General features: G+C 66.3%; 51 protein-coding genes, 1 tRNA gene and 1 riboswitch (1 of these 53 only partly in view). Of the genes, 33 read left to right on the top strand and 19 right to left on the bottom strand.

Annotated features, from left to right (window positions below; genetic code table 11):
* Both aspS and V6M48_RS04735 read left to right on the top strand, forming a co-directional pair.
* Positions 1-1,596 carry the 3' portion of an aspartate--tRNA ligase gene (gene aspS, locus V6M48_RS04740; RefSeq protein WP_332811375.1) on the top strand. The gene continues 177 nt to the left of window position 1, outside the view, so only the last 1,596 of its 1,773 coding nucleotides appear in the window; the start codon falls outside the window, past its left edge; it ends in the stop codon at positions 1,594-1,596.
* Positions 1,597-1,696: 100 nt separating this feature from the next.
* Entirely contained in the window at positions 1,697-2,470 is a 774-nt protein-coding gene (locus V6M48_RS04735) for a polyphosphate kinase 2 family protein (protein ID WP_332811374.1), read from the top strand.
* A 122-nt stretch (positions 2,471-2,592) separates the two neighbouring features.
* On the opposite strand, the gene greB is transcribed toward V6M48_RS04735, so the two are convergent.
* Together greB and V6M48_RS04725 are read right to left on the bottom strand one after the other, a co-directional pair.
* Complete coding sequence (greB, locus tag V6M48_RS04730) at positions 2,593-3,084, bottom strand: transcription elongation factor GreB (RefSeq protein WP_332811373.1); 492 nt, start codon at positions 3,082-3,084, stop codon at positions 2,593-2,595.
* A gap of 35 nt (positions 3,085-3,119) precedes the next feature.
* Positions 3,120-5,144: a lytic transglycosylase domain-containing protein gene (locus V6M48_RS04725; RefSeq protein WP_332811372.1), complete on the bottom strand. Its 2,025-nt coding sequence runs from the start codon at positions 5,142-5,144 to the stop codon at positions 3,120-3,122.
* A gap of 102 nt (positions 5,145-5,246) precedes the next feature.
* Between V6M48_RS04725 and dapA the strand changes: the two genes are divergently transcribed.
* From dapA to recA, 8 genes are all read left to right on the top strand, one after another.
* Positions 5,247-6,122 carry a 4-hydroxy-tetrahydrodipicolinate synthase gene (gene dapA, locus V6M48_RS04720; protein WP_332811371.1) on the top strand — a complete coding sequence of 292 codons (876 nt, stop codon included), beginning with the start codon at positions 5,247-5,249 and terminating at the stop codon, positions 6,120-6,122.
* Positions 6,122-6,604, top strand: a complete 483-nt coding sequence (gene smpB, locus V6M48_RS04715; RefSeq protein ID WP_332811370.1) for an SsrA-binding protein SmpB — start codon at positions 6,122-6,124, stop codon at positions 6,602-6,604. Before dapA ends, smpB begins: the two co-directional genes overlap by 1 nt.
* Before the next feature lie 8 nt (positions 6,605-6,612).
* Positions 6,613-7,182, top strand: coding sequence for a DUF2062 domain-containing protein (locus tag V6M48_RS04710; RefSeq protein WP_332811369.1), 570 nt, complete (start codon positions 6,613-6,615; stop codon positions 7,180-7,182).
* A 95-nt stretch (positions 7,183-7,277) separates the two neighbouring features.
* A complete protein-coding gene (locus tag V6M48_RS04705; protein WP_443019045.1) occupies positions 7,278-9,323 on the top strand; it encodes a M13 family metallopeptidase in 2,046 nt (681 codons plus the stop codon).
* Between the two features lie 54 nt (positions 9,324-9,377).
* A complete protein-coding gene (locus V6M48_RS04700; protein WP_332811367.1) occupies positions 9,378-11,795 on the top strand; it encodes a hybrid sensor histidine kinase/response regulator in 2,418 nt (805 codons plus the stop codon).
* A gap of 37 nt (positions 11,796-11,832) precedes the next feature.
* Positions 11,833-12,195 carry a response regulator gene (locus V6M48_RS04695; protein ID WP_332811366.1) on the top strand — a complete coding sequence of 121 codons (363 nt, stop codon included), beginning with the start codon at positions 11,833-11,835 and terminating at the stop codon, positions 12,193-12,195.
* Between the two features lie 120 nt (positions 12,196-12,315).
* A complete protein-coding gene (locus V6M48_RS04690) occupies positions 12,316-13,155 on the top strand; it encodes an alpha/beta hydrolase (RefSeq protein WP_332811365.1) in 840 nt (279 codons plus the stop codon).
* Between the two features lie 185 nt (positions 13,156-13,340).
* Positions 13,341-14,366, top strand: coding sequence for a recombinase RecA (gene recA / locus V6M48_RS04685; RefSeq protein ID WP_443019044.1), 1,026 nt, complete (start codon positions 13,341-13,343; stop codon positions 14,364-14,366).
* A 185-nt stretch (positions 14,367-14,551) separates the two neighbouring features.
* On the opposite strand, the gene V6M48_RS04680 is transcribed toward recA, so the two are convergent.
* Positions 14,552-15,766 (bottom strand): multidrug effflux MFS transporter, encoded by a 1,215-nt coding sequence (locus tag V6M48_RS04680; protein WP_332811363.1) that lies wholly within the window; start codon positions 15,764-15,766, stop codon positions 14,552-14,554.
* A gap of 107 nt (positions 15,767-15,873) precedes the next feature.
* On the opposite strand from V6M48_RS04680, the gene V6M48_RS04675 reads away from it, so the two are divergent.
* The gene (locus V6M48_RS04675; protein WP_332811362.1) at positions 15,874-16,497 is read left to right on the top strand and encodes a glutathione S-transferase family protein; all 624 of its coding nucleotides are present in this window, start codon (positions 15,874-15,876) and stop codon (positions 16,495-16,497) included.
* 36 nt (positions 16,498-16,533) lie between these two features.
* Here V6M48_RS04675 and V6M48_RS04670 read toward each other — a convergent pair whose 3' ends face one another.
* On the bottom strand, positions 16,534-18,561 hold the full coding sequence (locus tag V6M48_RS04670) for an elongation factor G (RefSeq protein WP_332811361.1): 2,028 nt from the start codon (positions 18,559-18,561) through the stop codon (positions 16,534-16,536).
* Positions 18,562-18,789: 228 nt separating this feature from the next.
* On the opposite strand from V6M48_RS04670, the gene V6M48_RS04665 reads away from it, so the two are divergent.
* Together V6M48_RS04665 and alaS are read left to right on the top strand one after the other, a co-directional pair.
* Complete coding sequence (locus V6M48_RS04665) at positions 18,790-19,308, top strand: hypothetical protein (protein WP_332811360.1); 519 nt, start codon at positions 18,790-18,792, stop codon at positions 19,306-19,308.
* 91 nt (positions 19,309-19,399) lie between these two features.
* Complete coding sequence (gene alaS / locus V6M48_RS04660; protein WP_332811400.1) at positions 19,400-22,060, top strand: alanine--tRNA ligase; 2,661 nt, start codon at positions 19,400-19,402, stop codon at positions 22,058-22,060.
* Between the two features lie 60 nt (positions 22,061-22,120).
* On the opposite strand, the gene V6M48_RS04655 is transcribed toward alaS, so the two are convergent.
* The gene (locus V6M48_RS04655; RefSeq protein WP_332811359.1) at positions 22,121-23,896 is read right to left on the bottom strand and encodes a cation:proton antiporter domain-containing protein; all 1,776 of its coding nucleotides are present in this window, start codon (positions 23,894-23,896) and stop codon (positions 22,121-22,123) included.
* A 51-nt stretch (positions 23,897-23,947) separates the two neighbouring features.
* Between V6M48_RS04655 and V6M48_RS04650 the strand changes: the two genes are divergently transcribed.
* On the top strand, positions 23,948-25,228 hold the full coding sequence (locus V6M48_RS04650) for an FAD-dependent oxidoreductase (protein ID WP_332811358.1): 1,281 nt from the start codon (positions 23,948-23,950) through the stop codon (positions 25,226-25,228).
* Between the two features lie 95 nt (positions 25,229-25,323).
* Here the strand turns inward: V6M48_RS04650 and V6M48_RS04645 are convergent, their stop codons facing one another.
* Positions 25,324-26,541 carry an NADP-dependent isocitrate dehydrogenase gene (locus V6M48_RS04645; protein ID WP_332811357.1) on the bottom strand — a complete coding sequence of 406 codons (1,218 nt, stop codon included), beginning with the start codon at positions 26,539-26,541 and terminating at the stop codon, positions 25,324-25,326.
* A gap of 310 nt (positions 26,542-26,851) precedes the next feature.
* Between V6M48_RS04645 and V6M48_RS04640 the strand changes: the two genes are divergently transcribed.
* The 13 genes from V6M48_RS04640 (at position 26,852) to fabZ (ending at position 39,957) form a co-directional block, all read left to right on the top strand.
* Positions 26,852-27,586, top strand: coding sequence for a phosphatidylserine decarboxylase (locus tag V6M48_RS04640; RefSeq protein ID WP_332811356.1), 735 nt, complete (start codon positions 26,852-26,854; stop codon positions 27,584-27,586).
* Positions 27,583-28,413 (top strand): CDP-alcohol phosphatidyltransferase family protein, encoded by an 831-nt coding sequence (locus tag V6M48_RS04635; protein ID WP_332811355.1) that lies wholly within the window; start codon positions 27,583-27,585, stop codon positions 28,411-28,413. Before V6M48_RS04640 ends, V6M48_RS04635 begins: the two co-directional genes overlap by 4 nt.
* A 491-nt stretch (positions 28,414-28,904) precedes the next feature.
* Entirely contained in the window at positions 28,905-29,663 is a 759-nt protein-coding gene (rpsB, locus tag V6M48_RS04630; protein ID WP_332811354.1) for a 30S ribosomal protein S2, read from the top strand.
* Between the two features lie 111 nt (positions 29,664-29,774).
* A complete protein-coding gene (tsf, locus tag V6M48_RS04625) occupies positions 29,775-30,710 on the top strand; it encodes a translation elongation factor Ts (RefSeq protein WP_332811353.1) in 936 nt (311 codons plus the stop codon).
* 178 nt (positions 30,711-30,888) lie between these two features.
* On the top strand, positions 30,889-31,611 hold the full coding sequence (gene pyrH / locus V6M48_RS04620) for a UMP kinase (protein WP_332811352.1): 723 nt from the start codon (positions 30,889-30,891) through the stop codon (positions 31,609-31,611).
* A 3-nt stretch (positions 31,612-31,614) separates the two neighbouring features.
* A complete protein-coding gene (frr, locus tag V6M48_RS04615) occupies positions 31,615-32,172 on the top strand; it encodes a ribosome recycling factor (RefSeq protein ID WP_332811351.1) in 558 nt (185 codons plus the stop codon).
* An 89-nt stretch (positions 32,173-32,261) separates the two neighbouring features.
* Positions 32,262-32,954 carry an isoprenyl transferase gene (locus V6M48_RS04610; protein WP_332811399.1) on the top strand — a complete coding sequence of 231 codons (693 nt, stop codon included), beginning with the start codon at positions 32,262-32,264 and terminating at the stop codon, positions 32,952-32,954.
* Positions 32,951-33,775 carry a phosphatidate cytidylyltransferase gene (locus V6M48_RS04605; protein WP_332811350.1) on the top strand — a complete coding sequence of 275 codons (825 nt, stop codon included), beginning with the start codon at positions 32,951-32,953 and terminating at the stop codon, positions 33,773-33,775. The genes V6M48_RS04610 and V6M48_RS04605 overlap by 4 nt, the downstream gene beginning before the upstream one ends.
* 47 nt (positions 33,776-33,822) lie before the next feature.
* Entirely contained in the window at positions 33,823-34,980 is a 1,158-nt protein-coding gene (locus V6M48_RS04600; RefSeq protein ID WP_332811349.1) for a 1-deoxy-D-xylulose-5-phosphate reductoisomerase, read from the top strand.
* Positions 34,980-36,113, top strand: coding sequence for a M50 family metallopeptidase (locus tag V6M48_RS04595; protein ID WP_332811348.1), 1,134 nt, complete (start codon positions 34,980-34,982; stop codon positions 36,111-36,113). The genes V6M48_RS04600 and V6M48_RS04595 overlap by 1 nt, the downstream gene beginning before the upstream one ends.
* A gap of 109 nt (positions 36,114-36,222) precedes the next feature.
* Positions 36,223-38,865, top strand: coding sequence for an outer membrane protein assembly factor BamA (bamA, locus tag V6M48_RS04590; RefSeq protein WP_332811347.1), 2,643 nt, complete (start codon positions 36,223-36,225; stop codon positions 38,863-38,865).
* A complete protein-coding gene (locus V6M48_RS04585; protein ID WP_332811346.1) occupies positions 38,865-39,458 on the top strand; it encodes an OmpH family outer membrane protein in 594 nt (197 codons plus the stop codon). The genes bamA and V6M48_RS04585 overlap by 1 nt, the downstream gene beginning before the upstream one ends.
* Positions 39,459-39,465: 7 nt before the next feature.
* Positions 39,466-39,957, top strand: a complete 492-nt coding sequence (gene fabZ / locus V6M48_RS04580; protein WP_332811345.1) for a 3-hydroxyacyl-ACP dehydratase FabZ — start codon at positions 39,466-39,468, stop codon at positions 39,955-39,957.
* A 19-nt stretch (positions 39,958-39,976) separates the two neighbouring features.
* Here fabZ and V6M48_RS04575 read toward each other — a convergent pair whose 3' ends face one another.
* From V6M48_RS04575 to V6M48_RS04560, 4 genes are read right to left on the bottom strand one after another with little or no spacing between them, the layout of a single operon-like run.
* Positions 39,977-40,702, bottom strand: coding sequence for an ABC transporter ATP-binding protein (locus V6M48_RS04575; RefSeq protein WP_332811344.1), 726 nt, complete (start codon positions 40,700-40,702; stop codon positions 39,977-39,979).
* Positions 40,699-41,667: a FecCD family ABC transporter permease gene (locus V6M48_RS04570; protein ID WP_332811343.1), complete on the bottom strand. Its 969-nt coding sequence runs from the start codon at positions 41,665-41,667 to the stop codon at positions 40,699-40,701. The genes V6M48_RS04575 and V6M48_RS04570 overlap by 4 nt, the downstream gene beginning before the upstream one ends.
* Positions 41,664-42,503, bottom strand: a complete 840-nt coding sequence (locus V6M48_RS04565) for an ABC transporter substrate-binding protein (RefSeq protein ID WP_332811342.1) — start codon at positions 42,501-42,503, stop codon at positions 41,664-41,666. The genes V6M48_RS04570 and V6M48_RS04565 overlap by 4 nt, the downstream gene beginning before the upstream one ends.
* Positions 42,472-44,379 (bottom strand): TonB-dependent receptor plug domain-containing protein, encoded by a 1,908-nt coding sequence (locus V6M48_RS04560; protein ID WP_332811341.1) that lies wholly within the window; start codon positions 44,377-44,379, stop codon positions 42,472-42,474. Before V6M48_RS04560 ends, V6M48_RS04565 begins: the two co-directional genes overlap by 32 nt.
* A gap of 98 nt (positions 44,380-44,477) precedes the next feature.
* A riboswitch (cobalamin riboswitch) is annotated at positions 44,478-44,640 on the bottom strand.
* Between the two features lie 97 nt (positions 44,641-44,737).
* Between V6M48_RS04560 and rpmE the strand changes: the two genes are divergently transcribed.
* Together rpmE and V6M48_RS04550 are read left to right on the top strand one after the other, a co-directional pair.
* Positions 44,738-44,968 (top strand): 50S ribosomal protein L31, encoded by a 231-nt coding sequence (gene rpmE / locus V6M48_RS04555; protein ID WP_332811340.1) that lies wholly within the window; start codon positions 44,738-44,740, stop codon positions 44,966-44,968.
* Positions 44,969-44,977: 9 nt separating this feature from the next.
* The gene (locus V6M48_RS04550; RefSeq protein WP_332811339.1) at positions 44,978-45,508 is read left to right on the top strand and encodes a GNAT family N-acetyltransferase; all 531 of its coding nucleotides are present in this window, start codon (positions 44,978-44,980) and stop codon (positions 45,506-45,508) included.
* Here the strand turns inward: V6M48_RS04550 and V6M48_RS04545 are convergent.
* Genes V6M48_RS04545 through V6M48_RS04530 form a run of 4 tightly spaced genes read right to left on the bottom strand, consistent with a single transcriptional unit; the run spans position 45,505 to position 50,073 of the window.
* Positions 45,505-46,647 carry a CaiB/BaiF CoA transferase family protein gene (locus V6M48_RS04545; protein WP_332811338.1) on the bottom strand — a complete coding sequence of 381 codons (1,143 nt, stop codon included), beginning with the start codon at positions 46,645-46,647 and terminating at the stop codon, positions 45,505-45,507. The genes V6M48_RS04550 and V6M48_RS04545 overlap by 4 nt on opposite strands.
* A gap of 27 nt (positions 46,648-46,674) precedes the next feature.
* Positions 46,675-47,865 (bottom strand): acyl-CoA dehydrogenase, encoded by a 1,191-nt coding sequence (locus V6M48_RS04540; RefSeq protein ID WP_332811337.1) that lies wholly within the window; start codon positions 47,863-47,865, stop codon positions 46,675-46,677.
* Positions 47,865-48,257, bottom strand: a complete 393-nt coding sequence (locus tag V6M48_RS04535) for a DUF423 domain-containing protein (RefSeq protein WP_332811336.1) — start codon at positions 48,255-48,257, stop codon at positions 47,865-47,867. The genes V6M48_RS04540 and V6M48_RS04535 overlap by 1 nt, the downstream gene beginning before the upstream one ends.
* A 34-nt stretch (positions 48,258-48,291) precedes the next feature.
* Complete coding sequence (locus V6M48_RS04530) at positions 48,292-50,073, bottom strand: sigma 54-interacting transcriptional regulator (RefSeq protein ID WP_332811335.1); 1,782 nt, start codon at positions 50,071-50,073, stop codon at positions 48,292-48,294.
* Between the two features lie 171 nt (positions 50,074-50,244).
* Between V6M48_RS04530 and V6M48_RS04525 the strand changes: the two genes are divergently transcribed.
* The 4 genes from V6M48_RS04525 (at position 50,245) to V6M48_RS04510 (ending at position 54,325) form a co-directional block, all read left to right on the top strand.
* Positions 50,245-51,303, top strand: coding sequence for an aromatic ring-hydroxylating dioxygenase subunit alpha (locus V6M48_RS04525; protein WP_332811334.1), 1,059 nt, complete (start codon positions 50,245-50,247; stop codon positions 51,301-51,303).
* Complete coding sequence (locus tag V6M48_RS04520) at positions 51,300-51,617, top strand: 2Fe-2S iron-sulfur cluster-binding protein (RefSeq protein WP_332811333.1); 318 nt, start codon at positions 51,300-51,302, stop codon at positions 51,615-51,617. Before V6M48_RS04525 ends, V6M48_RS04520 begins: the two co-directional genes overlap by 4 nt.
* A 41-nt stretch (positions 51,618-51,658) precedes the next feature.
* Complete coding sequence (locus tag V6M48_RS04515; protein WP_332811332.1) at positions 51,659-52,711, top strand: aromatic ring-hydroxylating dioxygenase subunit alpha; 1,053 nt, start codon at positions 51,659-51,661, stop codon at positions 52,709-52,711.
* Between the two features lie 294 nt (positions 52,712-53,005).
* Positions 53,006-54,325, top strand: a complete 1,320-nt coding sequence (locus V6M48_RS04510) for a hypothetical protein (RefSeq protein WP_332811331.1) — start codon at positions 53,006-53,008, stop codon at positions 54,323-54,325.
* A 61-nt stretch (positions 54,326-54,386) separates the two neighbouring features.
* Here the strand turns inward: V6M48_RS04510 and V6M48_RS04505 are convergent, their stop codons facing one another.
* The 5 genes from V6M48_RS04505 to V6M48_RS04485 all read right to left on the bottom strand — a co-directional run.
* A complete protein-coding gene (locus tag V6M48_RS04505) occupies positions 54,387-55,109 on the bottom strand; it encodes a DUF72 domain-containing protein (RefSeq protein WP_332811330.1) in 723 nt (240 codons plus the stop codon).
* Between the two features lie 103 nt (positions 55,110-55,212).
* The gene (locus V6M48_RS04500) at positions 55,213-55,758 is read right to left on the bottom strand and encodes a hypothetical protein (RefSeq protein ID WP_332811329.1); all 546 of its coding nucleotides are present in this window, start codon (positions 55,756-55,758) and stop codon (positions 55,213-55,215) included.
* A gap of 237 nt (positions 55,759-55,995) precedes the next feature.
* Complete coding sequence (gene mscL / locus V6M48_RS04495; RefSeq protein WP_332811328.1) at positions 55,996-56,421, bottom strand: large conductance mechanosensitive channel protein MscL; 426 nt, start codon at positions 56,419-56,421, stop codon at positions 55,996-55,998.
* A 246-nt stretch (positions 56,422-56,667) separates the two neighbouring features.
* Positions 56,668-56,757 (bottom strand) — tRNA-Ser (locus V6M48_RS04490).
* 207 nt (positions 56,758-56,964) lie between these two features.
* Positions 56,965-57,330 (bottom strand): hypothetical protein (locus V6M48_RS04485; protein ID WP_332811327.1); only part of this gene is annotated, 366 nt, incomplete at its 5' end.

The raw sequence follows: 57,330 nt of genomic DNA, 5'->3' as shown, positions 1-57,330 counted from the left end.
CGCCTGCTCGACGGGCTTCGCGCCGAATCGGTCGTGACGATCGTCGGGACGGTCGTGGCGCGCGGCCCCGAGGCGACCAACCCCAACCTTCCGACCGGCGAGATCGAAGTGCAGGCGGACGAGGTGATCGTCCAGTCGGCCGCCGAGGAGCTGCCGCTCCCGGTCGCGGGCGAGGCCGAATATCCCGAGGACATCCGCCTTCGCTACCGCTATCTCGACCTGCGGCGCGAGCGGCTGCATGCCAATATCGTGCTCCGCTCCAGGGTGATCAGCTCGATCCGGCGGCGGATGATCGATCAGGGCTTCACCGAGTTCCAGACGCCGATCCTGACCGCCTCGAGCCCCGAGGGCGCGCGCGACTATCTCGTCCCGAGCCGGGTCCACCCCGGCAAATTCTACGCGCTCCCGCAGGCGCCGCAGATGTTCAAGCAGCTGATCATGGTGGCCGGCTTCGACCGTTATTTCCAGATTGCACCCTGCTTTCGTGACGAGGATGCCCGCGCCGACCGCAGCCCGGGCGAATTCTACCAGCTCGACCTCGAGATGAGCTATGTGACGCAGGACGACGTGTTCGCCGCGCTCGAGCCGGTGCTCGGGGGCCTGTTCGAGGAATTCGCGAACGGCAAGGCGGTGACGCCGGCGCCGTTCCCGCGCATCCCGTTCGCCGAGGCGATGCTCCTCTACGGCAGCGACAAGCCCGATTTGCGCAACCCGATCCTGATCAGCGACGTCACCGAGCATTTCCGCGGCGGCGGCTTCGGCCTGTTCGCCAAGATCGTCGAAGGCGGCGGCGTCGTGCGCGCCATTCCTGCGCCCGGCGCCGGCGTCCGCCCGCGCAGCTTCTTCGACGGCATGAACGAATGGGCCCGCGGCGAAGGCCATGCCGGCCTTGGCTATATCAACATCAAGGCCGGCGAGGCTGGCGGCCCGATCGCCAAGAACCTCGGCGACGAAGCCACGGCGGAGCTGATCCGCACGCTCGGGCTCGGGCCGGACGACGGCGTCTTCTTCGCGGCAGGCAAGGAAAGCCAGGCCGCCAAGCTCGCCGGCCTGGCGCGGACCCGAGTCGGCGAGGAGCTCGGGCTGATCGAGCAGGATGCCTTCCGCTTCTGCTGGATCGTCGATTTCCCGATGTACGAATATGACGAGGACGCGAAGAAGATCGACTTCAGCCACAATCCGTTCTCGATGCCCCAGGGCGAGCTCGAGGCGCTGGAGACCAAGGACCCGCTCGACATCCTCGCTTACCAATATGACATCGTCTGCAACGGCGTCGAGCTGTCGTCGGGCGCGATCCGCAACCACCGCCCGGACATCATGTACAAGGCGTTCGAGATCGCCGGCTACAGCCGCGCCGAAGTCGACACCAATTTCTCAGGCATGATCAACGCGTTCAAATATGGCGCTCCGCCGCATGGCGGCTCGGCACCCGGCATCGATCGCATCGTCATGCTGCTCGCCGGCGAACCCAATATCCGCGAGGTCGTGTTGTTCCCGATGAACCAGAAGGCCGAGGATCTGATGATGAACGCGCCGTCGGAAGTGTCGGCGAAGCAGCTGCGCGAGCTGCACATTCGGATCGTCGACCCGAAGTAGGCGATTCTCGCGCGCTCGCGACGAGGGAGCGCGCAGCTCCTTCGCGACCGATCAGCTGTCCCTTCCCGGCGCGGGGAGGAGCCGTGGAGGATGAACGAGCATGGCGATCAATCTCGCGGACCATGAGGCCGGAAAGCCCTTCGCAGGGGATTATGCCAAAGAGCTCGAAGCGCTCCAGGAGCGGCTGTCGCGGCTGCTCGTCGCGCACGTCGTCCACCGCAAGCGAAGCGTGATCCTGTTCGAAGGCTGGGATGCGTCGGGCAAGGGCGGCGCGATCCAGCGCCTCACCGCCAAATGGGACCCGCGTCATTTCGAGGTCTGGCCGATCTCGGCGCCGACCGACGAGGAAAAGGCGCGCCATTTCCTGTGGCGTTTCTGGAAGCGGCTGCCGGCTACCCGCGAGATCGCCGTATTCGATCGCAGCTGGTACGGGCGCGTGCTGGTCGAGCGGGTCGAGGGCTATGCGAGCGAGGCCGAGTGGCGGCGCGCCTATGACGAGATCAACGAGTTCGAGGCCCAGCAGGCCGGCGACGGCACGACGATCGTCAAGATCTTCCTCCATGTCACGCAGGACGTGCAGGACCAGAGGCTGAAAGCGCGGCTCGCGCATCCGTGGAAGCGCTGGAAGGTCGGGCCCGAGGATTTCCGCAACCGCGAGAAGCGTTCCGCCTATCTTGCGGCGCTGCGCGAGATGTTCGCCCACAACGACACGCATTGGGCGCCGTGGCACGTCGTCAACGGCAACGACAAGAAAGCGGCGCGCATCGCCGTCTTGACGACCATCGCCGAGAGGCTCGAGTCGGCGGTGCCGCTGACGCCTCCCGCGGCCCCACCCGCGACCGAGGAGCTGGCGCGGCGGGCGTTCGGGGGTTGAGGGGACGTGCCCCCGGCCAGTTTTAAAGCAGGCTGCGATGAGATGAATCGCAGCCTGCTCTAAATCCTTTGATGCCGCATTGCTGCTTGCGAAAAGCCGGTACCCACGTTTCGCGCAATGCTCTATTCGGCAGGATCCGGGTAGACGATCGCGACGATCTCATATTCCTTCTCGCCCGCGGGCAGGGCGACCCGGCGCACGTCGCCCAGCGCAGCGCCGCGGACAGCGCGCGCGAGCGGGGCGTGCCAGCTGATGCGCCCCGCGCTGGCGTCGGCTTCGTCCTCGCCGACCAGGGTCACCACGCGCCGATTGTCGTCGTCGTCGGCCAATGTCAGCGTCGCGCCGAACCAGACGCGATTGCGGTCGGTCTGCTGCGCGGGATCGGTCACCTTCGCGGCGGCCATGCGGCGCGACAGCCAGTCGATCCGCCGATCGATCTCGCGCAGGCGCTTGCGGCCATAGATATAGTCGCCGTTCTCCGATCGGTCGCCATTGCCCGCCGCCCAGCTGATTGTCTCGACCAGCTGCGGCCGCTCGACCCCGAACAATTGCTCATATTCCTCGCGCAAGCGCCGGTAGCCTTCGGGCGTGATATGGTTGACCCGGTCCGCCATCACGCTCTGTCTAGCGTGTTTTCGGGCGATTGAAATCAGCCCGGGCGGCTGCTCTTGCCGAGGTAGAAGGAGAGGCGGAGCATGGCCGACGCGTTGGCGCGCGAGGGATTGATCGAATCATAGACCACGGCATTTTCGAGCACGCGCTGCACGTAGCCGCGGGTCTCGGTATAAGGGATGTCCTCGATCCACTTGATGATGTCGACGCCGGGCATCCGGGGATCGCCGTTGGCGCTGACCCATTTGCGGACGTTGCCCGGGCCGGCATTGTAGCTGGCGACGGCGAGCGGCGCATAGCCGCCCCAATCGTCCATCAGGCTCGCGAAATATTGGCTGCCGATCATGATATTGTACGAGGAATCACGGGTCAGCCGGCCAAGCTCGTAGGGGAGGCCGAGCTTGCCGGCCCATTGCCGCGCGGTCGGCGGCATCAGCTGCATGATGCCGCGCGCGCCCGCGTGGCTCACCGCCGCGCGGTCGAACGAGCTTTCCTGGCGGATGATGCCGTGTGCGAGCGACCAATAATGGCGCGAAAGCGGAACGCTGACTTCCGGATAGGCGGTGCGGACGTAGAAAGGCGAGCCGGCGTTGCGGGCATCGCGCGCAAGCCACACGGCGAGGTCGGGGCGCCCGATCTGGCGCGACAGCTCGGCGGTGAGGACTCGTTCGCGTTCGCTCTGCGCCTGCTCGGAGAGCGCGCGGACGAACAGCGACTGGTCTTCCCAGCGTCCCATCAGCCCAAGCATCTTCGCGGCCTCGACCAGATCCTTGCGATGGAAGGTCTGGCGCTCGGCGTCGGTGGGTGGAGGCGGGGAAAGCGGCGGCGGAACCGGCCGGCCGATCCGCTCCAGCGCGAGCTGGCCGTAGAACAGCTCGGGGAAGGCGGCGGCTTCGGTGAAATAGGCGGTCGCCTGCGCGGCCTGGCCGGCGGCCTGCGCGGCCCGGCCGGCCCAATAGAGCCCTTTGGTGGTGACCTGCGCCGAGCGCCCGCCGCGCGCGTAGCGGACGAACATCGCGGCCGCGTCGGCGGGCCGGCCGAGCTGGTGCAGCGCGGTGGTGCCCGCCAGCCAGACGAGGCTGGTGTAATCGTCGCGCTCGCCGGTTGGCCGCTGGCTGATGTCGGTGCCAGGCGCATAAGCGTCGTCGACCTGCGAGGCGATCTGATAGGCGGTCGTCCACTGGCGGTCGGCGGCGGCTGCCCGGCCCATCGTCAGCAGGACCTCATACCATTTCTCGGCATCGGCCGGACGCGCCGTCAAAGTGCGCGGCTGGGCGAGCAACGATCGCGCAGCGAGGCTCTGGCTGGTGTGGCGCAGCCATTTGGCACGATCCATCAGCAGGCCCGGATCGCCATTGGCGCCGGCACCGAGGAACGCGAGCCTGTTGGCGGCATCGGGCGCTTCGGTCTGCAGCGCGATCCGCGTCTCGTAGACCGGCCGCTTGGCCGCCGAGCCGAACGAAAGCAGGCGAAAAGCGGCGGACGTCTCGCCGTTGGCGAGCAATTTCTCGATCCTCTGATCGTGGTCGGCGATGGTGAGCGCCGCTCCGAATAGCCCCAGCAGACGATCCTCGTCGGTGCGCGGCATCGCACCGCTGGTCCAGGCAAGCCGCGCGGCCGCGCGCGCGGCCTCGACCTGGCCGCTCGCGAGCAAGGCCGAGGCATGACGGGCATGGCCCGTCGGCGTCAGCGGCGGCAGCATGCGGAAGTAGCTGATCACGGTGGTCGGCGAGGAGGTGAGCGGATCGATCGCGCGCTCGGCGGTGCGGCGCAGGCTGCTCTCTCCCGGCCATCCGCGATAGCGCATCAGGAACGAAGCGTAGGAGGTGAAGGGATAGCTGTCGCTCTGGCGCAGGCTGTTCCATTGCGCGAGGGCTTGCGAAATCGCCGGGGAGACGGGCGGCGCATAGCGGCTGGGCATCGGCGCCGCGGCGGGCGGGAGTGCTGAGGGGGGAGTAGGGATGGTGACCGACGCCGGCGTCAGCGCGGCCTCCGGGCCAATCGCGGCAACGGCGGCAACCGACGCGAGAAGCGGAACGAGGATCAGTGCTTTCTTCTGCATGCTGGACAGAATGGCGGGCCCCTCCTTATCAGACCGTGAACGATCTCGTCGTCCTCGCGCTTTTTTATGTGCGGAAAAGGAAACGAGGTGAAGGAGATAATGATGTTTCGCGGCTCCATCCCGGCCCTAGTGACTCCTTTTCGCGACGAGTCGTTCGAAGAGGCCGGATTCCGGGCCCTGGTCGACTGGCAAATTGCCGAAGGATCGACCGCCTTGGTGCCGTGCGGCACGACCGGCGAGAGCGCGACGATGTCGATCGAGGAGCATAATCACGTCGTCTCCGTCTGCGTCGAGCAGGCGGCGGGGCGCGTGCCGGTGATCGCCGGCTGCGGCTCGAACGATACCAAGGCCGCCCTCGAGCACATGCGCCACGCCGAAGCCGCGGGCGCCGCCGCGGCGCTGGTCGTGCTGCCTTATTACAACCGGCCCAATCAGGCGGGACTGCTCGCCCATTACCGCTATTTGGCCGAGCATAGCAGCCTGCCGATCATCATCTACAACGTGCCCTCGCGCACGGTGACGGACATCAATGTCGAGACCCTGGCGGAACTCGCCAAATTGCCGACCATCGTCGGCGTCAAGGATGCGACCGGCAAGCTCGAGCGGGTCTCGGCGCAGCGTCTCGCGTGCGGAGAGGACTTTTGCCAGCTTTCCGGCAACGACGATTCGGCGCTTGGCTTCATGGCGATGGGAGGAGTCGGCTGCATCTCGGTGACCGCCAATGTCGCGCCCGGCCTGTGCGCGCAGTTCCAGCAGGCCTGCCTCGACGGCCGCTGGGCCGACGCGCTCGCGCTCCAGGATCGGCTTTTCCCGCTCCACGCGGCTCTGTTCAGCGACGCCTCTCCCGGGCCGGTCAAATATGCGCTGTCGCGTCTCAAGCCCGAATATCGGCCCGACGTGCGGCTGCCGATGACGCAGCCTTCACCGCAGAGCCGCGCAGCGGTCGATGCTGCGCTCGCGCATGCGGGCCTGGCCTGATGGTACGGCCGCGCCCGGCGACATTCGACAAGAAGAAGATCGTCGCCGAGAACCGGCGTGCGCGCTACGATTATGCGATCGAGGACACCTATGAAGCGGGGATCGCGCTGACCGGCACCGAGGTCAAATCTCTGCGCTTCGGCGAGGGCTCGATCGCGGAAAGCTATGCCGAGGTGAAGGACGAGCAGGTCTGGCTGATCAACGCCAACATCCCCGAGTTCAGCCACGGCAACCGCTTCAATCACGAGCCCAAAAGGCCGCGCAAGCTCTTGCTCCACGAGCGTGAGATCAACAAATTGTTCGGCCTGGTCGCACGGCAGGGCATGACCCTCGTGCCGCTGTCGATCTACTTCAACAGCCGCGGCCGTGCCAAGGTCGAGCTCGCCGTCGCGCGCGGCCGCAAGAGCCACGACAAGCGCGAGCACGAGAAGGCCAAGGATTGGAAGAAGGAGCAGGGCCGCCTGCTGCGCCAGCATGGGTGAAGCGCAGCATGGCTAGGAGCAGAAGCTGGCTCTCAGACCGCATCCGCACGATTCTGCCGAGCCGCGAGGAGCTCGAGAGCAACCGGCTGATGCAGCCGGTCGCGCATCTGCTGCTGCGGCCCGCCTTGTGGCGCTTCACTCGCCGCTCGGTGCCGCGCGGGATCGCCGTCGGGCTGACAGTCGGTATCTTCGTGATCATTCCATTCGTCCAACCCGTCGCTGCGGCGATGGTGGCGGTGCCGGTTCGCGCCAACGTCCCGTTGACCGCCGGGACGACCCTGCTGACCAATCCCGTCACGACGCCATTGCTGCTGATGGCGGCCCTGTGGGTCGGCAGCGATTTGTTCGGCTTTCCGGCCAACCCAGGTGCGGTGCTGCAGATGATGGAGAACAATGTCTCGATCGAGCGATGGGTGAATTGGCTATTCTCCTCGGCGGCGCCGGCTTTGGTCAGCGGCCTTGCCGTGATTGCGGTGATCTCGGGCATTGTCGGCTATGCGGTCGCGGCGCTGGTCTGGCGGCTGTGGATCACCCACAAATGGCGGCGCAGGCGCCATCGGCACGATATACAAAGCTGACCCCTGCTCCTAAATGGGCCTGCATAAGCACCTGAAAGAAGGGTTTTATGCGTCACTTCCCGATCCTGATGCCCCCGATCCTGATTGCCTCGACGATGCTCGCGGGCTGCGCCACCAGCGGCAGCGCGCCAGGCGAGGCTGCCGCCCAGACCGAAATCCTGTCCGGCGCCGCCGCGGGCCCGGTCGCACCGCCAACCCAGGCCAAGCCGCAGATCGGAAGCTTTGGCTTCGATCAGGCCGGGATGGACCGCAATGTGGCGCCCGGGGATAATTTCTACGGGTTTGCGAACGGCACTTGGGCGCGGACGACGCCGATCCCGGCCGATCGTTCGAACTACGGGATGTTCACCGTGCTCGACGATCTCTCGCGGCAGCGTACGCAGCAGATCCTCGACGAGGCCAAGGCCGACCCAGGGAGCAAGATCGGCAATGCTTATGCGAGCTTCCTCGACGAGGCGGTGATCGAGGCGAAGGGAATGGCCCCGATCGCGCCGTGGCTGGCGCGCATCAAATCCCTCGGCGCCAGGCAGGGCTATGCGGCGCTCGCCGCCGAGGCCGACCGGATGGGGATCGCCACCCCGTTCGGCTCCTACATCGGCCAGGACGACAAGAAGCCCGACGTCTATGCGCTCCATCTCGCGCAGGCCGGCCTCGGTCTGCCCGACCGCGATTATTATCTCGCGAGCGATGCCAAGCTCGCCGAGACGCGGGCCGCCTATCGCGGACATCTCGAGCGCATGCTGACGCTGGCGGGCGAAGCGGACGCCGTCCCGCGCGCGAAGGCGATCCTCGATTTCGAGACCGCGATCGCCCGGGTCCATTGGACTCGCACCGACAGCCGCGATGCCACCAAGACCTACAACAAGATCGCGCTGGCGAAGCTCGAGAGCGACGCCCCGGGGTTCGAATTTGCAAGCTTCCTCAAGGGTATCGGCGCCAATGTCGACAATGTCGTCGTCGCCCAGCCGAGCGCGGTCAAAGGCATTGCCGCGCTGATCGCCGCGACGCCGCTGCAAGTGCTCAAGGACCAGCTGCTGGTACGTTCGCTCCATGCTTTTGCTGACGTGCTCCCCGCGGCGGTGACCAGCGAGGATTTCGCCTTCTACGGGACGATTCTCTCTGGAACGCCGCAGATCGAGCCGCGCTGGAAGCGCGGCGTCACCTTCGTCACCGAGACGATGGGCGAGGAGGTCGGCAAGGCCTATGTCGCCAAATATTTCCCGCCGCAGACCAAGGCTCAGGCCGACCAGCTGGTCCGCAACGTGATCGCCGCCATGGGGCGCCGTATCGACCGGCTCGACTGGATGGCGCGCGAGACGAAGGCCAAGGCGCACGCCAAGCTCGCCGCCTTCACGCCCAAGATCGGCTATCCCGAGCGTTGGCGCGACTATTCGGGCCTGCGGATCGACCGCGCCGATCTGTTCGGCAACGCGGTGCGCTCGCGTGCCTATGAGCATGAATATCAGGTCGGCAAGCTCGGCAAGCCGATCTACCGCTGGGAATGGGGAATGACCCCGATGGAGATCAACGCTTATGCCAATTTCGGCATGGTCGAGATCGTCTTCCCTGCGGCGATCCTGCAGCCGCCCTTCTTCGATCCCAACGCCGATCCGGCGATCAATTACGGCGGCATCGGCGCCGTCATCGGCCACGAGCTCAGCCATCATTTCGACGACCAGGGCGCCAAGTTCAACAATGAGGGTCGGCTGAGCGACTGGTGGACGCCACAGGACGTCAAGCATTTCGAGGCGCTTACGAAGCAGCTTTCAGACCAATATGACCGCTATGAGCCGCTTCCGGGGATGCGTCTCAAGGGCGGGCTGACATTAGGCGAGAATATCGCCGACCTCGCCGGCGTGACGATCGCCTATGATGCCTATAAAGCGTCGCTCGGGGGCCGCGAGGCGCCGGTGATCGACGGCCTCAGCGGCGATCAGCGCTTCTATCTGGGCTGGGCGCAGGTCTGGCGGCGCAATTACCGTGAGGCCAATCTGCGTCAGCGCCTGCTCACCGATCCGCATTCGCCGTCCGAGCAGCGCGTTGCCGTCGTTCGCAACCTCGATCCCTGGTATCGCGCGTTCGACGTCAGGACCGGCCAGACGCTCTACCTGCCGCCCGAGCAGCGCGTTCGCATCTGGTGATAGCCTCGGGCGCTTGACGTCGGGGAGAGGCAGGGGACATGAGTGGTTGCAGCCATGGCTTCAACACCGCTCCTTGTCTCCGGCAGCTCCGCTGCCCCGCTTCGATCGATCGGTAGCGCGCTCGGCGCTGCTTTATTGATCCTTGCCGCGGCGGGCTCGGCCGCATTGCTGTTGTTCACCGTCCGCGATCCGTTGTTCGCCGGCGCGTTCGCGGCGGGCCTGCTCGCGGTCGGCGCGCTGATGCTGCTGCGCTCGCGCAGCGGCGCGCGCGAGACGACCGAGGCGGTGTCCGCGGGGATCGACATCGCCCTGCTGCGCGCTGCGATCGACGTCACGACCAACGCCGTCGCGGTCACCGACGCCAATGGTCACCTGCTCTGCGCGAACGAGGCCTATGCGAGCTGGTTCGGCGGCTATGCTACGCCGCCCGATCTGGCGTTCGGCGAGCGCGAGCAGGAACGGCTGCAGCAAGCCGCGCTCGCCGCGCGGCGTGATGGCAATGCGGTGATCGAGCAGTTCGGCACCGACGGCGCCGGCTTGAGGGCGCAGCTCAGCCGCGAAGGCGCCGATCAGTCCGCTTTAGTCTGGAGGTTCACGCGCCGCAACGCGATCGATCTTGCGGCCGAGGCGCGCCGCCTGCTCACCGGCGAGGCGGGGGACCGCATCGGCGAGGCGGGATTGATGGCGGTGCTCGCCGACCTCGACGGCGCGCTGGTCGCCGCGAACCGCGTGTTCCTGCTGCGCGCGACCGGCAGCGCCGACACTGCTGCGGTCGGAACGCCGCTCGTCGGCCTGCTGAGCGCGACCGAGGACGGTCAGTTCAGCTTCGCGATCGAAGGAGGCGGCGCGACGCCCTTGCGCATCGTCCAGATCCCGATCGCCGACGGCGTCAATCCGCTGACCCTGTTCCTGCTGCTCGACGATGCCGACGGCGGGTTTCGCCGGCTCGGCAAGGACGACACCGCCCACATCAACGCCTTGCTCGACATCCTGCCGCTCGGGCTCGCGCTCGCCAATGTCGACGGCCGTTTCATCTATCTCAACAAGGCGTTCCGCAAAGGCGCGGCGCTCGTCGAGGGGGTCAAGGCGGTCTACCCGGGCGATCTCGTGGTCAGCGAGGATAAAGCGGCGGTGTCCGATCTCGTCCGCCGTTTCGCGCGCGGCCCGTCCGCGGCGAGCGACATCGCGGTGCGCCTCAAGTCCAATCCCGAAGAGCCGGTCGCGCTGACGATCGCCGGCGTGCGCGGTCTCGGCCAGGGCGCCGTCCTGCTCTCGCTCAAGGACAATAGCGAGGAGGACCGGCTGAAGCGCCAGGTGGCGCAGGCGACCAAGATGCAGGCGGTTGGCCAACTCGCCGGCGGCGTCGCGCACGACTTCAACAACATCCTCACCGCGATCATCGGCTATTGCGACCTGATGCTGATGCGCCACTCGCCCGGCGACAGCGATTATGACGATATCCAGCAGATCAGGAGCAATTCGAACCGTGCGGCAGGGCTGACGCGGCAGCTGCTCGCCTTCTCGCGGCAGCAGACCTTGCGGCCGCAGGTGCTGCAGCTCCCGGACGTGATCGCCGAAGTTTCGAACCTGCTCAAGCGCCTGCTCGGCGAAACGGTCGCGCTGCAGGTCAAGCACGGCCGCAGCCTCGGCGCGGTCCGCGCCGACCCCGGCCAGCTCGAGCAGGTGATCGTCAATCTCTGCGTCAACGCCCGCGACGCGATGCCCAAGGGCGGGACCTTGACCCTGCACACCTATTCGGTTTCGGCCGACGACGTCCGCAGGATGGGCAGCGACATCCTGCCGATCGCCGATTACACCGCGCTGCGGGTCTCGGACACCGGCACCGGCATCCCGCCGGCGATATTGAGCAAGATCTTCGAGCCGTTCTTCACCACCAAGGAAGTGGGGAAGGGGACCGGGCTCGGGCTCTCGACCGTCTACGGTATCGTCAAGCAATCGGGCGGCTTCATCTTCGCCGAATCGGAGCCGGGCAAGGGCAGCAGCTTCACCATCTACCTGCCCGTCCACGCCGCCGGCGCCGCCAAGGCCTCCGAAAAAGGCAAGGGCAAGGCTCCGACCGGGGAGCTGTGGGGAACGGGGACGATCCTGATCGTCGAGGACGAGGCGATGGTGCGCGCGGTCGCCGAGCGGGCGTTGACCCGCCATGGCTATACGGTGCTCACCGCCGAAAGCGGTGAGGCCGCGCTCGAGATCCTCGAGCGGGAGGACAAGGTGGACCTGATGATCTCCGACGTGGTGATGCCGTCGATGGACGGGCCGACCACGGTGCGCGAGGCGCGCAAGACCCACCCCGATCTGCCGATCCTGTTCATCTCCGGCTATGCCGAAGAGCAGTTGCGCAAGTCGATCGATCTCGAGCGCGTCGCCTTCCTCGCCAAGCCCTTCTCGGTGCAGAAGCTCGCCGAGGCGGCGCGCGATGCCCTGCTCTCGAACAAGTCGGCGGCGAAATAGTTTTTGATTTTTTCTGATCTGGCCCTAATCGAGCCTCGTGTCCGGTCGTTCCATCCTTATCGTCGAAGACGAACCGCTTATCGCGATGATGCTGGAGGATTTTCTCGACTCGCTCGGCCACCGGGTCGCCGGCACCGTCGACAGCGTCGCCGAGGCGATGGCCAAGATTGACGAAGGCGGGTTCGACATCGCCATCCTCGATGTCCATCTCAAGGGCGAGCACGCCTGGCCGATCGCCGACCGTCTGCTCCAGGAAGGCTTGCCGTTCATCTTCGCCACCGGCGGCCATATCGATCCGCCGCCGCCCGCGCACGCCGGCGCCCCGGTGCTCGCCAAGCCCTATACGATCGACGCGATCGAGCCGGCGCTCGCCGCCGCCTGCGCCAACGGGGCCGGGTAAAGCATTGCGCGAAAAGGTGGGTACCGGCTTTTCGCAAGCAGCAATGCGGCATCAAACAATTAGAGGGCAGGCTGCGATTCCATCTGATCGCAGCTTGCCCTAGCCGCAAGCCGCCGCGGGATGAAGAGCATCCTGTCGGTCGCCCTTTTCATCGTCGGCACCTATACGGCGATCGTCGTCCTCATCTATTTTCTCCAGACGGCGATGTTGTTTCCGGCGGGTGCGGCCCGCGAGGGTCCGCCGCTGCCGCCCGGTGCCGAGCGACTGCGCCTCGCGACGTCGGACGGCGAGACCTTGCAGGGTGTCCATCTCACGCCCGGCGCGCGGCCGAACGAAGGCGAGCGACCGGTCATCCTCGGTTTCGGCGGCAATACGTGGGACGCCGATGCCGCCGCTCTCTACCTCCAGCAAGTCTATCCCGAAGCCGACATCGTGACCTTCCACTTTCGCGGCTATCACCCGAGCAGCGGCACGCCGAGCGCCGCCGGCCTGCTGAGGGACGCGCCCGCGGTGCATGATCTGGTTGCACGTCGCTTTCCCGCCCGCCCGGTCGTGGCTGTCGGCTTCAGCGTCGGCAGCGGCGTTGCGGCGCATCTCGCAAGCGCGCGGCCGCTCGCTGGAGTGATTCTGGTCACGCCGTTCGATCGGCTCGCCCGTGTCGCAAGGGATCATTATCCGTGGCTGCCGGTCCGCGCATTGTTCCGCCACGACATGAACGCCGTCGAGGCGCTGCGCGGCGCAACGATCCCGGTGGCGATCATCGCCGCCGGCGCGGACGACATCATCCCGCCAGCCCGCACCGAAGCGCTGCGCGGAACGTTACGGACACTGGTCTACGACCGCACGATCCCCCACGCCGGGCACAATGATGTTTATGATCGCGCTGATTTCCGTGAGGCGATGAAGGAGGCGCTCGCGGCGATCGTCCGAGGGAGAGGCCCAAAACCCAGCGCGGCCTGATCTTTCGTGTGGAGTCGGTGGCGCGGCAGTCTTCGTTCGGGGGGCATTCGTTTCACTCTTGTTCCCGTGGAACATAACATGTACATCGCTTCCTACGTTGAACCCGCTGCGCGGACATCATAGGAGGGCAGTGCACCATGGCGACATCGCTCAAAGTCGTTGGATCCGACAGGAATTCTGAGAATATGGACAAGCAAAAGGCCCTCGAAGCAGCGCTTGCGCAGATCGACCGCGCATTCGGCAAGGGCTCGGCGATGAAATTGGGATCGCGCGAAGCGGTCCAGATGGAGTCGATCTCGACCGGCTCGATCGGCCTCGACATCGCGCTTGGCATCGGCGGCCTGCCGCGCGGCCGCATCATCGAGATCTACGGGCCGGAAAGCTCGGGCAAGACGACGCTCGCGCTCCATGCCGTTGCCGAGGCGCAGAAGGTCGGCGGCACCGCTGCCTTCGTCGATGCCGAGCATGCGCTCGACCCGATCTATGCGAGGAAGCTCGGTGTCGACATCCAGGAGCTGATCATCTCGCAGCCCGACACCGGCGAGCAGGCGCTCGAGATTTGCGACACGTTGGTGCGCTCGAACGCGGTCGATGTGCTGGTCATCGATTCGGTCGCTGCGCTCGTGCCGCGTGCCGAGATCGAGGGCGAGATGGGCGACAGCCATGTCGGACTGCAGGCGCGGCTGATGAGCCAGGCCTTGCGCAAGCTGACCGGCTCGATCTCCAAATCGCGCTGCCTGGTCATCTTCATCAACCAGGTGCGGATGAAGATCGGCGTGATGTACGGCAATCCCGAGACCACGACCGGCGGCAACGCGCTCAAATTCTACGCCTCGGTCCGGCTCGACATCCGCCGCACCGGCCAGATCAAGGAACGCGACGACATCGTCGGCAACACGACGCGGGTGAAGGTCGTCAAGAACAAGGTCGCACCGCCGTTCAAGCAGGTCGAGTTCGACATCATGTACGGCGAGGGCATCTCCAAGATGGGCGAGATCCTCGATCTCGGCGTCAAGGCAGGGATCGTCGAGAAATCCGGATCGTGGTTCAGCTATGATTCGATCCGCATCGGCCAAGGCCGCGAGAATGCGAAGACCTTCCTCAAGGAAAATTCCGAAATCGCCCTTCGCATCGAGAATGCGATCCGCGGCAGCACCGAGACGGTGGCCGAGGCGCTGATGGCGGGACCAACGGAAGACGACGATATCTAGAGCATCGTGCGCAAAAGTGGGAACCGGTTTGCGCAGAAAACGATGCGGTAACAAATGATTAGAGCGGGATGCGTGATCCAGATATCGCGCATTCCGCTCTAGACGTCAGGATCTAAACGTCAGGCAAGATGAGCAGAGGGCCGGGGAGGGTGGCTTCCCCGGCCTTTTTGCGCCGGGCGCAGCGTCTAGCGATGCTCGGGCGGATTGGCCCAGATCGCGGTGAGCAGGCCGCACACACCGCAAACCGCAAAGGCGAGGACGAGCGGCAGGGTCGTGCCGTCGAACCATTGGCCGACCGCGAGGCCGATCAGCGCGCCGCCGATCGTCGTGATCGTCCCCTGCACGGAGGAGGCGGTGCCGGCGATATGGCCGAGCGGCTGCATCGCCAGCGCATTGAGATTGGCCGAGGCAAGCCCGAACGAAGCCATCGCCAGCGCCTGTAGGACGATGAACAGGATGAGATGCTCGCCGATCGCCAGCACAAGGATCAGGTGGAGCAATGACAATGCTGCGAACGCTCGGAGCGCGGCGAGCATGATCCGGCGCGAGCCGATCCGCTCGACGATTCGCGAGTTGAGATAGGAAGTGATCGCCATCGGCCCGGCGATCGAGGCGAAGATCACCGCCATCAGATCGGGTCGCTCGAAGATGTCGAACACGATCTGCTGGATCGAGTTGATGAACGCAAACAGCGCGCCGACCACCAGGGTCAGCGCGAGCGTGTTGCCGATCGAGACGCGCTGATGCAGCGTGGTCGCGACCGCCTCGCGGATCTTGGCGAGCGAAAGCGCACGCCGCCGGTCTGGCGGATGGGTCTCGGGCAGGCGCAGCAGCAGCCACGCGACCAGGAACAGGCCGTAGAGCGCCAGCAGGAAGAAAATGGCGCGCCAGCTAGCGGCGGCGAGCACGGCCTCCCCGAGCGCAGGCGCGAGCACCGGCACGACCATGAAGAGGATGAACGAGAGCGACATGATCCGCGCCATCGTCGGCCCGTCGAACTGGTCGCGTACCATAGACACGACCAGCACCCGCGTTCCGGCCGCCGCTATGCCCTGCAGCAGACGCGCGCCGAGCAGCACCGCAAAGCTCCCCGAAAGGCCGGTCAGCAGCGAGAACAAGGCGTAGCTCGACAGGCAGAGCACGAGGATCGGCTTGCGTCCGAAGCGATCCGAGAGCGGGCCGTAGAGCATTTGCCCGCCGCCGAAGCCGAGCAGGTAGAAGGTGATGATCAGCTGCCGGCTATTGTCGTCCTCGATCCCGAAGGTCGCGCCGATCGCGGGCAGCGCCGGCAGCATCGAATCGATCGCGAGCGCGCCCGCAGCCATCAGCGCTGCGGTCAGGACGATGAATTCGCCGATGGCGCGCGCAGGGCGCGGCTTGTGGTGCGTTCGGTCGCTCATCAACATCCTGAAAAGGCGCCCGGACGGGCACATCATGCCATGCGGCAGCCGGCGTGGTTGCACAAGTTTCGTTTCAGCCGGGGCAAAGCTGGGCTAGACGCGCGCTTATGATCATCGTCCACCATCTCGAGAACAGCCGCTCGCAGCGCATCCTGTGGCTGCTCGAGGAATTGGAGATGCCCTATCGCGTGCGGCGCTACGCACGCGATCCCAAGACGATGCTCGCGCCGGCCGAGCTCAAGGCGGTTCATCCTCTCGGCAAATCGCCGGTGATCGAGGATGAGGGACGCGTGATCGCCGAAAGCGGCGCGATCGTCGAATATCTCGTCGAGAAATCGGGCGGCAAACTCGGCCCTCCCGCCAATCGCGATTCGGTGCTGCTCTACCGCCAATTCCTGCATTATGCCGAAGGCTCGATGATGCCGCCGTTGCTGGCGCTGCTGGTCGTCGACCGCCTCGGCCTGCTCGGCAAGCCGGCGCGGGGCAATGTCATGGCGCTGCTCGAGGGGCATCTCGACTGGCTCGAGGCTGAGCTCACCAAGCGCGACTGGTTCGCCGGAGACAGCTTGACCAGCGCCGACGTCATGATGAGCTTCCCGCTCGAGCTCTGCCGCGCCCGCGCCGGCCTCGATGCCAGCCGTCCGCACCTGATCGATTGGCTCGAGCGCATCCACGCGCGCCCGGCCTATGGCGCGGCGCTGCACAAGGGCGGGCGCTACGCTTACGCCTGATCCGCGCCGGCGGTGATCACGCAGCCGCCGGGCACGCTACGCCGGCTCGAGCTCGCGGTGCACGACGTCTTCGGCAAGCTTGCCGTTGAGCTCGGCGAGATGATCGTAGGCTGCGGTGTAGCTGGCGAGGCCGTGGCTGAGCGAGCGTAGCTCCGCGTCGAGCCCGCGCAGCTCGGCTTCGGGCAGCATCGCCTCGATCCGGTCCCAGCGTGACCAGCCTTCGCGCGGGGCGATGCCGAGCATCTGGCCGCGCCGGCTCGCGAGCGCCGAGGTCACGCGCGAAGTCGCGCTGCCGGGGCACATGATCACCAGCCGCTGGACCGGCTCGAGCAGATGCGGTGCTGCGGCGGCAAGCGCCTCGGACATCGCGATCCGGCCGGCGGTGCGGAACGCAAGCTCGGAGCTGTCGACGCTGTGATAGGAGCCGTCGATCAAGGTCACCGCGACGTCGACGACCGGGAAACCGAGCGGTCCCTTGGTCATTGCGTCGCGCACACCCTGCTCGACCGCCGGTATCCATTGCTTGGGGACGGCGCCCCCGGTGATCCGCTCCTGGAAGCGAAAGCCCTCGCCGGCAGGCAGCGGAGCAAGCTCGATCACCACGTCGCCGAACTGGCCGTGGCCGCCCGACTGCTTCTTGTGCCGGCCGCGCTGGGTGACGCTCTTGCGGATCGATTCCTTGTAGCCGACCGCCGGGCTGCGCGCGTCGACCGCGACCCCGTAGCGCCGCTTGAGGCGGGCGAGGGTGACGGCAAGATGCTCGTCGTTGACCCCGCTGAGCCGCGTCTCGTGCAATGCCTCATCCTGCTCCCAGCGCAGCGAGCGGTCTTCCTCGACGAGCTTGTGCAGCGCCGCGGAGAGGCGGACGTCGTCCTTGCGCTCGCGCGTCGTGATCGCGAGCACATGATTGCTGGCGGGAAGATCGACCTCAGGGGCGGGCGGTGTCGATGCGGCTGCGCCCAGCCACTCGCCGGCGCCGACCGCGTCCGCCTTCGCGATCGCCACCACATCGCCGATTTCGGCGCGGCGGAGCTTGTTCGCTTTTTCGCCCTGCATCGCGAACAGCGCGCCGACCCGGATCGAGTCGCCGGCGGCGGTGCTCAGCTCGGTGCCTTCCTCGAGCGGGGCGCCGAACACGCGCGCGAATGCCAGCCGGCCGAGCGCGCCGCCGTGCGACACCTTGAAGACGGACGCGCAACCCTGCTCGGCCCCGAGCCGCTCGGCGGCCTTGTCCGCCGGCGGCGCTTCATGGCGAAGCGCCTTCAGCAGCCGCCTGACGCCAAAGCCGTTGAGCGCCGAGCCGAACAGGACGGAAATGGCGAGCGTGTCGCGCGTCTCGCGCGCGAGGTCTGCGAGCACGGTGGGAAGATCGGGCGGTTCGTCCATCAGCAATTGCTCGAGCAGCACTTCGTCATGATCGGCAAGCTGCTCGAGCATGCGAAAGCGGTCCTTCGCCTCGCGTTCGACAAGCTCGGTAGGGATTTCGGCAAGCTCGGACGGCTTTCCCGGGCGATATTGATAGGCGCGCTCCAGCGCGAGATCGACGAAGCCGCTGATCCTTTCGCCGTCGCGGATCGGGATCTGGCGGGCGATCAGCGGCTCGCCGCTCAGCGGCTGCAAGGCTTCGAGCAGGTCGCGCATGCTGCCCCGCGCCTGATCGGCCTTGTTGACGAAGATGAGGTGCGGAATCGACTGTGCGTCGAGCTGGCGGAGCATGGGCTCGGCAAGCGCCGCCCGCTCCGGATCGGGATCGACCACGACGATCGCGATGTCGGCGACCGCGACACCAAGCGCGCCGTCGGCAGCAAAACCGGCAGAGCCGGGACAGTCGAGCAAGGTGAACCCGTCGCCGAGATAGTCGAAGCGCAGCAGGTTGAGCTCGGTCGAGCCGCCGCGGGCGCGGGCTTCGGCGCTGGAGTCGCCGATGCTGGTCCCCGAGTCGACCGAACCCTGGCGGTCGATCGTCCCCGCGGCGTGCAGCAGCGCTTCAGCCAAGGTGGTCTTGCCGCTGCCGCCTGGTCCCACCAGTGCAACGGTCCTGCTGCCCAACGATCTTTCCGGCATGAATCTCTCCTCCGTGCCCGGGCGCCGGTCCGCAAGAGAGCGCGTCAGCGCCATTCCGATCGCAGACTCCACCCATAAGCGGCCAAGCGCAAGAGCCGATGATAGATTGCGCGGTCTGGAGCGCCGCGGATCGGGCGAAGCGACGCTGGCGTCGGAACGGGGGGCCCAAAGCAACGTTGTTGCGGGGCGGTTCGAAGTTCGGTTGCGAATCGCGCGTTGGAGTAGGTGATGGCTTATCCAGTGGCGCTCCCTGCCATGGCGGCTCTCTCGATCGCCGGGGCCGCGATCGGCGTCCAGCTCGGCCGAAGCGCGATCGCCGAGATCAATCCGGTCTATTTCAGCACGCCACAGGCGGCCCGCTTTTTCGCCGATCTCACTCCCAAGGCCTACCGGCTGGGGACGAGCGCATGGAGCGATTCGACCGATTATTGGCGCAACGAGCTCAACGTCAGCGGGCGCAGCGCCTGCCTCGATTGCGGCGGGAATTTCGTCGAGCCCGAGATTGTCGCAGCAGCGCTTCCCGAGTGGGACGAACCTGCCGCGCCTAGCGATCGCGCAGAGGCCGAGGCCGAGGATCCGGATCGCGGCCTCGGAGCGAGCCAGATCGAGCGCTATTCATCCTTTCCAGTGACCGCCGAGGAGGCATTGGAGCGAGCGAGCCGGGAGGCAATCGCCGAGGATCAGGGTGCCGCGCTGCGGCAGCCGGCGCCCGGCAGCAATGAGGAGCAGGTTCCGGTCGGGATGTGATCGGGATGCGACGGCGGCGGCATGACGGCGCGGCCGAGCCGCGGCGTGCGGCTTGCTTGCCCCGCCGCCTGCGCTCGCCTACATCGCGGGCATGACATCCACCAACGACATCCGCCGCTCCTTTCTCGACTATTTCGCGCGAAACGGCCACCAGATCGTACCTTCGGCGCCGCTGGTGCCGTACAACGATCCGACCTTGATGTTCGTCAATGCCGGCATGGTGCCGTTCAAGAACGTCTTCACCGGTCTCGAGACGCGGCCCTATTCGACCGCGACCTCCAGCCAGAAATGCGTCCGCGCCGGCGGCAAGCACAACGATCTCGACAATGTCGGCTATACGGCGCGGCATCACACCTTCTTCGAGATGCTCGGCAATTTCTCGTTCGGCGATTATTTCAAGGAGCAGGCGATCCATCACGCCTGGACCTTGCTCACCAAGGATTGGGGGCTCGATCCGGAGCGGCTGACCGCGACCGTCTACCACACCGACGACGAGGCCTTTGACCTCTGGCGCAAGATTGCCGGGCTCCCGGAATCGCGCATCATCCGGATCCCGACCTCGGACAATTTCTGGGCGATGGGCGACACCGGCCCGTGCGGGCCCTGCTCCGAGATCTTCTTCGATCATGGCGCGCACATCCCCGGCGGCCCACCGGGCTCGCCCGACGAGGACGGCGACCGCTTCGTCGAGATCTGGAACCTCGTCTTCATGCAATATGAGCAGGTCGATCCGGCGACCCGCGTCCCCCTGCCGCGGCCGTCGATCGACACCGGCATGGGCCTCGAGCGGATCGCCGCGGTGCTGCAGGGCGTCCACGACAATTATGAGACCGACACTTTCAAGGCGCTGATCGCGGCGAGCGGCGAGCTCACCAAGACCCCGACCGACGGCGCGCAGCAGGCGAGCCACCGCGTGATCGCCGACCATCTGCGCGCCGCAGGTTTCCTCGTCGCCGATGGCGTGCTGCCGGCGAACGAGGGCAGGGGCTATGTGCTCCGGCGGATCATGCGCCGCGCGATGCGCCATGCCCATCTGCTCGGCGCGCCGGAGCCGCTGATGCACCGGCTCGTCCCTGCGCTCACCGCCGAGATGGGTGCCGCTTATCCCGAGCTGATCCGCGCGCAACCGCTGATCGCGGAGACGCTCAAGCTCGAGGAGATCCGCTTCCGCCAGACGCTCGAGAAGGGGCTGCGGCTGCTCGACGAGGCGACGGCGGGAATGAAGGCGGGAGACACTTTGCCGGGCGACGTCGCGTTCCGCCTCTACGACACGTTCGGCTTTCCCTACGACCTCACCGAGGATGCGCTTCGCGCGCAGGACATCGGCCTCGATCGCGCGGGATTCGATGCGGCGATGGCCGAGCAGAAGGCCGCGGCGCGCGCCGCCTGGAAGGGCTCGGGCGACAAGGCGTCGGACGATGTCTGGTTCGACATCGCCGAAGAGCATGGCGCGACCGAGTTCACCGGTTATGCCGGGCACGAAGGCGAGGGCCAGGTGCTCGCTTTGGTCAAGGACGGCGCCAGGGTCGACCAGGCTGGAGCGGGCGATGAAGTGGTGGTGATCACCAACCAGACGCCTTTCTACGGCGAGAGCGGCGGCCAGAGCGGCGATGCCGGCAGGATCAGCAGCGACGACGGGCTCGATGCCGAGGTGATCGACACGTCGAAACCGCTCGGCCGGCTGCACGCGCATCGCACGGCCATCCGGGCCGGCGCGATCAAGGTCGGCGAGCCGGTCAAGCTCAGCGTCGATGCGGCGCGCCGGGCGCACATCCGCGCCAATCATTCCGCCACCCATTTGCTGCACGCGGCGCTGCGCCATCGTCTTGGTTCGCACGTCAGCCAAAAGGGAAGCCTCGTCGCCGAGGATCGGCTGCGCTTCGATTTCTCGCATCCCAAGGCGCTGACGCCGGAGGATATCGACGCGATCGAAGCCGAGGTGAACGCCCACATCCGCGAGAATGACGTCGTCACGACGCGGCTGATGACTCCCGACGAAGCGATCGCCGCCGGCGCGATGGCGCTGTTCGGCGAGAAATATGGGGACGAGGTTCGCGTGCTCTCGATGGGGCGCGGCAGCGACGCCAGCTATTCGGTCGAATTGTGCGGCGGCACCCACGTCAACGCACTCGGCGACATCGCGCTGTTCAAGATCGTCTCGGAAAGCGCGGTCGCCTCCGGCGTGCGCCGGATCGAGGCGCTGACCGGGGAGGCCGCGCGCAAGTGGCTGACCGAGCGCGAGGAAAGGCTCAAGCAGGCCGCCGCGATGCTCAAGTCCGCGCCCGAGGAGGTTCCGGCACGGGTCGCCGCGCTGGTCGAGGAGCGCCGCCGACTCGAGCGCGAACTCGGCGAGGCGAAGAAGGCGCTCGCGCTCGGCGGCGGCGGCGCGGCCCAGCCCCAGGCGAGCGAGACCGTCGGCGGGCACGGGTTCATCGGCCAGGTGATCGACGGGCTTGATCCCAAGGGCCTCCGCGGCCTGGTCGACGACGCCAAGAAAAGGGTCGGCTCGGGCGTGGTCGCCCTGGTCGCGGTCAATGACGGCCGCGCCAGCGTCGCGGTCGGCGTGACCGACGATCTCGCGCAAAGCCGCGACGCGGTCGATCTCGTCAAACGGGCGGTGGCGGCGCTCGGTGGGCAGGGCGGCGGCGGACGGGCCGACATGGCGCAGGGGGGTGGCCCCGACGGGTCAAAGGCCAAGGCTGCCCTGGCCGCGGTCCGCGATGCGCTCGAGGAAGTTTCCGCCGCGGCCTGATGCGCGACGGGACGAAGCCAGGTTAATCAATGCGGAGCGGCGCGACTCTCCCAAGCCGTCTCAGGCGGCGTCGGTCAATCGCCGGCGCCGAAGCCTGGGCTCCTTCTCGATCTCGGCAAGCTCCATGATCGCCTTGCGCAGTTCGGCGCGCTTCTCGTGGATCGAGGCGATCACCGGCCCCATTGCGATCCCGAGATCGACCAGCACCGCTTCCGACAGCTGGAGCGACGATTCGAGCGTCTCGGGCACCGCGTCGGTCGCGCCAGCGCGGTAGAGCGCTGCGGCATGATCGGAGTCGCGGGCCCTCGCGACGATGGTGAGTTCGGGGCAGGAGGCGCGCACGCGCCGCGTCAGCCGCGCGGTCATGACCGGATCGTCCATCGTCAGCACCAGCGCGGCGGCGCGGCTCAGGTTGAGCCGTTCGATGAACTCGTTGCGCGAGACGTCGCCGAACCGGATCGCAAAGCCCTCGCGCCGCGCCTCCGCCACCGTGTCGATGTTCGAATCGATCGCGATATAGTCGCGGCCATGGGCCGCCAGCATGTCGGCGACCATCCGGCCGACCCGTCCGAAGCCGATGATCACGACCGCCGGTTCGCCATCGCGTTCGGCGAGATCGACCGGCTCGGCGTGGCTCCGCCGGTCGACCCGGCGGGCGGCGATCCGGCCGAGCTTCGCAAGCAATGGCGTGACCGTGAGGCCGATCGCGGTCACGATCTGCCAGAAAGCCGCGGTCTCGGCGCTGATCAGCTGCGCCGCCGCTGCCGCGCCAAGCACGATCAACGTGGTTTCCGACGGTGAGGACATCAGGACCCCGGTTTCGGCGGCGACTCCGGCTCGTGCGCCGCCGAGCCGAAGCAGCCCTGCGGTCACCACCGCCTTGAGCAACAGCACCGCGACCACGGCGAGCAAGATCTCGCCCCAATTGGCGGCGACAGAGCGCAGATCGACGCTCATTCCGACGGTGATCAGGAAGACGCCGAGCGCCAGCCCGCGGAACGGCGCGGTGATCACCTCGACCTCGTTCTGATAATCGGTTTCGGCGATCAGTATGCCGGCGATCAGCGCGCCCATGATCGGCGACAGGCCGACCGCTGTCGTCGCGAGGCTGGCGAGGATCACCACGACCAGGCTCGCGGCAAAAAACAATTCGGGGCTCTTGGTCCGCGCCGCCTGCGCGAACAGGCCGGGCAGGAAGATGCGGCCGAGCATCAGCATCGCCGCAATCACGACCGCACCGAGCAGCACGGTCTGGAGCAGCCCGTTCCAGCCGCCGGCCGAAGCGTAAGGGGCCATCGCGCCGAGCGCGAAGATGATCGGCACGATCGCAAGATCCTCGAACAACAGCATCGCCAGCGCCGAGCGGCCGACCGGGCTCTTCGTCCCGACGAGCGGGAGCACCAGAGCGGTCGAGGAGAGCGACAATGCCAGGCCGAGGCCGATCGCGCCGGCCCAGCCCTGGCCCATCAGGTGGAGCATGCCGCCGATCAACGCCGCCGAGACCAAGAGCTCGGCCGCGCCGGCGCCGAACACCAAACGGCGCATCGTCCACAAGCGTCGGAACGACAGCTCCAGACCGATTGAGAAGAGCAACAGGATGATTCCGAACTCGGCCCAGGGTTCGATCGAATGCGGGTTGGAGATGGTGATGAAGTTGAGCCACGGATATTGGCCGGTCATCGCGCCGAGGCCTGAGGGGCCGACCAGCACCCCCACCAGGATGAAGCCGATCACCGGCGTGATTCGCATTCGTGCGAACGCCGGGATGACGATCCCTGCCGCGCCGAGGATCACCAGCGCATCGCTGAGGCCGCTTGTCTGGAATTCGGGTGCCATATTGCCTTTATGCCGCTTTGGGCGCGAATGTCAGCGGCGATGGGGGAAGAAATGGCAGATCCCGCTCCGGAGCGCCCGCCGGAGCTCTGCATCGTCGGCGGCGGTCCTGCGGGGCTGTTCGCGGGGCTGCTGTTCGCACGCGCCGGCGTGCCGACGGTCGTGCTCGAGAAGCACGCCGATTTCCTCCGCGATTTTCGGGGCGACACGGTGCATCCCTCGACCTTGCGGCTGCTCCACGAACTGGGATTGCTCGACCGATTTTTGCAGCGTCCGCACAATCGCGCCCATGACATCAGGGCCTATGTCGGCGACCGCCTGATCGAGGTTGCCGATTTCTCGCATTTCGACGCGCGCTGGAACTTCACCGCGCTGATGCCGCAATGGGACTTCCTCGACTTCATCGCCGACGAAGCCCGCCTCTATCCGCATTTCCGCCTGCTGACGCAGGCCGAGGCGACCGGCCTGGTCCGCGGACAGGGCAGGGTGGTCGGGGTCGCCTATCGCAAGGACGGCGAGCGAAGGCAGATCGGTGCGAAGCTGGTCATCGCCGCCGACGGCAGGGGCTCGCGGCTGCGCGCGGAAGCGCAGCTTCCGTTGCGAACGCTGGGGGCGCCGATCGATGTCTTCTGGTTCCGCGTCCCCAAGCGGCCGACGGCGAAGAACGAGACCACAGGGATCTTCACCCGCGGACGGCTGATGGCGCTGCTCGACCGCGGCGATTATTGGCAATGCGCCTATGTCATTCCCAAGGGCCAGGCCGAGCAGGTCCGCGCCCGCGGGCTCGATGCGTTTCGCAGCGACGTCGCACGAAGGGCGCCGATGCTCGCCGCCGAAGTCGGCGCGGTGGCAAGCTGGGATGAAGTCAAACTGCTCAGCGTCGCGCTCGATCGGCTCGAGCGCTGGCACGAACCCGGTTTTCTGGTGATCGGCGATGCCGCCCACGCGATGTCGCCGATCGGCGGTGTCGGCATCAATGTCGCCATCCAGGATGCGGTCGCCGCGGCGAACCTGCTCGCCGCCCCGCTGGCGAAGCACAAGGACGTCGATCACCTGCTGCCCAAGGTCAGGGCGCGGCGCATGCTTCAGGTTCGTGCGGTCCAGGCATTCCAGAAGGCCGCGCAGGACCGGATCATCACGCCGCTGCTCGAGGGGTCGGCACCGGTGAAAGTGGCGTTGCCGCTGCGGCTGCTCGCACGCTTTCCGCTGCTGCGGCGGATTCCGGCGGCGTTCCTCGGCTTCGGCATCAGGCCCGAGCACATCCGCTCGCCTGCGGTGATTTCAAGTCAGGTGGAATCACCTGATGACTCGGAAATGACGGAAAACAAAAAATAATCTGACTCTCGTCAGGGGTCGGCCGAGCCTGTCGAAGTCCCTCCCAGGATTGGGGTTTTCGACAGGCTCGGCGCGAACCCTTAGCGGCGCGGCGCTCAGGCCGGGGCCATTGCCTTTTCGAGGTTGGAGCGGACCGCTTCGAAGAATTGCTCGGTCGTCATCCAGCTCTGCTCGGGGCCGATCAGGATGGCGAGGTCCTTGGTCATCTTGCCGCTCTCGACGGTTTCGATGCAGACCCGCTCGAGCGTCTCGGCGAACGCGGTCACCTCGGGCGTGTCGTCGAACTTGCCACGATATTTGAGGCCGCCGGTCCAGGCGAAGATCGACGCGATCGGGTTGGTCGAGGTCGCCTTGCCCTGCTGGTGCATGCGGTAATGGCGCGTGACGGTGCCGTGCGCCGCCTCGGCCTCGATCGTCTTGCCGTCGGGGGTCATCAGCACCGAGGTCATCAGCCCGAGCGAGCCGAAACCCTGCGCGACCTGGTCGGACTGGACGTCGCCGTCGTAGTTCTTGCAGGCCCAGACGAACTTGCCCGACCATTTGAGCGCCGAGGCGACCATGTCGTCGATCAGGCGATGCTCGTAGACGATGCCGGCGGCGTCGAACTGCGTCTTGAACTCGGCGTTGAACACCTCCTCGAACAGATCCTTGAAGCGACCGTCATAGGCCTTGAGGATCGTGTTCTTGGTCGAAAGATAGACCGGCCAGCCGCGGGCGAGACCGTAATTGAAGCTGGCGCGGGCGAAGTCGCGGATCGAATCGTCGAGATTGTACATGCCCATCGCGACGCCCGAACCCGGGAAATCGAACACTTCCTCTTCGATGCGCTCACCATTCTCGCCTTCCCAGACCATGCGCAGCTTGCCGGGACCGGGCACCCGGAAGTCGGTCGCGCGATATTGGTCGCCGAAGGCATGACGGCCGATGACGATCGGGTCGGTCCAGCCCGGGATCAGCCGCGGCACGTTCTGGATCACGATCGGCTCACGGAAGACGACGCCGCCGAGGATGTTGCGGATCGTGCCGTTGGGCGATTTCCACATCTTCTTGAGGCCGAACTCCTCGACGCGCGCCTCGTCGGGCGTGATCGTCGCGCATTTGACGCCGACGCCATATTTCTTGATCGCCTCGGCGGCTTCGACCGTGACTCGGTCCTCGGTCTCGTCGCGATGCTCGACCCCAAGGTCGAAATAGACCAGGTCGACGTCGAGATAGGGCAGGATCAGCCGCTCGCGGATCCATTGCCAGATGATCCTGGTCATCTCATCGCCGTCGAGCTCCACGAGCGGCGTCTTGACTTTGATTTTGGCCATTGGGCGTGCGCTTCCTTTTTTGGGTTGCTTCGTTCGCGTTCGGGGGGCGCTGTAAGCGGTGCACGCGCGCTGATCAACCGGAGGAGGCGCGCCCGCATATGGTTGCTGTCTTGGGCCCTGGCTTCGTCCATGTCTGGGGCGATTGGCGCTGGCCGGTTGTTTCGCCGCAGCGGTGCGACTAAGAGCCTGAGCACCCTCGGTCGAAGCCGTTCACGTTTCGCGGAAGGCCTGGATCGGCTCTCGACATTCGGGGGCGGAATTGGTGCCTGACGGATTTCGACCGGAGGAGATCACGGTCTAAGGACGCCGCATGACATCGCTCGAAAAGCCGGACCTCGTCACCACCAACGTCCGCTACCGGATGCCGAACGTCCATCCCGAAGGTCGCAAGTTCGTGGTCATCGCGGCGGCGCTCAGCCTGGTGTTTGCGCTGCTGGCGTGGGAAACGCTTGCCTGGCCGATGGCGGGCGTGACCTTGTGGGTCGCCGCCTTCTTTCGCGATCCGATCCGCACGACGCCAAAGGGGGAGGGGCTGGTGATCGCCCCGGCCGACGGCATGGTGACGATGATCACCGAGGTGCTGCCGCCGCGCGAGCTGAGCGGCGAGGATGCGCTCGGCGCCGCACCGGTGACCCGCGTGTCGATCTTCATGAGCGTGTTCGACGTCCACATCAATCGTGCGCCGATCGCCGGCAAGATCACGCGCATCGTCTACATCGCCGGCAAGTTCCTCAACGCCGACCTCGACAAGGCCAGCGAGGACAATGAGCGCCAGCACATATTGGTCGAAGGCAATGAGGGTGTCCGCGTCGGCTTCACCCAGATCGCGGGCCTGGTCGCACGGCGCATCGTGCCCTGGATCAAGGTCGGCGACTTCGTCGGCGCCGGCCAGCGCGTCGGCCTGATCCGCTTCGGCAGCCGGGTCGACGTCTATCTCCCGGTGGGCACGGCCCCGCAGGTGATGCTCGGCCAACGCACGATCGCGGGCGAGACGATCGTCGCCCGCATCGGCGTCGCCGAGGCACCGTCCGGAATCAGCCAGTGAGGCAAAGCGGCGCGCCACGGCCAAGACGAGGCATTCCGCTGCGGACGATCGTGCCCAACGCGGTCACCGCGCTCGCGCTCTGCTCGGGGCTGTTCGGGATCCGCTACGGGATCGACGGCGAGTGGCGGAATGCCGCCGCCGCGATCGCGATAGCGGCATTGCTCGACGGGCTGGACGGGCGGATCGCACGGCTGCTCAACGGCGCCAGCCGGTTCGGTGCGGAGCTCGATTCGCTGTCCGACGTCACCGCCTTCGGCGTCGCGCCGGCGCTGATCATCTATCAATGGGTGCTCGAACCGCTCGAGCCCGGAGAGCTGCTCGGCTTCTGGACGGGATGGGGCTGGTTGTTCGCGCTCGCCTACGCGGCCTGCGCGGCGTTGCGTCTCGCGCGCTTCAACGCCAATATCGATGCCGACGACCAGCCGCACAAATCGGCCGGCTATCTGACCGGCGTCCCCGCGCCGGCCGGAGCGGGATTGCTGTTCCTGCCGCTGTTCCTGTGGCTCGCGACCGGGAATGACGTCTTCCGTCAACCTTGGCTGGTGGCACCGTGGTCGGCGCTGGTCGCATTCCTGATGATCTCGAACCTCGCGACCTTCTCGTGGGGCTCTGTCCGCCTTCGCAGCCACGTCCGGCTCGGGGCGCTCGCCTTGATCGTCGTGGTCGGCGCCGCGCTGCTGCAAAAGCCGTGGCCGACGCTCAGCGTCGCTGCTTTGCTCTACGCGCTGCTGATCCCGCTCAGCATCTACAGCTATGCGAAGGTCAAGCGGCAGCGCGCTGCTGCATCGCGCGCGCCGGCGCAGGATCCCGCCGCACCGTCACTCTGACGCGGCGCCCCCAGGGGCGCTGGCGACGCGCCTGGGCCTCGCCGAACAAGGCGGCGAGGATCTCGTTCAAATGCTCGCGAACGGTGATGTGGAGGACGGCCGCCGCACCGATGAGGATCAGTGCGAAAAATAGACCTGCAGCAATGTGAGTCACAGCTTTTCCCCTATTTTATCCACAGCAAAACGGCCTTGAGGTGGATTAAGTTCCTACGATGTTGTTTCTACTGTATGTTCATGATTTGTTCCGTTGTCAACTGCCGTTCCGATTAATGCGAGAACAACGGCATGCTCGTGACCGGGATGCAGCGCGGAGACAAAGCGTGCTTTGCGTCGCGGCTCAGGGCGTCCGCCCGTCAAATACCGTCAACATCTTGATTTCGGACGCCGGCGCAGCTAGATGCGCGCCATTCCACATGCGGAGCCATCATCACCGGTGGTTGGGAAACCAGCTTCTCGGCCCCGCAGAGGTATAACCGGAAGGAGAATAGACCATGGCGTCGCCAGACGTTTCCATGCAGGCATTGCTTGAGGCCGGAGCGCATTTCGGCCACCAGACCCATCGCTGGAACCCCAAGATGAAGCCGTACATCTTCGGCGAACGCAACGGGGTCCATATCATCGATCTTTCGCAGACCGTGCCGTTGTTCGCGCGTGCGCTCGACTTCGTACGCCAGTCGGTCGCCGCCGGCGGCAAGGTGCTGTTCGTCGGCACCAAGCGCCAGGCGCAGGATCCGATCGCCGAGGCGGCGCGCCGCTCGGGGCAGCATTTCGTCAACCACCGCTGGCTGGGCGGCATGCTCACCAACTGGAAGACGATCTCCAACTCGATCAAGCGCTTCAAGAGCCTCGAGGAGCAGCTGTCCGGTGATACCACCGGACTCACCAAGAAAGAGGTCCTCCAGCTGACCCGCGAGCGCGACAAGTTCGAGCTGTCGCTCGGCGGCATCCGGGACATGGGCGGCCTGCCCGACGTGATCTTCGTCGTCGACGCCAACAAGGAAGAGCTGGCGATCAAGGAAGCCAATGTGCTCGGCATCCCGGTCGTCGCGATCCTCGATTCGAACGTCAGCCCGCAGGGCATCGCCTTCCCGGTCCCGGGCAACGACGACGCGAGCCGGGCGATCCGCCTCTATTGCGACGCGATCGCCGATGCGGCGCTTGGTGGCCGTACGGGCGGCGCTGCCGCGCGCGGCGAGGACATTGGCGCGATGGATGCGCCGCCGGCGGAAGAGGCTCTGGCCGAGGCCTGAGCCCTGGTCGAGATCCAGGCCCGGCACGGCCGGGGCTCCACTGGCAACACAGGGTAAATAGCGGAGGGGCGCGCAGCCGCCCCACAAGCTTATCTGAGAAGGATCAGGAACATGGCGGAAGTCACTGCCGCAACGGTCAAGGAACTGCGCGAGCGCACCGGGGCCGGAATGATGGATTGCAAGAAAGCGCTCGGCGAGACCGCCGGCGACATGGAAGCCGCGATCGACTGGTTGCGCACCAAGGGCCTGGCGGCCGCCGCGAAGAAGGCCGGTCGCACCGCGGCTGAGGGCCTTGTCGGCGTCAGCGTGCGCGGCACCAGGGGCGCCGTCGTCGAGGTCAACAGCGAGACCGACTTCGTCGCCAAGAACGAGCAGTTCCAGGACTTCGTCCGCACCGTCGCCGAGCTTGCGCTCGACGGCAATGGCGACGTCGCTGCGCTGGCCGCCGCGCGCTGGCCGGAGGGCGGCACCGTCGAGGAGAAGCTCACCGCGAACATCGCGACGATCGGCGAGAATCAGTCGCTGCGACGCGTTGGCGTGGTCGAAGTCTCCGAAGGCGCAGTCGTCTCCTACGTCCACAATGCCGTCACCGCGGGCCTCGGCAAGATCGGCGTGCTGGTCGCGCTCGAGGGCAATGGCGACAAGGCCGCGCTCGAGGCGCTCGGCAAGCAGCTGGCGATGCACATCGCCGCCGCCAACCCGCTCGCGCTGCGCGGCGAGGACCTCGATCCGGCTTTGGTCGAGCGCGAGCGCGCGATCGCCTCCGAGAAAGCCTCGGAATCGGGCAAGCCGGCGAATATCGTCGAGAAGATGGTCGACGGCGCGATCGCCAAGTTCCGCAAGGAAAATGCGCTGCTCAGCCAGCTGTTCGTGATGGACAACAAGACCAAGGTCGAGGACGTCATCGCTGCCGAGGCCAAGAAGACCGGCTCGCAGATCACCCTCGCTGCCTATGTCCGCTTCCAGCTCGGCGAAGGCATCGAGAAGAAGGAAAGCGATTTCGCCGCCGAGGTCGCCGCGGCGGCCGGCGTGCGCGAGCCCGCTTAACGCAGCTCAAACCGGACCGGCTTTTCCGTGCGGGCCCCGATGCGGGAACGGCCGGTCCGTCTGCCTCAAGACCATCGCTTCGACGCCTGCCTGCGCAAACCAATTCCTTGGCAGGCTGGCGCGTCCTGATTAAGGTGCGCCACCTTCCACTTTGATCAGCCGATCGGACGAAATCCCTATGACGCGCCCGCGCTTCAACCGCATCCTGCTGAAGCTGTCGGGCGAGGCGTTGATGGGGGAGGGGCAGTTCGGAATCGACCCCGACACGACCTCGCGGCTCGCCGGCGAGATCAAGCAGGCGCAGGAGGCGGGACACGAATTGTGCGTGGTCGTCGGCGGCGGCAACATCTTTCGCGGCCTCGCCGCGGCGGCCAAGGGCTTCGACCGCACCAGCGCCGATTATATGGGTATGCTCGCGACGGTGATGAATGCGCTTGCGATGCAGAATGCGCTCGAGAAGATCGGCGTCGACACAAGAGTCCAGTCGGCGATCCCGATGGCATCGGTGTCCGAGCCCTACATAAGGCGCCGCGCGATGCGCCATATGGAGAAGGGCCGGGTGGTGATATTCGCGGCCGGCACCGGCAATCCGTTCTTCACCACCGACACTGCCGCCGCACTGCGTGCGGCGGAGATGGGCTGCGATGCTTTGTTCAAGGGCACCAGCGTCGACGGCGTCTATAACGCCGATCCCAAGAAGGTGCGCGATGCCACGCGCTATGACCAGGTGAGCTTCAGCCGGGTGCTCAGCGATGATCTCAAGGTGATGGACGCAAGCGCTGTCGCCTTGTGCCGCGACAACAATATCCCGATCGTTGTGTTCAACATCCGCGAACAGGGCAATCTCGTGCGCGTGCTCGCGGGTGAAGGCGTTGCGACGATCGTTCGGAACGAGGAGTGAGAGATGCCAGCCTATAACAAAGCCGATCTGCAACGGCGCATGCACGGCGCCGTCGAAGCCCTCAAGCACGACCTTGGCGGGCTCCGCACCGGCCGCGCCTCGACCACCTTGCTCGATCCGGTAGTAGTCGAGGTCTATGGCGCCACCATGCCGCTCAGCCAGGTCGGCACCGTATCGGCGCCGGAACCGCGCATGCTCTCCGTGCAGGTCTGGGACCGCTCGAACGTCACGGCGGTCGAGAAGGCGATCCGTTCCGCCGGGCTTGGCCTCAACCCGATCTCCGATGGCCAGAATATCCGCCTGCCGATCCCCGATCTGACCGAGGAACGCCGCAAGGAGCTTGCGAAGCTTGCCGGCCAATATGCTGAAAAGGCGCGCATTGCGGTGCGCAACGTGCGCCGCGACGGCATGGATCTGGTCAAGCAGGACGAGAAGAAAGGCGAGATCGGCCAGGACGATCAGAAAAGGCTCGAGAACGAGGTCCAGAAGCTGACCGACGAGACGATCGCCGAAATCGACGCGGCGGCATCGGCCAAGGAAAAGGAAATCCTGCAGCAGTGACCGCTCGGCCGGCCAGCACCACTCTGCCCGAGAAGGACGCCAAGCCTGAGAAGGACGGGGGCCCCGAGAAGGACGGCGGGTCTAGCGCGGTGCCGCGCCACGTCGCGATCATCATGGATGGCAACGGCCGCTGGGCCAAGGCACGCGGCCTGCCGAGGGTCGCCGGCCACCGCGCCGGTGCCGAGGCGGCGCGCAAGGTTCTGCGCGCGGCGGGCGACGCCGGGGTCGAATGCCTGACCCTCTACGCTTTTTCGTCCGAGAATTGGAAACGCTCAGGCGACGAGATCGATTCGCTGATGGGGCTGCTGAGGCTCTACATCGGCCGCGAGCTCAACGCGCTCCACGCCGAGGGCGTGCGGCTGAAGATCATCGGCGATCACCGCAAGTTCCCCGCCGAGACGGCGAAGATGGTCGACCAGGCGGTCGCCAAGACGGCCGGCAACACCAAGCGAACATTGGTGATCGCGCTCAATTACGGTTCGCGCGCCGAGCTGGTGCACGCCGCGCGGGCGATCGCCGAACGTGCGGCCGCCGGCGAGATCGACCCTGGAGCGATCGATGAAACGGCGATCGAGGCCGAGCTCGACACCGCCGAGCTGCCGCCGCTCGACCTGCTGATCCGCACCTCGGGCGAGCATCGCCTGTCCAATTTCCTGCTCTGGCAGGCGGCTTATGCCGAGCTTCTGTTCGTCGACACCTTGTGGCCGGACTTCGACGGCGCGGCATTCGCCGCCGCGCTCGCCGATTATGCCGGCCGCGAGCGCCGCTTCGGTGGCCGATGAGCGGCGACGCCGAAGATCCGATCCGCACGCCGGACCTCTCGACCCGCTTCGTCGCGGGCGTCGTCATGGTCGCGGTCGCTCTCCTGGCCGTCTTTTATGGGGGCTGGTATTTCAGGATCCTCGTCGCCGCCGCTGCCGCGATCATGATGATCGAATGGAGCGACATGCACCGCGTTCCCCGCAAATGGGCTTGGGCGAGCGCCGCGCTGATCGTCGTCTACCTGCTCATCGTCACGCAATGGCTGTTTCCCGCCGACGAAATGGATGCTGAGATCAGCCTGGCGAGCTTTGGTCCGGCCTGGACCGGGATCGCGCTCGCGGCGCTGCCGGCGCTGCTGATCGGGCTTGCCAGCCGCCGCGTGACGATGCTCGGCGGCTTTCTCTATCTTGCGCTTCCCGCCTTCATCCTGCTGGTCCTCCACTGGCTGTGGTTCGAGCTCGTCTTGTGGGCGCTCGTCGTCACCTGGGCGACCGACATTTTCGCTTATTTCGCAGGCCGCTCGATCGGCGGCCCCAAGCTTGCGCCGCGGATCAGCCCGAACAAGACCTGGGCCGGCCTCATCGGCGGCATGATCGGCGCGGGGATCATCGGCTTTCTGGTCGCGCAAATGTTCGCGCTCGAGCCGATCTTCGCCTTTGCCGGCGCGCTGATGGGGCTGATCGCGCAGGGAGGCGATCTCTATGAGAGCTGGCTGAAGCGGCGGGCGGGGGTCAAGGACAGCGGCACGATCCTTCCCGGACATGGCGGAGTGCTGGACAGGCTGGACGGCCTGCTGCCGGTGATCATCGCCACGATGGGGTTGCTGCTGGTGATCCTGTGAGCCGCGCCGAGGGCGGCGGGCCCGGCAGGGGCCGGGACGAGGGCCGCATGCGCACGATCGTGATCCTCGGGGCAACCGGCTCGGTCGGGCAATCGACGCTCGACCTGGTCGCCCGCAACCGCGATCGCTTCGAGGTGATGGCGCTCACCGCTCACCGCGATGTCGCCGGCCTTGCCGCTGCCGCACGGCGGGTGGGGGCACGGCGCGCGGTGATCGCCGATCCCGCGGCCTATCGCGCATTGCAGGATGCGCTGTCCGGCTCGGGCATTGAAGCTGCGGCGGGCGACGCCGCCATCATCGAAGCCGCTGCGTCCGGTGCCGACTGGACGATGGCGGCGATCGTCGGCTTCGCAGGCCTGCGGCCGGCGATGAAGGCGCTCGAGCAAGGCGGCACGCTCGCGCTCGCCAACAAGGAAGCGCTGGTGTCGGCGGGCGAGATCATGACTCGCGCCGCGCAGGCCGGCGGCGCCAAGATCCTGCCGGTCGATTCCGAGCATAATGCGATCTTCCAATGCTTCGACGAAGCGCGCCCGGGTGCAGTGCGGCGGGTGACCCTGACGGCGAGCGGCGGCCCTTTTCGCCGCGCGACCCTCGAGGAGATGCGGACTGCCACGCCAGCAGCGGCGATCGCGCACCCGAATTGGTCGATGGGCGCGAAGATCTCGGTCGATTCAGCCACCTTGATGAACAAGGGCCTCGAGCTGATCGAAGCTTTTCATCTGTTCCCGCTCGCGGCCGACGCATTCGATGTCGTCGTCCACCCGCAGTCGGTCGTTCACAGCCTGGTCGAATATGTCGACGGATCGGTGCTCGCCCAGCTTGGCGCGCCGGACATGCGCATCCCGATCGCGCATACTTTGGCCTGGCCCGAGCGGATGGAGACGCCATGCGAGCGGCTCGACCTGGTCAAGGTTGGAGCGCTCGACTTCGAAGCCCCCGACCTCGAGCGCTTTCCCGCGCTCGGCCTCGCCAGGGAGGCGCTGCGCGCTGGCGGGGCCAAGCCGGCGGTGCTCAGCGCCGCCAACGAGGTCGCGGTCGCATCATTTCTGGACAATGGCATCGGCTTCCTCGATATTGCTGCAATCGCACGTGAAATTCTCGAAAGCTTCGATCCTCCCGCGCCCGTTTCGCTCGACGACGTGCTCGAAGTCGATCGCCAGGCGCGCGAACGTGCACAGCGGGCAGTGGAAAGGGTGTTGGTCTAATGCTCGAGAGTCCCGGCCTGGGTTTCATGGCCCTGAGCTTCCTGCTGATCATCGGCCCGCTCGTCTTCATCCACGAGCTCGGCCATTATTTCGTCGGGCGCTGGTTCGGGGTGAAAGCCGAAGTCTTCTCGATCGGCTTCGGCCGCCAGATCATGGGCTGGACCGACAAAAGAGGCACCCGCTGGAAGCTCGCCTGGCTGCCGCTCGGCGGCTATGTGAAGTTCGCCGGTGACATGAACCCCGCCAGCCAACCCACCGACGCCTGGCTGGCGCTGCCGCCGGCCGAGCGCGCGCAGACCTTCCAGGCCAAGCCGGTGTGGCAGCGTTTCCTGATCGTGCTGGCCGGGCCGCTGACCAACTTTCTGTTCGCGGTGCTGCTGTTCGTCGGCATCTTTGCAGTGGTGGGCTATCCGACGACACCCGCGGTCGTCACCGCCGTCGAAGCCGGCAGCGCAGCGCAACGCGCCGGCGTTCGTCCCGGCGACCATATCCGTGCGATCGGCGGGCGGGAGATCAGCACGTTCGCCGAGCTCGGCGAATATGCGATGCTGCGCCCGGGACAGACCACCGAGCTCGTGGTGCAGCGCGGCAGCGCGCATTTGCGGCTGCCGGTGACGATCGGCTCGATCGAGCTCTCCGATTCCTTCGGCAACAAGGCGCGCGCGGGCAGATTGGGCGTGCAATCCGGCATGATCGCGTTCGCGAAGCTGCCGCCGTCGCAGCTGCTGGGGCGGGCCTTTGCCAAGACGTGCGACACGGTCGAGGCGATCGTCGTCACGATGGGGCAGCTGCTTCAGGGGCAGAGGTCGGTCAAGGAGCTCGGCGGGCCGCTCAAGATTGCGCAGGTCTCGGGACAGCAGGCCACCCTGGGCTGGCTGCCGTTCGTCTGGTTGATGGCGGTCATCTCGATTAATCTGGGATTCATCAACCTCTTGCCAATCCCGCTGCTCGATGGCGGCCACCTGCTTTTCTACACGATCGAGGGTGTGCGGCGTAAGCCGGTCAACCCGCAGGCGATGGAGTGGGCGTTCAAGGCCGGCCTGACCGCATTGCTGGCATTGATGATCTTCGTCACCTTCAACGATCTGGCGTCTTTTGGGCTCTGGAAAGGGCTTGGCGGGTTGATCGGCTGAGCGTGTTGAGGCAGGGCTGGCAGTGAGTGGGTCAAACTGGCCCAAAGAGTGCGTTGAACGGCCGCGCCTACGGCGGCTGGAATATGAAGGGCGGGGACGCGTGCAGCCGATGAGATCATTTTCCAACAGCCGCCGCCTTTGCTCGGCATTGCTCGTCGGCAGCAGCTTGGGCGCGCTTTCGGCGCCTGCGGTCGCGCAGGACGCCGCGACGCAGCCTGCCGCCGAAGCGGCCGCGCCGGCCACCAGCGCGCCGGAGACCGCCGCCCCGGCTGCGGCGACTGCCGCACCGGCCCCGGCAATGGCAGGGACGATCCGCACGATCGCCGTCGTCGGCAATCAGCGCCTCGAGCCCGAGACGGTCATTTCCTACATGCCGCTGCGGGTCGGCGAGCCCTATGACCGCGAGCGGCTCGATGCGGCGCTGAGGGCGCTCTACGAGACCGAATTGTTCGCCGACGTGGTGATCAGCGGCGCCGACACCGGCAACATCGTCGTCCAGGTGCGCGAGAATCCGGTGATCAACCGCATCATCCTCGAGGGCAACAAGCGCCTCAAGGAAGACAAGATCAATCCCGAGATCAAGCTCGCACCGCGTCAGATCTTCACCCGCTCGAAGGTCCGGGCGGACGTGGCGCGGATCATCGAGCTCTATCGCCGGCAGGGCCGTTTCGCGGCCGAGGTCGAGCCCAAGATCGTCCAGCTCGACCAGAATCGCGTCGACCTGGTGTTCGAGATCAACGAGGGTCCCAAATCCAAGGTCCGCCAGATCAACGTGCTCGGCAACGAGGAATTCTCGGACAGCGACCTGCGCTCGCAGATGGCGACCAAGCAGTCGCGCCTGTTCCGCTTCTTCAGCTCGAGCGACGGCTACGATCCCGATCGGCTGGCCTATGACCAGCAGAAGCTGCGCCAATTCTATCTGACCGAGGGCTATGCCGATTTCCGCGTCGTCTCCGCGGTCGCGGAGCTGACGCCCGACAAGCGCGATTTCGTGATCACGTACGTGGTCGAGGAAGGCGAACGCTACAAGTTCGGCGACGTCAATGTCGAGAGCGAGATCCGCGACCTCAAGCCGGAAGCGGTGCAACGCCTCGTGCCATTCGAGAAGGGTGACTGGTACAACGCCAAGAAGATCGAGGACACCGTCACCTCGATCAACGAGGCGGCCGGCCTCTACGGCTATGCATTCGCCGACGTCCGCCCCAATTTCAATCGCGACAAGGATGCGCGGACGATGTCCGTGACGTTCCAGATCGCCGATGCGCCGAGGGTCTATGTCGAGCGCGTCGACATCAACGGCAACACCGCAACCCGTGACAAGGTGGTGCGTCGCGAGTTCCGCCTCGCCGAAGGCGATCCGTTCAACAGCGTGCGGGTCAAGCGCTCGCGCGACCGCATCCAGTCGCTCGGCTTCTTCCAGGAGAATCTCGAGATCGAGCAGCAGCCGGGTTCGTCTCCCGATCGCGTCATCCTCGCGGTCAACGCGGAGGAACGCTCGACCGGCGAGCTCCAGGTCTCGGCCGGCTTCTCGAGCCTCGAGCGCTTCCTGGTCAATCTGTCGATCACCCAGCGCAACTTCATGGGCAAGGGCCAGACCTTGACCGCGGGCGTCAATTATTCGAGCTATTCCAAGTCGATCGAGCTCGGCTTTACCGAACCCTATCTGTTCGATCGCAACATCGCGCTCGGCGGCAGCGTCTACCGGCGCGACTACAATAGTTTCAATTACATCGGCAACGATCGTAACGAGACCTATGAACAGATCACGACCGGCGGCCAGCTTCGCGTCGGCGTGCCGCTGACCGAATATATGTCGCTGCAGCTGCGCTACGGCCTCAATTATGACGAGGTCTCGCTCGACGAGGATCTGTTCTTCACCAACGGCGTCTGCGATCCGCTCAAGGCCGGCCGTTATCTGTGCGACGCGATCGGCAATCGCCTGACCTCTTCGGTCGGCTACTCTTTGGTCTACGATACGCTCAACAACCGCCTGCGGCCGTCGGCCGGCGAGCAGCTCTCGCTCAGCCAGGACGTCGCGGGGCTCGGCGGCGACGTCAAATATCTGCGCACGCGCGTCAGCGGCGCCAAATATTGGGGCATCGGCGACAGCGGATTCATCTTCTCGACGCGGGCCGAGGGCGGCTACATCCATAGTTTCGAGAATGACCGTTCGCCGGGCAATGATGCGGTGCGCCTGACCGACCGCTTCTTCCTTGGCGAGCCGCAAATGCGCGGCTTCGCGATTCGCGGCGTCGGGCCCCGGGTCCAGCGCTTCCAGGTCAGCCTCGACGGCGCCGGCAACATCGTGCGCAACACCGACGACAATAATGTGGTCGACGACGCGCTTGGCGGCCGCGCTTATTACGTCGGCCATCTCGAGCTCGAGATTCCGCTCGGCTCGGGCGGCCGCGAGCTCGGCCTGCGGCCGTCGGTGTTCGTCGATGCCGGCGCGGTGTTCGGCCTCAGGGACCCCATCACCAACGAGCCGTTCAGGGTCTGCGTCGCGCCCAACGGCAGCGCTGCGCCACTCCCCGACGGTGCCAGCTGCCCGGCGGGGACGGCCCTCGGCCTCAATTCGTTCTTCGACGAAGATTATCTCGGCGATTCACCGAAGCCGCGCGTCTCGGTCGGCTTCGGCGTCAACTGGAACTCGCCGTTCGGTCCGTTCAGGATCGATATAGCCAAGGCGCTGGTAAAGGTTGACGGCGACGACACGAAATTGATCACGTTCAACGTAGGAACCGCATTCTGATGAACAAACTCGTCTTTGGGACGGCCTTCGCCGCCCTCGCCATCGCCGTTCCGGCATCCGCGCCCGCACAGCGTCTCGGCGCGGCGGTCGTCGCCGTCATCGACACCGCCCGCATCTTCCGCGAATGCAACGCCTGCAGGACGGCGCAGACGCAGCTTCAGCAGCAGGTCGATCAGGCCCGCCAGCGCGCCCAGCAGCTCGGCCAGCCGATCCAGACCGAGGGGCAGTCGCTCGAGAATACGCTGAAGGCGCTTGGCGGAAAGGCGCCCGACGCGGCGCTTCAGGGGCGCATCCAGGCGTTCCAGGCGCGGCAGAACACCGCCAACCAGGAGCTGCAGAACCGCCAGGCGACGATCCAGCGCAACCAGCAATATGTCGCGCAGCAGATCAACGCCAAGCTCGATCCGATCATCAAGTCGGTGATGCAGAGCCGTGGTGCGAACATCGCGGTCGACATGCAGGCGACGCTCGCGACCTCGCCGTCGATCGACGTCACCAACGACGTTCTGGCCCAGCTCAACCAGCAGCTCACCAGCGTCAGCGTCACCGCGCCCGCGGCGCCGGCGAACGCGCAGCAGCCTCAGGGGCGGTGATCGAGAGGTGAGCGCCGAGGCCGAAGGCGGCGCCATCGGTCCGCTCGACGTCCAGCGGGTGATGGCGGCACTGCCGCATCGCTACCCGATGCTGCTCGTCGACCGGGTCGAGACGCTGATCCCCAACCAGTCGATCGCCGCGATCAAGGCGGTGACGATCAACGAGGGCTTTTTCCAGGGTCATTTTCCGGGGCGGCCGATCATGCCCGGAGTGCTGATCGTCGAGGCACTAGCGCAGGCCGCCGGCGTGCTCGCCGTCGAGTCGCTCGGGCTCTCCGGCTCGGGCAAGCTGGTCTATTTCATGGCGATCGAGGGCGCCAAGTTCCGCGCTCCCGTCGAGCCCGGTTGCCTGCTCCGGCTGGAGGTCGAATTCGTCCAGATGCGGACACGCGTCTGCAAGTTCGCCGGGCGCGCGCTGGTCGACGGCAATTTGGCCTGCGAAGCCAATTTCACGGCGATGATCGCCGACCCGCCATCGCCCTCGGCTGCGTCGAGCTGACCCGCTCAGCCTGATCTGGTCAGCCTGACGGACGCCACCCGTCCGCGCTGCGGACGATCCCGAACACCGATGCCATGATCGGGCTGTCGAGCAACTGGTGCGGCGGTCCGTCCGCCGCGAGCCGCCCGTCGTTCATGATCAGCAGGCGGTCGGCGCAACGCGCGGCAATGTCGAGATCATGGAGCGCGACCAGCACGACGCGGCGCTCGCGCCGGGCGAGATGCTGGACATGGTCGATCGCGCGATATTGCCACAATGGGTCGAGATTGGCGGTCGGCTCGTCGAGCAGCAGCAGGCGCGATCCCGCGACCAGCGCCCGTGCAAGCAGGACCCGGCTTCGCTCGCCGGTCGAGAGCCGGTCGAGCCGGCGGTCGGCGACATGATCGAGCCCGAGCTGCGCGAGCACCTTTTCCACCTTGCCCGCGTCGCGCGCCCCGGGATCGCCGAGCGCGACGAGATCGCGCGCGATCAGCGGCCAGGCGATGTCGCGGGTCGCCGGCAAATAAGCGAGATAGGCGCTGCGCAGCGCCGGCGGGAGGCTGTGCGGATCGATCCCGCCGATCCGCACCTCGCCGCGTGGGTGGCCGATGCCGGCCAAAGCGTGGAGCAGGCTGGTCTTGCCGCTGCCGTTGGGGCCGATCATGCAGGTGAGCTCGCCCGGCCTCAAGGTGATCGAGGTGGGATCGAGGCGGCCCGGCAGCGCGATGCCGCTCGCCACCACATCGTAAGCCTCGAGCGCGTTCATCGGCTCAGCCTCCACCGCATGTGCGCGACCAGCCAGAGGAAGAAGGGCGCGCCGAGCAGCGCAGTGATCACGCCAAGCGGCAGCACGCGGCCGACCGGGGCGATGCGCGAGATCATGTCCGCGCCGAGCAGCAGCAGCGCTCCGATCACGCATGCCGGGCCGATCGCGCGGCCGGGGTGGCCGCCGCCGAGCCGGCGCGCGAAGACTGGCGCGACCAGGCCAATGAACCCGACCGCGCCGCACACCGCGACGCAGGCGCCGACCCCCAAAGCAGTGAGGCAGATCGTCTCGAGGCGCAGCCGGCGGACGTCGTGGCCGAGCGATTGGGCGACTTCCTCGCCGAGCGTCAGCGAGTCGAGCGGACCCGCGAGCCGCAGCAGCAGCGCGGCCGAGATGATCGCTGGAACCGCGGCGAACGCCGCCTGGTCGAGGCTGCGGTCGACCAGCGAGCCCATCAGCCATTCGTAGGCGTCGTAGAAAGCGAACGGGGAGGGCGAGAGCGCCAGCGCCAAAGTGGTCAGCGCGCCGGCAAGGGCGCTGATCGCGAGCCCGGCGAGCAACAAGGTCGCGGTCTCGGCGCGGGGCCCGGCGAGGGCGAGCAGCAGCAGCAGCGCGCCGAACGCGCCGCCGACCGCTCCCGCCGATAAAGCGAGCGGCGCGGAAAAGCCGAACAGATAGGCGGTCACCACCGCCCCGAGCGCGGCGCCGCTGGTCGTGCCGGTCAGATCGGGCGACGCAAGCGGGTTGGCGAACAGCGCCTGGATGGCGGCACCCGACGCCCCCAATATCCCACCATAGAGCAATGCGAGCACGGTTCGCGGCAGCCGGATCTCGAGGATGATCGTCGCGGCGAGACCCTGATCCCGGCCGAGCAGGTCGCGCAGCGGCGGCCACGGCAGCGCAAGCGACAGCAGGGCGGCCGCGATCAGCAACGCGAGCAATAGCGAAAGCAGCCGGAGGCTCATCGGCGGACCAGACGGCGCAGCCGTAGCGTCTCGGAGATCATCGGCGGCCCCATGCAGGTCCAGCGCCGGCCGTCCGTGGCGATCGTCGCGATCGGCCGCTTGGCAACCAAAGGATGAGCGAGCCAGCGCTGCTCGGACGAATATTGGCCGGAGCGATATACGCTCTTGAGCAACAGCCTCGGCGGTCGCACGAGCAATTGCTCGAGCGTCACCCTGTCGCCTTGCAGCGCGATCTGCTTCAGCCCGGCCAGCGCCATCCATTGGGCGGCGAGGCTGTCCGGGGCGACGCTGCGCCCGCCGCCGCCGAGCCACATCGCCTCGATCCGCGGCGGCGGCGCGCTGCGCTTCAACTGCTCGATGCCCGCGACCAGCCGCTCCCCCGCTGCCGGCCGGTGCAGCGCCGCGGCGACCGCGCGCACCGATTGCTCGACGTCGCCGAGCGTGCGCGGGTAGGGGAGGGTCAGCAGCCGCATGCCGAGGCGCTGCGCGATCCGCACCGTGTCGCGGCCGCCGCCGCCCATGTCGAGCACCAGATCGGGCGCGAGCGCCGCCACCGAGAGCAGGCTGCCGTCATTCTTGCGATGACGGCGGCCCTCGGCCCATAAGGGCGTTTCGTGCGGCTCCTGCGACAGATAGGTGACAGAGGCGATCTGCTCGGGACGGGCAAGCATCAGCAACAGCTCGTCGGTGCAGAGCTTGAGCGACACGACCCGCCGCGGCGCGGGCGCACCGCCCGAGCCCGCCGCGTCAGGGGGTGCGCCGGCCGCCTGGGCCAAAGGAGCCAGCGCGAGGATTGGCGCGAGGCTAATCGCCGAGGCGCAGACGAAGGCCCGCATAGATCGTCCTTCCCGCTGTCTCGTATCCCGCGACATCCTCGTAATCGACACCGAACGCATTTTCCATCCGCGCATAGGCGGTGATCCGCGGCGTGACCGCCCAACCGACATTGAGCGACCCGAGCAGATAATCGTCGAGCGAGACGGCTCGCGCGGGCACCACGTCGAAATCCGTGTCGCGGCGCTTGCCGACATAAGCGAGGCTCGCGCCGACATCGATCGGGCCGATCCGGCCGAGCGCGAACAGATTCGCGCTGTGCTTCGGCCGACGCAGCTCGCGCACCGCAGACGTGCCGACGAAACGCTGCTGGTCGGCATCGACATAGGTATAATTGAACGCGAACGTCCAGGCGTCCCCAAAGCCGTGCCGGGCCTCGATTTCGACCCCGCGCCGCCGGCTTTTGCCGTCCGCGTTGGCGGTGCTCGAGATGAAGGTCTGCGGATCGAACGTATCGACGATCTCGTCCTTCAGCCGGTTGGTGAAACCGGTGATGCCGACATTGGTCGCCCCTCGGGACCAGCGCAGACCTGCCTCCCACCCGGCCGAATGCTCCGGACGCAGGCTCGGGTTGCCGATGAAGGAATCGGGGAAGAAACCGTAGAGGTCGTAGAAGGTCGGCTGCGCGATGCCCTCGCCATAAGCGGCATGCACGCTCCACTGCTCGGTGAAGCGGATGAGCAGGTTCGCGCGCAACGTCGTCGCATCGGCGAACGCGCTGAAATCGTCGTGACGCAGCGCGACGCCACCGGCCAGCCGATCGCCCCATTCGCCGCGCCATTCCGCCACATAAGCAGTCAGGCTGCGTTCCCGGTCCTGATTGGTAGCGCCGAAATATTGCTGGTCGCGCGCCCGGAAATCCTCGCGTTCATGCTCGATGGCCACCGTCAGGCGATGCGCGCCGCCGGCGGCACTCAGAAGCTTCGAAGATTGCGCGCCGATCGTCGATCTTTGCCCCCAGGTGGTGTTGACCGGATCGTCTCCCAGCCGGTTGCGGTTGCGGCTGTCGAGAATGCTCGCGCTCAGCGACACGTCCCACGGCTGCGTGCCGCCGGTGCTCGCCTTGCCCCAGCCGCGCAGCGCGAACATCCGGCTGCGGGTCTCGTCCAATGTGTTGGCGTGCGGGCAGACGAAGTTCGCATCGCAGACCACCCCGTCATATTCGCTGTCGCCGTCCACCCACAGGCCGGCGACCCCCGCCTCGGCATCGGCCGCGGGCCTGAACACCGCCTTGAGGCTCGCCGAGCGGTTCTCGAAGCCGTCGCGCTCGCCGCCGTCGCCGACCGAATCCACGCCGCCGCTGCCCAGCCAGGTGCCGGTGCCGCTGATCCCGAACTCGCCGGCGCGGACCGCGAATTGGCCGGCGGCGCGATGGCTGTCGAGGCTGCCATATTCGCCGGTTGCCCGCAGCCGTGTGCCGGCGAACGGATCGGCGGTATCGACCGCGACCACGCCGCCGAGCGCCTCCGAGCCCCACAAGGCCGATTGCGGCCCACGCACGACCTCGATCCGCGACAGACTGTCGTTGGTGAGAAGCTCGAAGCGCGCTTCGTTGCCCGCCGCGGGATCGTTGAAGCGGATGCCATCGACGAACAGCAGGCTGTGGTTGGCCTCGGCGCCGCGGATGCGAAGCTGGGTCTGGCTGCCGGCGGGGCCGGAGGTCGAGACCGAGGCCCCGGGAACGAGGCGCAGGATGTCGCCAGTCAGCGGAAAGGCGAGCCTGTCGAGCGTCTCGCGATCGAACAGGCTTGCCGAAACCGGAGCGTCGCCGAGCGAGATCGGCTCGCGCGAAGCGGTGACGACGATCGGCACGCTGGTGTCGGCGGGGAGCGAAACCGGCGCTGTGCCGGCGGCGAGCAGAAGAAACAATTGGTGCATTTTTGACCTCCATAGACGACAGGACTGCCGTCTCGGAGGAGTCGCCGGTGGCACAGGCCGCCGGAGGCACCACGCGCCGCAGGCTGGACCCGGCCGGACGCGGACGACAAGCGGAGGCAGGTCTCCTGGCTACACGGGTCAACGCCTTGTCTCCCCCTTGAGGGGAGGGGCTCGCCGCTTACAGTTGCGGGCACAGCGCCGGATCTTCACCGGCTTCCCTTTTCACCGCCAGCTGGCGGCACCTTCGCTGCCGGCCTGCTACGAAGCTTGGCCATGGCTTGTCAATAACGAGCCCAGCTTGTAGAGCGCCGCCTCCATTGAGGCTGGTCGGAACCAGCCGTTCGCAGGAAGATTCACCATGAAGACCGACGCCCATCCCGATTATCACATGATCAAGGTGCAGATGACCGACGGCACCGTGTTCGAGACCCGCTCGACCTGGGGCAAGGAAGGCGACACCTTGCAGCTCGACATCGATCCGACCGCGCATCCGGCCTGGACCGGCGGCAACAACAAGATGCTCGACACTGGCGGGCAGGTTGCACGTTTCAACAAGCGTTTCGGCGGGCTCACCCTCGGCAAGAAATAAGCGCGACGCGTGGTCCCGACGATCGAGACCGCGCGCCTCCGCCTCCGTGGCTTCACCGCCGCGGATGTCACCGCCCAGGCTGCGATGCTGGGCGATCCGGACGTCATGCGCTACCTCGGCGGCCAGGCGCAGAGCCGCGAGCAGGCCTGGCGCCGGATGCTGGCGGGGGCGGGCATGTGGCCTGTCCTCGGCTACGGCTATTGGGCGGTCGAGCGCAGCGCCGACGGCGCGATGATCGGCCAAATCGGCTTCGGCGATTTCAAACGCGATCTCGATCGCTCGATTGAAGGCGTTCCCGAGATGGGCTGGGTGTTCGCCGCGAGCGCGCACGGCCAGGGCTATGCCGCCGAAGCCGGGGCGGCAGCGCTTGAATGGGGCGACCGCATGCTTCCCGGGCACAGCTTCGTCGCGATCATCGATCCCGCCAATCAGCCGTCGATCCGCCTCGCGCGCAAGCTCGGCTTCGGCGAGGAACAGGAGGCGCGCTACGACAGCGCGCCGATCCTGCTGTTTCGGCGCCCCGCCGCAAAGTCCGCTTAAATTTCCTTCTCGCCGATGACGAACCGACCGCGATCCTGATCGAGCGCCGGGCTGCCGCGCGCGGCGACCTGGCGATTGCCGTCGATCACGATCGGGGAGGCGACACCCGGGACCCCGCCGAGATCGATCCTCAGCCCGCGTGCCACCACCTGCGGATCGTCGAAGACCTGCGCGAGATCGTTGATCGGGCCGGCGGGAACGCCGGCCGCCGCCAGTGCGGCGAGCAGCGGATCGCGCGCCTGCAGCAGCAGGGCGGGGGCGAGGGTCGCGGTCAGCCGTTCGCGGTTGCGGATGCGGTCGGCGTTGCTGGCGAATTCGGGATCTGCCGCAAGGCTCGTGAGGCCGAGCAGATTGCACAGATCGCGGAATTGGCGGTCGTTGCCCACCGCGACGATGACATAGCCGTCGGCGACCGCGAACGTCTGATAGGGCGTGACGTTGGGATGAGCATTGCCCATGCGGTGCGGCACCTCGCCCGAGACGAGATAGTTCATCGCCTGGTTGGCGAGCATCGCGACCTGGGTGTCGAGCAGGGCAAGGTCGATGTGCGCACCTTCGCCCGTCGTGTCGCGTCCGCGCAGTGCTGCCAGGATCGCGGTCGAGGCATAGAGGCCGGTGAAGATGTCGGCGATTGCGACACCGGTCTTCTGAGGCTCGCCGCCCGGTTCGCCGGTCAGGTCCATGATGCCGCCCATGCCCTGGATCATGAAATCATAGCCGGCACGGCCGGCATAGGGGCCGGTCTGCCCGAAACCGGTGATCGAGCAGGTGATCAGCCGCGGGTTGATCCGCGACAGGCTGGCATGGTCGAGGCCGTATTTGCGCAGCCCGCCGACCTTGAAATTCTCGATCAGGACGTCGCTCTGCGCGACCAGTTCCTTGATCTGCCGCTGTCCCTCGGCGCTGGCGATGTCGATCGCCAGCGATGCCTTGCCGCGGTTGCAGCCGTGGAAATAAGCGGCGCTTCCGTCGGCGCTCTCGACGAACGGCGGGCCCCATTCGCGCGTGTCGTCGCCTCTGCCGGGCTGCTCGATCTTGATCACCTCGGCGCCGAGATCGGCGAGGAGCTGACCCGCCCATGGCCCGGCGAGGATACGCGCCAGCTCGATGACCCGAATCCCCGCGAGCGGACGGTCCACTAGACGGGGCCCATCAGGACGCGGCCATCAGAAGGCCGAAATGCCGGTGATCGCGCGCCCGATGATCAGGCCGTGGACGTCGTGCGTCCCCTCATAGGTGTTGACCGTCTCGAGGTTCGCGGCGTGGCGCATGACATGATATTCGGCGCTGATGCCGTTGCCGCCGTGCATGTCGCGCGCGGTGCGGGCGATGGCGAGCGCCTTGCCGACGTTGTTGCGCTTGATCAGCGACAAGGTCTCCGGAATCACCACGCCTTCGTCCATTCGACGGCCCACCCTCAGCGCCGCCTGCAGCCCGAGGCTGATCTCGGCTGCCATGTCGGCGAGCTTGAGCTGGACGAGCTGGGTCGCGGCGAGGGGGCGGCCGAACTGCTTGCGCTCGAGCGTGTAGCTGCGGGCAGCATGGTAGCAGGCCTCGGCCGCGCCCATCGCGCCCCAGCCGATGCCGTAGCGCGCGCGATTGAGGCAGCCGAACGGGCCGGCAAGCCCGCTCGCGCCGGGGAGCAGCGACTCCTCGGGCACCTCGACCCCATCGATCACGATCTCGCCGGTGATCGAGGCGCGCAGCGACAGCTTCTGCTTGATCTGCGGTGCGGTCAGGCCCTTCATTCCCTTTTCGAGGACAAAGCCCTTGATCTTGCCGTCGTGCGCGTCGGATTTGGCCCAGACGACGAAAATGTCGGCGATCGGCGAGTTGGTGATCCAGATCTTGCTGCCGGTCAGCCGATAGCCGCCATCCACTTTCTCGGCGCGCGTGCGCATGCCTCCCGGATCGGAGCCGGCATCGGGCTCGGTCAAGCCGAAGCAGCCGATCGCCTCGCCGGTCGCCAGCCGGGGCAGGTATTTGCGCCGTTGCTCTTCGCTGCCATAGGCATGGATCGGGTACATCACGAGCGAGGATTGGACCGACATCGCCGAGCGATAGCCCGAATCGACGCGTTCGACCGCGCGGGCGGCGAGGCCGTAGCTCACGTAATTGAGGCCGGCGCCGCCATATTCCGCCGGGATCGTCGAGCCGAGCAGGCCGAGCGCGCCCATCTCGGTCATGATCTCGCGGTCGAAGCGTTCGTCGAGATAGGCCTCGGTCACCCGCGGCAGCAATTTGTCCTGCGCATAGGCTTCGGCGCTGTCGCGCACGAGCCGTTCCTCGTCGGACAATTGCTCGTCGAGCCCGAACGGGTCCGCCCAGTCGAACGGGGTGATCTTGCCTTCAATCATCAGAGACTTTCCAATTTTTCATCGCCTGCGCGCCACGCCGCAGCAGCCAGGACGAGCCAGCCCGCGAGCATAAGCATTCCCCCGAGCGGCGTCACCATGCCCAGCCAACGCCAGCCGCCGAGCGCCATCGCATAGAGGCTGCTGGAGAAGATGATCGTGCCGAGCCCAAGCAGCAACGCCGCCGGCCGCACCCCGCGCAGCGGCAGCGCCGAGAGCGCGACCAAGGCGATCGCATGCCACATCTGATATTGGGCCGCGGTCTGCCACCAGCCCTGGCCTTTCGCGTCGACCACGCCCTCAAGCGCATGCGCGCCGAACGCGCCGAGCGCCACCGCGAGCAGGGCGAGCGAAGCGCCGGCGATCAGGATCGGGCGGTGAGCGGCTTTTCTCATTGACTGCCGCTCCTGGACAAAGACGAGCGCGCGATCAATCGTCTCTCGGCTCGCCGCGCGCGTCGGGCGCGGCTGCGTCGCTTGGATCGGCGCCCGCGACGGGCGCCGGCTTGTTGGTCTTGAGCCAATAGACGAGCTGCGATCGGCTCATCTTGAGGACGCGGGCGGCGGCCGAGACATTGCCCTTGCTCCTGCTCAGCGCGGCGTCGATCATCTCGGCGAGCATCGCGTCATAGCCGATGCCGCGATCGAGGATCTGTTCGGCCAATCCGTCATTCTTCGGGCGGTGGAGCTGGTTGACGATCAGCGCCAGGAGCGGATCGTCGAGCGAGGCGTCATCGGGCGAGCTGATCCTGCCGCCGGCCATCATCAGATGGCTGAGGCCGATCGCTTCGCCGTCATTGGCCATGATCACGCCCCGCTCGATCGTATTCTCGAGCTCGCGAATGTTGCCCGGCCAATCGTGCATCCGGAAGAAGCGCAGGGCTTCCTCCTGGAAGCCGGTCACCCGCCGCCCGTGCCGGGCGGTCATCAGGCGGAGGAAATAGTTTACCAGCAAGGGAATGTCCGCCGGCCGCTCGCGCAGCGGCGGCACGCGGATCGGGAAAGTGCTGAGGCGATGGAACAGGTCGGCGCGAAACCGCCCCTGGGCGATCTCGCTGCGCAGATCGGCATTGGTCGCCGCGACGATGCGCACGTCGGCGGTGAGCGTCTTCAGCCCGCCGATCCGTTCGAACTCGCCCTCCTGGAGGACGCGGAGCAACTTGCCCTGCGCCGACAGCGACAATGTCCCGATCTCGTCGAGGAACAATGTCCCGCCCTTGGCGCGCTCGAAGCGGCCCGCGCGCGACGCGGTCGCGCCGGTGAACGCGCCTTTTTCCACCCCGAACAGCTCGGATTCGATCAATGTGTCGGGGATCGCCGCGCAGTTCACCGAGAGCATGATCTGCCCCGAGCGCCGGCTGCGTTTGTGGAGCTCGCGCGCAAACACCTCCTTGCCGACGCCGCTCTCGCCGAGGAACAGCACCGGGGCGTTGGTCGGCGCGACCTTGTCGACCAGGTGGAGCGCGATGTTGAAGCCGGACGAAGCGCCGACGATCGAACGATGGCCGATGCGAAGATCGTCGGCCGGCTCGGTGCCCGCGCTGCCGACATTCGGCCGCGAGGTGTAATTTTCCGCGCGGAACCAGCGCGCTTCCTTTTCCGGGTCCTCCCATTGGTCGGCCGGCTTGCCGATCAGGAAGCAGCGCTCGTGGCCCATCGCCACGCACTCGACCTCGCGGAAAATCACCGGCCGGCCAAGAAAGGCCGAAGCATAGCCCGACGCATAACCGACCTGCTGCCAGCCGCCAGGCTCGGGCCCGATCCCCATCTCCGACTTGTGGGCCTGGCATTCGGCCGAATTGTGCCAGAAATATTCGCTGTAGAAATGGCCGGTCTCGAGATCCGCCTCGAACACAGTCGGCTCGACCTTCACCGCGCCGCGCAAGGCGTGCAATTGCGGCCCGACGGCGAAACCGGCGAAGACGCCCTCGTCCTTGCGCAGGCGCAGGCCCATTTCGGCATCGGCGGCGCCGAGGCTGTAGCCGAGGCGCGACATCACCGCGCGCGCCCGCTCATGGCCCAGCGCGAGGATCACCTCGCGCCGGAGGATGCCGAGCGAGGCGTTGTCGACCAGCACCATGCGCTCGCCGTTGAGCCTGATCTCCGCCGTCTCGGGCGACAGCTCGAGCGTGCGCAGCAGATCGTCGAGCGACGGATCGGGGGGAAGCTCGACCGCACGGAAGCGGCGGTCGGCGCGGGTGGTGCTGGCCATGGCCTGGTTCCACTTGTTTGAAATTACACAAGTCTGCGCCTGGAATTGTGCAAACATACACAAGACAGGCGGGCCAAGCCTAGCCTGAATCGCCGGAGGTCTTGGTATTCGCCGTCTGGCACGCTTCTTGAAACGCCTTCATCGAGAGGGTGTTGGAAAAGGGCGCAGGCAATGTTCCTGAAAAACGCTTGGTATTGCGCGGGATGGGACAAGGATCTCAGTCTCGGCCAGGACGGGCTGCTCGCCCGCAAGATCGCCGACCAATCGATCTTGCTCTATCGCAAGCCCAACGGCGAGGCGGTGGCGATGGAAGATCGCTGCCGGCACCGCAGCGCACCCTTGTCGCTTGGCCGCAAGGAGGGCGATTCGATCCGCTGCATGTATCACGGCCTGCTGTTCGGTCCGGACGGCCAGTGCACCCAGATCCCCGGCATGTCCCGCATTCCGCCGGGCGCAAACGTCCCCGTATTCCCGGTGGTCGAGCGCGACAATTGGATCTGGGTGTGGATGGGCGAGCCGGCGCTCGCCGACCCGGATCTGATCTGTTACGCGATCGGGCCGAGCGATCCCGATTGGATCCTGCGCACCAACCATCTGCGGATCGGGGCCAGCTTCCGCCAGGAGATCGCCAACCTCGCCGACCTCAGCCACCTCTCGTGGGTCCACGACATGACGTTGGGAGGATCGGAGGATTGGTCGTTCACCAGGCCGACGCACGAGCTCACGCCGCGCGGCATCGAGACCCGCTATTCGGTCCGTCGCTCGCCGCCGCCGGCGTTCGTCAAGCATCTGTTCCCGCCCGACGCCTTGTTCGACATCGAGGCCCATGTCCGGCTGACCGTGCCCTGCAATTTCATCCTGCGCTTCGCCGTGCACGAGGCGGGCGACGCGAAAACGGGGCCGACCAATGGCGCTCTGCTGCTCGACACCTTCACCAGCCAGGCGGTGACGCCGCGCGATGCGGAGTCGGTCGATTATTATTTCTCGTGGGGGACCAGCCGCGAAACCTACATGCCAGGCATCGTCGACCTGATGTACGAGGCCAATGAGACGGCATTCCTGGAGGACAAGAGAATGCTCGAGGGGCAGCGCGAGCGCCAGCGCGACTATGCAGGGGCGCCTCAGATCGACATCGTCCACGACGCCGGGCCAGTCAAAATGCTGTGGGTGCTCGACAAATTGCTCGCCGAGGAAGCGGCCGGAGCGCAAGCGATCAGGGAGGTGGCGTGAGCGCATCAGCACGTCCCGAGGCGCAGGCCCCGCTTGCGGACCCGAACGGCAGCTTCGAGATCGAGATCGCGAGCAGCGGCCTGATCATCGAGGTCGCGCCCGGCCAGAGCGCGGTCGACGCCCTCGCGGCGGCCGGCATCGACGTTCCGGTCTCGTGCGAGCAGGGGATTTGCGGGACCTGCGTGACGATGGTCATCGCCGGCGAACCCGATCACCGCGACATGTTCCTCTCCGCCGAGGATCGTGCCGCCAACGACCTTTTCACGCCCTGCTGCTCGCGCGCGATTTCGCGGCGGCTGGTGCTCGATTTGTGATGGAGCAGGCAATGCAATCTACTCATTCGACGAAATATCTGATGAACGCGTGGTACGTCGGCGCGATCGCCACCGAGGTCGAGGGCGAGGCCTTCTTCCACCGCAAGATCCTCGACACGTCGGTGATGTTCTATCGCAAGCAGGACGGCAGCGTCGTCGCGCTGCACGACCGCTGCCCGCACCGCTTCGCGCCGCTCAGCCTGGGCAAGAGGGTCGGCGATGAAGTCTCGTGCCTCTACCACGCGCTGCGCTTCGATGCCGACGGGCAATGCACCCACAATCCCCACGGCACCGGCCATATTCCCAAGGCCGCGCGGGTCCGCAGCTTTCCGGTGCAGGAGCAATATGGCTTCATCTGGATCTGGATGGGCGACGAGCCCGCCGACCGCGCGTTGCTGCCCGACTTCTCACCGTTGATGGAGGGGCATCCCAACGCGATCGCCTACACCTATATGGCGATGAAATCGAACTATGAGCTGATCATCGACAATGTGATGGACCTCAGCCACATCGATCATGTCCATGGCGAGATCATCACCACCCGCGGGCAGCTTTCGCCGATCGTGCCGACGATCCAGGAGACGGCGCGGACGATCTCGGCGCAATGGGCGTGGAAGCAGACCCCGCCGATCGGGATCTTCGCGCCCTTCCTGCCCGAGCCGAAGGAGGAGGCACGGCATTTCTTCGACATCACCTGGAGCCCGCCCGCCAACATCCAGCTTACCGTCTGGGCGCTGCAGGGGGAGGGCGACGGCTATGACGAGTCGATCGGCCAATATGACCTCCACACCTGCACCCCCGCCGACGAATTCCACACCCATTATTTCTTCGTCACCCGGCGCAACCACGTCGTCGAGGACGGCGAGTTCAATGCGATCAAGATCAAGGCGATGCACGACGCCTTTCACGATGAGGATGGGCCGCTGATCCAGGCCGTGCAGGACGAGATGGGCACTTCCGACTTCTTCTCGCTCAACCCCGTGCTGATGTCGAACGACATCGCCGCCGTCAAAGTACGCAAGCTCCTCCAGAAGCTGATCCGCGACGAACAGAGCGCGGACGCGGTCACCGAGCAGCGCAGCGCGGCGGAGTGACCGGCACGAGGCTTGCGGGGCGAGAGCGAGACACGTCGGTGCCGGTCCAGAGATGAGCCTTCAAGGTTGCGACTGAACCCGGCGCAGGCGCCAGGGTGGAGACCTGTCTCGCAACGGCACTCGTGTCCCACTTTAGCCGCGAGGCTCCTTGACCGTCGCGAATTCGCGTTTGAACAGTGTGACTTGATGTCATAGCTTGCTGGACCGCTCCTGCTCCGGCGAGCCGTGGCGCGGCGGAACGTCGCGGGCTGTCGCGCAGACGCAAGAGGACAGAGGCTGATGCGGTCCGCTCGGATGCTGATTGTCGATCGCGGCAACGGCAACAAGGCCAGGGACGACGCGCTCCGCGCGCTGGATGCGCTGCTTCCATCCCATTGGCACATCATCGGTGACATTCCCCCCAAGCCGATCGTCAGTGCCGAGCGGCAGGGATCGACCGAGCCGTTCGACGCCCTGGTGATCGGTGAGAAAAGCATCTCCGTCGTCAATATCGTCAATCAGCCGGGCCGGGTCCGGGTGCGCATCGGCCGGGCGTATGAGGTGGATGGCGAGCAAGTAGCCTGGACGACGGGCAAGCCATCGAGCCTGCGCGCCTTCAACACCGAGGTTCACAAATTGTGCCTCCTGCTCCGGGATCGGCTCGACATCGATCCCTATCGTGTCGCGGGCAAGATGATCTGGGTCGGCGCCACCGAGATCGACCATGAAAGCAGCGCGACCAGGGAGGAAGTGACCGACATCGAGCAGTTCGTCGAGCTCGCCGTCACGCGCGACGAACGGATGCTGCTTGGTCCTCTTTCCAAGCAGCACGTGGAGGCGACCGCCGGCTATTTCCTCACCGCGGAGCAGGATGAGGAAGAGGCAGAAACCCCGCCGCCGGTAGCGCCGGGGGAGAGCGCCGGGGACTTCCTCAGCTCTCCGGGCGAAGCTCGTCCGGGTGCCGGCGCTGCCGAGCGTTCATTGCCGGTTCCCGCGCGGGCCGCCGCGACCGCGGCAATGGTGCGTAGCGTGTCCTTCGACGACGAGGGCGGGCCGCCCGGGTCGCCGGTGTACCGCTTTGACGACTGGGCAGAGGAGCCGGATAACTTCGGGCCCGCGCCAAAGACGGAGCCTGTCCGGGCGAACGGGAGCGGAGCGCGCACGCTTCGGCTGTGGCTTGGCGGGGGCGGGTTGTTCGCGATGGGCGCTGCCACGGCAGCCTTGGTGATGGTTGCGCAAGGCCCCCGGCGAGCCGAGACTGTTGCGGCTGTCCCCGAACGGGATGTGGAGCGCACCCAGGAGCAGGACTACGGCATTCTGCCCCAAGTGATCGCTCCGGACCCGGGCATTTATGGTCCTGTGGAGGATTTCGTTCCGGCCGAGCTTCCCGAAGTCGCTATCGCCGGTCGCGCGCCGCCTGCAGCGCCTCAGCGGGCCAGCGCCGCTCGCGCGCAAAGCGCTGCTGCCACGACGCGGACAGAAGCTCGACCGCCGCGAGCGCCGAAGGCCGAAACAACGAAGGGCAAATCGGAACGGCCGGCGCCAGGACGAATTCTCTGCATCCTGCCCGACGGGAGCGAAGTGCAGATGGCGCGTGCACCATGCCGCGCCCAATCAGGAGTGATCTATCGCTAAGCGAGCCCGCGTCGGAGACGGGGGAGTACCGGCTCGTCCGAGGGTTGAGCGAACGAACCGATCATCGCTCCGATCGGCTGCACTCCGCCGCCAGGGCGAGGGCATTGCCGGTTGCCGCGCCGGAGGCGGTGTTGTCGAAGATCGCCCAGCTCTCGACGTCGGCGGCGCGGAGCCGCGTCGCGAGCGCCGCGATCGCCTCCTCGCCGTACGAGGAGCGGTAGATCGCGGGCGAGCCGTGCCATCGCGTGTAAGTCAGGCCTGGCCAGCCGCCGGGATCGGCGGCGCCGGGGGCGGGCGGGGGATCGGCGGCGACCCGGGCGACCCTGAGTTGCACCAGCTCAGCGTCGGCCGCCGGATCGAACCAGCTCGGGTGGCGGGGTTCACAGACCAAGGTGCCGCCGAGGACGAGTGCAAGCCGTTCGAAAAAGGGAAGCGCGATCGCTGGATCGAATTCCAGACGCGGCGGCAGCTGGACGAGGATCGGGCCGCGCCGGTCTCCGAGGCCCGCCACCTCCTCGGCGAAAGCGCCGATCGCGTCGTCGCAGTCGACGAGCTTGCGCTGGTGCGTGATCGTCTTCGGCAGCTTGACCGCGAAGCGGAAGCCGTCCGGAACGCTTGCCGCCCAGCGCTCGTACGTCGTCCGCCTGTGCGAGCGATGGAAGCTGCTGTTGATCTCGGCCGCATTGAACAATCGCGTATAGCGCTGCAGGTGCGAGCCTTCTCCGGGCAACTGATCCGAAAATGCCCGCGGAATCGACCACCCCGCGGTGCCGATCCTGATCATCGATCGTCTTCTCCGATCGGTCGCACTTCGATCACTATCGGCTGCTAACGTCAACTTCGGTCGTCAGTGGTGGGGACGCTTTGAGCGCGGGTTGGTTGCTTGCTCAGAGAATTGTCTCACCAACAGGTTGAGTTTGCGGCCGAGCGGCCTTGCTGTCCCGTTCGAGCATAGACCGAAAACTTTTCTCAGCGCGCCGTTGTGCCTCTGCCATTCCAAGAAGCGAGAACCTGAAAACTTTGAACTGAGTATCTCCTATGGCCACTGCGATACCCACATATTTGCTGTCTTTGATAAGATGTTCCAGCGATTTCCAATCAGCAAACGCATAAGCGTAAAGCCCATCTCCGATGTCGCCGACGCAATTCAAATTAATTGAGCCTGCATATTTGTCTGAGTTGACGAGTGCGGGAGAAGTGACACCCTTCTCGCAAACTGTGCTGCCCCCCATTATCCAAAAACATGTTCTCGACTGAACAGTGCAAGTCTCCATCAGAATGGAGCCATCGGCATTGACATTCGACGCGGAGATGCTGCTCCTGTCATCGCTAATCGCCGTGGTCCAATCGTGGTACCGAACCTGCCCCGCCGCAGGTATCGAGAGGCAAAAGATTACAAAGAAAGCGGAAGCTCGGAGTGCATTGATTTTCATGATTGCCCCCGCCTGCTATTCTCAGACGAATGTAAATGGATTCTGATCCTACACGCAATATTCGTGACATTCTCCGCCAAAGGACAGGGTATCGGAAAGCGGAAGCCGCCTGAACCGGCTTGAGCGCCCCAGCGCCGCGGAGTTGGTCGGCGATTTGGCCACGTGCGCGATCCAAAAATGATCAGACCGATAATCAGACTTAGCGTTCGGCTGATGTCGGCGCTCCCACGCTCTATCTCACGCCCGATTTCGCAGCTCATCCCGAATTTCACGCAGGACGAGCAGCTCGTCGGTAGGAGCGGGCGCTGCAGCCTCGGTCGGCTTTTTCGCGCGACTTGCGATCTTCACGATCTGATAAATGATGAAGGCGAGAATGAGGAAGTTGACCAGGGAGGTGACGAACTGACCGTAGCCGAGCATCGCGACGCCCGCGTCCTTGAGCGCCGCATAGCTATTCGGGTCGCCCTTGAAGCCATCCGGAATCGGCCCGAGCCGGACAAAATAGTTCGAGAAATCGAGGTCACCCATGATCGATCCGACCACAGGCATGATCACGTCCTCGGTCAGCGAGGTGACGATCGTGCCGAATGCGGCCCCGATGATGACCGCCACCGCGAGCTCGAGCACGTTCCCGCGCGACACAAAATCCCTGAAGCCTGCCATTCATTGTCTCCCAACGTTGTGAACACGCAACCCAGGTCACGGGGCTTTTCAGGTCAACAGAGATCGCCATTGGCGTACTGATTAGGTCTCTGCGCCCACATCCGCTCCTAGCCGCGTCCTTCATGCTATCGTGGCTGATGCCGTTACGAAAGCGGAACGAAGTTGATGACGATTGCGCACGCGAACTGGTCGGCGATTTGGCCACGTGCGCGATCCAAAAATGATCATACGCAAGTTTGATTGTGGTGGCGGATGGGGTGGGATTCGAACCCACGGTGAGCTTGCACCCACGGCGGTTTTCAAGACCGCTGCCTTAAACCACTCGGCCACCCATCCAATTGCCTGCGCGCCGCCATATTGCGGACCGGCGCAAAAGCCAAAAGTTTGCGCACCGAAAGTTCGCCGGGTGGCGGCCACCGCACCATCCGCATCGCTTCTGCGTGCCGACCGTTTGACACCGAAATGAATGATCACGCTCCTTCGGCGGATCTTGCCGTGGCGCCAAGTCCCCGCAGGCGCGAACATCGCCGTACGGGTTTCGCGTCAGGCGGAAGGACGGGCGAACGGTTCGCGGCGGTGCTTGGCGCGGTCCTGTTCCACGCCGCCTTGTTGTACGCCCTGATCTTCGGCCTGCGCTTCGACCACGGTGGCCGCGCCGGCCCGCAACTGGCCGTATTCGACGTCGTCGAGCCGCCGCCGCCACCGGTGGCCGAGCCGCAACGGCCCCGGCCGCAACCGGCGGAGGCGCCGTCCTCGCCAGGGAAAGCGGCTGCGCCGATCGTCGCGCCGCAGCCCAAGCTTGTCCTTCCAGTGCCGCCCCCTGTCGCAGCCGCGCCCGCGCCGGGTTCGGGCACCGCCGCCGAGGCTGGAGCGGGCGCGGCCGGGGCGGGAAGCGGCCAGGGCGCCGGG

This window comes from Sphingomonas sp. (assembly GCF_036677245.1).
GTDB lineage: Bacteria > Pseudomonadota > Alphaproteobacteria > Sphingomonadales > Sphingomonadaceae > Allosphingosinicella.
This window is presented reverse-complemented; position numbering and strand designations above follow the sequence as displayed.

Coding starts and splice junctions, on each gene's coding strand:
- V6M48_RS04735 (WP_332811374.1), top strand. CDS start 1,697: ATGGCGATCAATCTCGCGGACCATGAGGCCGGAAAGCCCTTCGCAGGG.
- greB (WP_332811373.1), bottom strand. CDS start 3,084: ATGGCGGACCGGGTCAACCATATCACGCCCGAAGGCTACCGGCGCTTG.
- V6M48_RS04725 (WP_332811372.1), bottom strand. CDS start 5,144: ATGCAGAAGAAAGCACTGATCCTCGTTCCGCTTCTCGCGTCGGTTGCC.
- dapA (WP_332811371.1), top strand. CDS start 5,247: ATGTTTCGCGGCTCCATCCCGGCCCTAGTGACTCCTTTTCGCGACGAG.
- smpB (WP_332811370.1), top strand. CDS start 6,122: ATGGTACGGCCGCGCCCGGCGACATTCGACAAGAAGAAGATCGTCGCC.
- V6M48_RS04710 (WP_332811369.1), top strand. CDS start 6,613: ATGGCTAGGAGCAGAAGCTGGCTCTCAGACCGCATCCGCACGATTCTG.
- V6M48_RS04705 (WP_443019045.1), top strand. CDS start 7,278: ATGCTCGCGGGCTGCGCCACCAGCGGCAGCGCGCCAGGCGAGGCTGCC.
- V6M48_RS04700 (WP_332811367.1), top strand. CDS start 9,378: ATGGCTTCAACACCGCTCCTTGTCTCCGGCAGCTCCGCTGCCCCGCTT.
- V6M48_RS04690 (WP_332811365.1), top strand. CDS start 12,316: ATGAAGAGCATCCTGTCGGTCGCCCTTTTCATCGTCGGCACCTATACG.
- recA (WP_443019044.1), top strand. CDS start 13,341: ATGGACAAGCAAAAGGCCCTCGAAGCAGCGCTTGCGCAGATCGACCGC.
- V6M48_RS04680 (WP_332811363.1), bottom strand. CDS start 15,766: ATGAGCGACCGAACGCACCACAAGCCGCGCCCTGCGCGCGCCATCGGC.
- V6M48_RS04675 (WP_332811362.1), top strand. CDS start 15,874: ATGATCATCGTCCACCATCTCGAGAACAGCCGCTCGCAGCGCATCCTG.
- V6M48_RS04670 (WP_332811361.1), bottom strand. CDS start 18,561: ATGCCGGAAAGATCGTTGGGCAGCAGGACCGTTGCACTGGTGGGACCA.
- V6M48_RS04665 (WP_332811360.1), top strand. CDS start 18,790: ATGGCTTATCCAGTGGCGCTCCCTGCCATGGCGGCTCTCTCGATCGCC.
- alaS (WP_332811400.1), top strand. CDS start 19,400: ATGACATCCACCAACGACATCCGCCGCTCCTTTCTCGACTATTTCGCG.
- V6M48_RS04655 (WP_332811359.1), bottom strand. CDS start 23,896: ATGGCACCCGAATTCCAGACAAGCGGCCTCAGCGATGCGCTGGTGATC.
- V6M48_RS04650 (WP_332811358.1), top strand. CDS start 23,948: ATGGCAGATCCCGCTCCGGAGCGCCCGCCGGAGCTCTGCATCGTCGGC.
- V6M48_RS04645 (WP_332811357.1), bottom strand. CDS start 26,541: ATGGCCAAAATCAAAGTCAAGACGCCGCTCGTGGAGCTCGACGGCGAT.
- V6M48_RS04640 (WP_332811356.1), top strand. CDS start 26,852: ATGACATCGCTCGAAAAGCCGGACCTCGTCACCACCAACGTCCGCTAC.
- rpsB (WP_332811354.1), top strand. CDS start 28,905: ATGGCGTCGCCAGACGTTTCCATGCAGGCATTGCTTGAGGCCGGAGCG.
- tsf (WP_332811353.1), top strand. CDS start 29,775: ATGGCGGAAGTCACTGCCGCAACGGTCAAGGAACTGCGCGAGCGCACC.
- pyrH (WP_332811352.1), top strand. CDS start 30,889: ATGACGCGCCCGCGCTTCAACCGCATCCTGCTGAAGCTGTCGGGCGAG.
- frr (WP_332811351.1), top strand. CDS start 31,615: ATGCCAGCCTATAACAAAGCCGATCTGCAACGGCGCATGCACGGCGCC.
- V6M48_RS04605 (WP_332811350.1), top strand. CDS start 32,951: ATGAGCGGCGACGCCGAAGATCCGATCCGCACGCCGGACCTCTCGACC.
- V6M48_RS04600 (WP_332811349.1), top strand. CDS start 33,823: ATGCGCACGATCGTGATCCTCGGGGCAACCGGCTCGGTCGGGCAATCG.
- V6M48_RS04595 (WP_332811348.1), top strand. CDS start 34,980: ATGCTCGAGAGTCCCGGCCTGGGTTTCATGGCCCTGAGCTTCCTGCTG.
- bamA (WP_332811347.1), top strand. CDS start 36,223: ATGAGATCATTTTCCAACAGCCGCCGCCTTTGCTCGGCATTGCTCGTC.
- V6M48_RS04585 (WP_332811346.1), top strand. CDS start 38,865: ATGAACAAACTCGTCTTTGGGACGGCCTTCGCCGCCCTCGCCATCGCC.
- V6M48_RS04575 (WP_332811344.1), bottom strand. CDS start 40,702: ATGAACGCGCTCGAGGCTTACGATGTGGTGGCGAGCGGCATCGCGCTG.
- V6M48_RS04570 (WP_332811343.1), bottom strand. CDS start 41,667: ATGAGCCTCCGGCTGCTTTCGCTATTGCTCGCGTTGCTGATCGCGGCC.
- V6M48_RS04565 (WP_332811342.1), bottom strand. CDS start 42,503: ATGCGGGCCTTCGTCTGCGCCTCGGCGATTAGCCTCGCGCCAATCCTC.
- V6M48_RS04560 (WP_332811341.1), bottom strand. CDS start 44,379: ATGCACCAATTGTTTCTTCTGCTCGCCGCCGGCACAGCGCCGGTTTCG.
- rpmE (WP_332811340.1), top strand. CDS start 44,738: ATGAAGACCGACGCCCATCCCGATTATCACATGATCAAGGTGCAGATG.
- V6M48_RS04540 (WP_332811337.1), bottom strand. CDS start 47,865: ATGATTGAAGGCAAGATCACCCCGTTCGACTGGGCGGACCCGTTCGGG.
- V6M48_RS04535 (WP_332811336.1), bottom strand. CDS start 48,257: ATGAGAAAAGCCGCTCACCGCCCGATCCTGATCGCCGGCGCTTCGCTC.
- V6M48_RS04530 (WP_332811335.1), bottom strand. CDS start 50,073: ATGGCCAGCACCACCCGCGCCGACCGCCGCTTCCGTGCGGTCGAGCTT.
- V6M48_RS04525 (WP_332811334.1), top strand. CDS start 50,245: ATGTTCCTGAAAAACGCTTGGTATTGCGCGGGATGGGACAAGGATCTC.
- V6M48_RS04515 (WP_332811332.1), top strand. CDS start 51,659: ATGAACGCGTGGTACGTCGGCGCGATCGCCACCGAGGTCGAGGGCGAG.
- V6M48_RS04510 (WP_332811331.1), top strand. CDS start 53,006: ATGCTGATTGTCGATCGCGGCAACGGCAACAAGGCCAGGGACGACGCG.
- V6M48_RS04505 (WP_332811330.1), bottom strand. CDS start 55,109: ATGATCAGGATCGGCACCGCGGGGTGGTCGATTCCGCGGGCATTTTCG.
- V6M48_RS04500 (WP_332811329.1), bottom strand. CDS start 55,758: ATGAAAATCAATGCACTCCGAGCTTCCGCTTTCTTTGTAATCTTTTGC.
- mscL (WP_332811328.1), bottom strand. CDS start 56,421: ATGGCAGGCTTCAGGGATTTTGTGTCGCGCGGGAACGTGCTCGAGCTC.